Source organism: Kitasatospora sp. UYEF31, assembly GCF_057291755.1.
This window is the reverse complement of the sequence record NZ_JBXAWK010000052.1, coordinates 1-45,764: the sequence shown is the minus strand read 5'-3', so window position 1 is coordinate 45,764 and position 45,764 is coordinate 1. Positions and strand designations below refer to the sequence as shown.

Below are 45,764 nucleotides of genomic sequence, written 5' to 3'. Positions count from 1 at the left end.
CCACCCGCGGCTCCAGTCGCTGTCTCACCCGCAGTTTCCGGAGCTCTACCACCCGCGGCTCCAGTCGCTGTCTCACCCGCAGTTTCCGGAGCTCTACCACCCGCGGCTCCAGTCGCTGTCTCACCCGCAGTTTCCGGAGCTCTCTCACCAGCCAGCTTCCCGCGCGCTTTCAGCGGCGGCGCTGGAGCCTGCGGTTCGTCCGTCCGTTCCAGCACGCCCGGTGCCAGTGCCTCCGGTCCTCCACCGGCCGGTCGGCCTGCCAGGCCACGACGTGCGGCACCCCGGGTGCGATCTCGTGGTCGCATCCGGGGCACCGGTAGGTCTTGGTCGCCGCGACTCCGCTGACCGGCCGCACCAGCCAGTCGCCGTCGGGACCCGACTGGCGGTCCTCCAGGCCGAAGTAGCCCGAGGACTCGGGGCGCTCGGGTCGGCGGAAGGTGTTGTTACGGCGCGGCATGGCTCAAGCCTACGCCCCGCCTACGCCGCGTCGATCATGTACAAAAGTCCCATTCCCGAGCTCCGGAGCGGCATTTTGTACATGATCGACGCAGCGGATCACCTCTGCTGGTGGTCCCGGAAGCCGCGCCCGGTCTTGCGGCCCAGGTAGCCCGCCGTCACCAGGTGTTCAAGCAGCGGCGCGGGTGCCCAGCCCGGCTCGCGGAACTCCGCGAACAGCACCTTCTCGATCGCCAGCGACACGTCGAGCCCGACCACGTCGAGCAGGTCGAACGGGCCCATCGGGTAGCCCGCGCCGAGCTTGATCGCGTTGTCGATGTCGTCCGTCGTGGCGTAGTTGGCCTGGAGCATCTTGACCGCGTCGTTGAGGTACGGGAACAGCAGCGCGTTGACGATGAACCCGGCGCGGTCGCCGCAGTCCACCGCGTGTTTGCGGACCTTGCGGCAGACCTCGTGGATGGTCGCCACCACGTCGTCCTCGGTCGCGACGGTCCGCACCACCTCGACCAGCTTCATCACCGGCGCCGGGTTGAAGAAGTGCATGCCGACCACATCACCGGGGCGTGCGGTCGCGACCGCGCACTCGATGACCGGCAGCGACGAAGTGGTGGTCGCCAGGATCGCGCCCGGCTTGCAGATCTCGTCGAAGTTCTCGAACAGGGCCCGCTTGACCGACAGTTCCTCGACCACGGCCTCCAGGACCAGGTCGGCGTCGCGCAGATCGTCGAGCCGTACGGTGCCGGTGACCCGGCCCAGGGCCGCGTCTCGGTCGGCTTCGACGAGCCGGCCGCGCTGGATCTGTTTGTCGAAGGACCGCGTGAGGGCCTTCCGTACGGCATTGACCTTTTCTTCGCTCCTGGCCACGTAGACGACGTCGTAGCCGGCCTTCGCGAAGACCTCGACGATGCCGGTCGCCATCGTGCCGGTGCCGACCACGCCCACCTTGTGCACGGTGCGCGGGGTTCCGGCGGCCTGCGCGGCGGTGCCGGGCTCGGCCACGACGACCGGCGAGCCGGCCTCCTCATAGCGGTAGAAGCCGCGGCCCGACTTGCGGCCCAGGAGACCGGCGGCGCGCAACTGCTTGAGGATCGGCGCGGGGGCGTGCAGCCGGTCGCGGGACTGGCGGTACATCGATTCGAGGATCTCGTACGCCGTGTCGATGCCGACCAGGTCGAGGACGGCCAGCGGGCCCATCGGCAGACCGCAGCCGAAGCGCATGGCCGCGTCGATGTCTTCCCGGGTGGCGTACTTCTCCTCCAGCATGGAGGCGGCGTGGTTGAGGTAGGCGAACAGCAGGCCGTTGGCGATGAACCCGGCCCGGTCACCGGCCACGACCGGGGTCTTGCCCAGTCGCTCGGCGAGTGCCACCACATCGTCCAGGACGCCGGGCTCGGTGACGACCGTACGGATGACCTCGACCAGTTTCATCACCGGCGCGGGGTTGAAGAAGTGCAGGCCCACCACGCGGGCCGAGCGGCCGGTGGCGACGGAGAGCTCGGTGACCGACAGGGAGGACGTGTTGGTGGCGAAGATGACCTCGGGGCCGCACAGTTTGTCCAGCTGGGCGAGCAGGTCACGCTTGGCGTCGAGCTGCTCCGGGATGGCCTCGATGACCAGGTGCGCATTCGACACGGCGGCGAGGTCCGTGCCGTAGGTGACCTTGGCGAGGAGTGCGGTGCGCTCGTCCCCGGTGAGTTTGCCGCCCTTGACGGCGCGGGCGGTCGAGTGCTCGATGCGGTCCTTGGCGGAGGTGAGGGCCTCCGCGCAGACGTCGACACCGACCACGTCGACTCCGGCGCGGGCGAGGACCTCGACGATTCCGGCACCCATGGTGCCGAGACCGATGACGCCGACTGTGGAGATGTCCATAGGTTCTGCTCCTTTGAGGGGTTTCCCATGGCGTCCCGGCACCGGACTGCGCAGATCTGAGAGGGGGTGCCTCCCAGCCCCTTGAGCCGGTATGAGGGTTCGGATACACCTGGGTTACCGGGAAGTAGCATTGTGGTGTCCGCGAGTATTGCAGCAACCCCAAGCCACGGACAGACCTCTCAGACGTGCCGTTTACCGCTTTTAGGCAGTTATCCCGGTAGTCGGGTACGTAACGTCCGCCACAACACGCGGCGAATCCGGGCATTTCCGGCACAAATGAGAGGCGACCTTGATGCAGCTGGGGATCTTCCTGCTGGCGGCCCGGTTCGAGGGCATGGACCACGGCACAGTCCTGAACGCTGCCATGGACGCGGGTCTGGCCGCGGAGGAAGCCGGGTTCGACGAAGCATGGATCGCCGAACATCATTTCGTGCCGTACGGGTTGTGCCCGTCTGCGGTCACGTTCGCCGCCATGCTACTGGGGCGTACGAAGCGACTCCAGGTGGGGACCGCGATCAGCGTGCTGCCCACCTCGCACCCCGTCTCACTCGGCGAACAAGCCTGCCTGCTCGATCAACTGACGGAGGGTCGGTTCACCCTCGGCGTCGGACGCGGCGGGCCCTGGGTGGATCTCGAAGTCTTCGGTACGGGGCTGGAAGCGTACGAAGAGGGCTTCCCCGAGGCCCTGGACACCCTGATGCGCTGGCTGACCCGGCACCGGGTGGCCGCCCAGGGGCCGCGCTACACCTTCCGGGAGGTCCCCGTGACGCCCCGGCCCTACAGCTACCCGCACCCGCCGGCGATCGTGGCCTGCACGTCCGACGCCACTGCGGCGCTGGCCGCCAGGCACGGGCTGCCGATGCTGCTCGGCATGCACGCCGACGACGACGAGAAGGCCGCGATGGTCAGGTCGTACGAGGCCGCCGCCCGCGCCTGCGGCCGGAACCCCGCGGGTGTCCCGCACGCCGCCGCGGCGGTCGCCCAGGTCGCCGACAGCCGGGAGGAGGCCATCGCCGTGCTCCGCGCGGCGATGCCCTACTGGCTCCAGGCCGGCCTGGCGGCGCACCAGACGGTGGACGACCGACCGCGGCCGATGCGCGACGCTGTCGCGTACACCGAACTGCTGTGCCGACTGCACCCGGTGGGGTCACCGGCCGAGTGCGTCGACAAGATCCAGGAGACAGCGGAGCGTACGGGGATCAAGCGGTTCCTGTTCTTCACCGAGGGAAGTGGGAACCGGGAAGTGACGCTGGAGAATATCGCCCGTCTGGGCAAAGAGGTGGTGCCGCAACTGCGGTGACCGCCGGTTTTCGACCAGCGGACTCACCAACACTCGGCCATCGCGGGCCACGAACAGATCAGAATTCGGCGCAGTGGGAGCGCAGCACCGACGCGAGGAAGGAACGCAGAGATGCCCGAGAACAGCACACCGGAGATCGAGCGCATCAACAAGGTCGTCGAATTCCTCGCACAGTCCGGTGAGTTCACCGGCGTCACGTTCGAGACAAGCCATTTCCAGGTTCGCGTGATGACGACCAGTGCCGACCCGATGCACGCGCGCACCGTCCGGTACGTATCCGACAGCCTCAGGGAGTCGGCAGACACCCGCGGGCTCGATGTGCTCGAAGGCGTCGGGTTCCTGACGGCTGCCGGGACGCTGCGCCAGCCCGACCTCTACGTCATCGACACGGACAAGGAAGACGGTTTCAAGAACGGTCACGTGCGTTCCCTCGTCGGCTTGTCCTCCTTGTCCTCGACGTGACATCGGGCAACCGCAGCAACGACTACGACAAGGTCGCGGACTACGCCGCGTCCGGCGTTCCCGTCTATGTGATCGTCGACCGCGAGAGCAATGAAGTGGTCGTCTACTCAAGCCCCGATAAAGGTCGGTACGACGAGCCGGCCCAGGTGCCGACCGGCAGACCGGTGTGGGTGCCGAAGCCGATCGGCGTGCGCATGGCCACGGAGCCGCTGAAGCGCTACCTGTAGTGCCGGCGGCATGAGCCTGGCTGCGCATGGGGATTCTGCGGTTCTGCGGCTGTTACTCAGCAGATCCCCCGCAGAACTCCCATGACCGACACGCGACGGGCAAGCGGTCAAGGCCAGTACGGCCGCAGCACATCGAACAGGTTCGGCAACCCCCACCGATACCGCTGGTCGTCGACGCGGTGCCAGTAGTCCATCGCCGGTTCCTGGTACAGCTGGAACGCCTTCGCCGGAGTGGCGTTGGAGCCCGACGCGGCCAGCACCCCGTTGGCGGCTTTGCGGCCGGCCTCGTTCGCGCCCTCCATCGTCGCCAGGTTGATGCTCGCCCGGACGTAGTCTGCGGCGAGGAACAGGTTCGGGATCTTCGTGACCGCCTCGGGGCGGTTCTCCCACGAGCCGATGGTGTTCACCAGGAGCGGCTCCTCGTTGGCCACCGACGGCGTCGCGTGACCGGTGATCGCCGGGTCCAGGAACCAGGAGTGGATCTTCGAGTCGGGCACGATCGTCGCGCCGTCGTCGAGGTTCGCCCGTACCTGTGCGAGGACTTCGTGCACGATCTGCTGTGGCGTGCACTTCTTCGCGGGCAGGCCGTACACGATCCCCGGGGTGTCCCAGTCGGACAGATCCAGCGACAGGACGTCCTGCACGCTGCCGTCCCCGTACGTCTGCGCGAAGCCGCCGTTGCGCCAGAACTGCGCCTGGCTGATCGACGTGACCGCCCACGGCGAGTCCAGGTACGCGACGTGCCCGCGGGTGACCGGGGTGGGCTGTTTCAGGTAGAACATCAGCCCGTTCATCCAGTCGGTCTGGAGGTTCCGGAAACGGCCGAGCGCCGGGTCTGCCGCGATGAGCGCGGGCGACATCAGCGGTACGGCCTTCTCGACAGGGACGGCGAGCACGTAGTGGTCCGCGGCGATCGTCCCCGACGCGCCGTTCGGGTCGGTGACCCGCGCCCCAGTGATCCGGCCGCCCGCGTAGTCGAGGCCGGTGACCGTCCAGCCGACGTTGAACTGCACGCCCAGGGAAGAGAGATAGGCGTACCAAGGGTCGATCCACGCCTCGTTCGTCGGCCCGGCGAGCACCCGGTCCGGGGCGCCGTCGGAGCCGCGGCCGAGCATCGTCCACAGGAAGATCTCAACCATCATCGTGATCGTCCGGGTGCTGGCGATGTCCTCCTTCGCCGCCACGAGCGTCGAGGTGAACGACTTCACGAGGATGTTCCGGTACGCCGCGGACATCTTGTCCATCTGGAGGTAGTCGGCGTACGACATGTGCTCCCACTGGCCGTTGCGCCGCAGGTCACCGCTGGTGAAGAAGACGACCATCTTCTCCGCCCAGAAGATGATCTCGCGCAGCGGCACCTGGCCCGCCACGCTCGCCATCGTCGTGAGCGCGTCCCGGATCGCCTCAGGGGTGATGTTGTCGAGGCCGTGCGGCAGCGTCATCTTCATATCCGTACGGCCCGCCTGCGCGAAGATCGCGTCGGGCGCGCTCACCAGGTTGTCGTGGACGCCGTTCGCGTTCCCCGCGAAGGGGATGCGCCGCATCGTGTCGGGGACGTTCAGGTAGAAGCCGGGGAAGAACCGGAACCCGTGCTCGCCGGGGAGGTCACGCCGGCCGCCGGTGCCGGTCCCCGAGACGGGGATGCTGCGGGCCTTGCCGCCGAGCGCCTTGCGCTCGTAAACCGTTACTTGGTAGCCGCGTTCGGCGAGTTCATGGGCGGTGGACAGACCACCCATCCCACCGCCGAGGACCGCTACCCGGCGGCCGTTGCCGCCGGCCGTCAGCAGGGCCGGGGTTCCCGCGTGTGCGGTTCCCAGGCCGAGCGGGCCGCCGGTGAAGGACAGCCCGGCCGCGGCGGTCGCGGCGGCGGCACCGGCGACGAAGCTGCGGCGGGACGGCGAAGGTCTGTTGTCAGCTGTGCTCTCAGTGCCGTGCTCGTGCGGGGTGTGCAAGGACACGGTGCCTCCCACTGTGATCCCCGGGGCTGCGTCGGCAACGGCTGACGCCGCGGGCCCCCGGGCCGGATGGACGGGCCGGACGGAGCGTTCGAGACAGGGCGTTCGAGACAGAGCGTTCGAGACAGAGCGTTCGAGACAGAGCGTTCGAGACAGAGCGTTCGAGACAGAGCGATCGAAACGGCGTGATCGAAACGGCGCGTTCGAGAAGCGCGCGGGAGCCGACTATCCCGGCTGCCCCGTACGGATACAAGAGACGCGGAAATGTTTCATTGCCTCACCTGAAACCTCGGCGGAAACCTTGTCCGGGGCTCGTTCGCGGGGTTAACGTCGGCCCATCGCATCGGCCTGACAGCCTGTCACTTCACCGCGCCCGCGCGCCCCTGGGCCCGGGGCCGCCTCCGGGTGGGAACAGCAGCACGTCTCGTAGCGCCACCCGCCACTGCCCGGGAGGACCCTCCGTGACCACCGAACGGCCGTTGGTCGAAGATCCCTGTGTCGAGACGGTCGACGCCGTCGTCGTGGGTGCCCGGTGCGCGGGGTCCGCCGCCGCGATAGCCCTGGCGAAGGCGGGACGGCGGGTGATCGCCGTGGACTCAGCGCGGTTCCCGTCCACCACCGTCTCCACGCACCTGCTGTTCGCCGGCGGGGTCGCCGAACTCAGCCGCCTGGGCGCCCTGGAGCGGGTCGAGGCGCTGAACCCACCGCATCATGTGGACGCCTACATCGAAGTCCCCGGCGGCGCGGCGCGGGGCACCTACTCCCCTGTCGACGGCATCTCCTACGGGATGTGCGTACGCCGTGCGGGACTTGACCTCGCGCTCGTCGAAACGGCCCGGGACGCCGGCGCGGACGTCCGCGAAGGCACCAAGGTCACCTCTCTCATCGAGAGGGGCGGCCGGGTCGCCGGCGTGCGGGTCGAAGACCGGAAGAGCGGCCCGTACGAGATTCACGCACCGCTTGTCATCGGTGCGGACGGCCGCCGCTCCCTGGTGGCGAAACTGGTGGGCAGTCAGGAGCCGCACACCTACAACGCGAACCAGCGGGCCTGCTACTACGCCTACTACGACGATCCGCGTTCGGAATGGCGCGGCACGGCGGCGATGTGGCTGGCCGGTGCGGAGCTCGGCACCGCGTTCCCCACTGACGGCGGCCTGGTGCTCGTTCTCCTGATGCCCGACAAGGACCGCGCGGACTCCTTCAGGCTGGACCTCGAAGGCGAGTACGACCGCACGATCGCTTTGCTTCCCGGCCTCGCGCAGCGGCTCGACGGCTGCACCCGGTCCACGAAGATCGTGCAGTCGGTGGAGCAGCCCTCGTACTTCCGCGCGTCCGCCGGACCCGGCTGGGCGCTGGCCGGGGACGCGGGGCACTTCAAGGACCCGGTCACCGCGCAGGGCATCCGGGACGCGCTGCGCTTCGGCCGGCTGCTCGGCGAAGCCGCCGCGCCGGTGCTCGACAGTCCGGCCAGGCTGGACGCCGCACTGAAGGCGTGGGAGCACCGGCGCGAGTCGGAGTGCCTGGAGACCTACCACTGGACGAACCGCATGGCCCGCGCGGAGACCGTGTCGCCCGTCATCGTGGAGATGCTCCGGCAGATGGCGCTGGAACCGTACGGATCACGCCGTCTGCTCGACATCTATTCGCGGGTCAACAAGCCCCGCGCGCTCATGGCCCCCGGCTTCGCCGGGAAGGTCGCCGTACGGGCGCTGCTCCGGCAGCCGGACAAGCGCGCCGTGGTGCGCGGCCTCATGGACGAGACCCGGGTGGCCGTGGCGACCCGGCTCGACGTCCTGCGCCACGCCCGTCACTGAGGGGGACGCACAAATGATCGTCATCATCGGAGCGGGGTTCGCCGGGCTGTGCATGGCGATCCGACTCAAGCAGTCCGGCGTCGACGACTTCGTGGTCCTGGAGAAGGCCGGGGACCTGGGCGGGGTGTGGCGGGACAACACCTATCCGGGGGCGGGTTGTGACGTGCCGTCATACCTCTACTCCTATTCCTTCGCGCAGCGCGGCGACTGGTCGCGCACCTTCCCGCGGCGCGGTGAGATACACGACTATCTGCGCCAGTGCGCCGACCGGTTCGGCGTGACGCCGCACCTGCGGTTCAACACCGAAGTGACCAAGGCCGCTTACGGGGACGGAAGTTGGCAGGTGACGACGGCCGGTCGGACCTATGCGGCCCGCGCGGTGGTTTCGGGTGTCGGACAGCTGAACCGTCCGCGTTTCCCGGACGTGCCGGGACAGGCCGAATTCGCCGGGACTTCCTTCCACTCCGCGCGCTGGCCGCACGATCACGACCTGTCCGGCCGTACGGTCGCCGTCATCGGAACCGGACCCTCCGCGGTGCAGTTCATTCCGGAGATCGCCCCGCGCGTCAAGAAGCTTTACGTCTTCCAGCGCTCCGCGAACTGGGTGGTCCCCAAGCCGGACAAGCCGTACAGCGCCCTGTCCCGGAAGCTGTCGTCGACGCTTCCGCCGATCCGGATCTCCCGGCGGCTCAAATCCTGGGGACTGACCGGCGAAGTGCTGCTCTACGGCGCGCTGCGGGGCAGTGCGGTGGGCAAGCTCGTGGAGAGTAAGTCCCGCAACCACCTGACCAACCAGATCAAGGATCTGGAACTGCGGGGGAAGCTCACGCCCGACTTCCCGATCGGCTGCAAGCGGATCCTGATCTCCGACGACTTCTATCCGGCGCTGGCCCGCTCCAATGTCGAACTCGTCACGTCAGGGGTGGAGCGGATCACGCCGGACGGCATCCGTACTGCCGACGGTTCTTCCCATCAGGTCGACACACTCATCTACGGAACCGGCTTCCTGGCAACGGAGTTCCTCCGGCCGATGGACATCCGGGGCCGGGACGGCGTGGCGCTGCACGATGTGTGGAAGGACGGCGCGGCGGCCTACCTCGGCATCTCGGTGCCGGAGTTCCCTGGCCTGTTCCTGCTGTACGGCCCCGGCACTAACCTGGGCCACAACTCGGTCATCTACATGATCGAGCACCAGGTGGAGTACATCCTGCGGCAGCTCGCCCAGGACGCGCCGCACGAGCCGTCGCAGGACGAATTCGAGGTGTACCAGCGCGAGTTGGAGTCATCGCTGCACGGCACGGCGCTGGAGGCGGACTGCACCAGCTGGTACAAGAACGCCGACGGCAAGGTGACGACGAACTGGCCGAAGCGGACGTTCTCCTACCGCAGGGCGCTGCGGAAGGCGTGAGGGGGATTCCGGGAATCCCCCTCACGCCACAACTGTCGTCAGGCCGGTGCGCTCACCGGAAAACCGAGGTCGACAGCCGCTTTGCCCAACTCCGCGTCGTAGGTGACGAACTCGGTGCGTTCGGGGCGGAACGGCTCAGCGCTGGACAGGTGGATCGCGTCCAGGGAACCGAGCTTCGGCGTGCGGTAGGACATCGCCCTGGCGATGACGGTGCTGGTGACATCCACCAGGTAGACGCCCTTGACGGCCTGTCCTGAGTAGTACGGCACGAGCCGGTGGTCGACACCGGCCCGCAGCAGGGTCCGGGTGATCGCCAGCGGGACCAGTTCACTGGTGATCAGTTCAGTCGCGTCGGGGAGCGCCAGGCGCGCAGTGCTGCGGTCCCGACCTCCGGCTTGATGAATTTGAGCAGGGCGCGGGCGTCCAGATAGATCAACGATTCCGCTCCTTGTCCCGGTCGGCGATGAGAAGGTCGGCCAGGCTCGGAACATCCGGTGCCAGTTCGAGGATGAGATCCGGCATCCCCGGCGATCCGCTGGGTTTTCTAGCGCTGCCGCCGGACCCCCCATTGGACATCTGCGGACAGTCGGCTTACGTTCGATAGCAACAAGATGACGTTCTGCGGCCAAATCGTCAGAACGTCTACGCACTGGCCGGGCTGCGCGATCCGGCCTTAACGTACGGAGATCCCCATGGCGAAGATCCTTTTTGTAGTGACCGGCACCGACTTCTGGACGCTGGCCGACGGGACCCGGCACCCCACCGGCTTCTGGGCCGAAGAGTTCGTGGCCCCGTACGAGGCGTTCACGAAGGCGGGCCACGAGATCGTGGTCGCCACGCCGGGCGGCGTTGTGCCCACCGTTGACCAGGGCAGCCTGGCGCCCGAGGTCAACGGCGGCCAGGACGGCGCCGACAAGGTCGCGAAGGCGCTGGCCGGCATCACCGAGCTCCAGCGTCCGCTGAAGCTGACGCAGGTGGACCTGGCCGACTACGCAGCCGTCTTCTACCCCGGCGGCCACGGGCCGATGGAAGACCTGGCCGTCAACGCCGACTCCGGCAGGCTGCTGACCGACGCGCTGGCGTCGGGCAAGCCGCTCGGCGTGGTCTGTCACGCCCCGGCCGCCCTGCTGGCCGCGGAGAACGCCGACGGCACCTCACCGTTCGCCGGCTACCGGCTGACCGGCTTCACCAACGTCGAGGAGACCCAGGCGGGCTTCGCGGACAAGGCGAAGTGGCTGCTCCAGGACCGCCTTGTGGAGATCGGCGTCGACTTCCAGGAGGGCGAGCCGTGGGCCCCGAAGGTCGTCGTCGACCGCAACCTCATCACCGGCCAGAACCCGGCCTCCTCCGCCCCGCTCGCCGCCGAGATGGTCAGGGTGCTGGGCTGACGATGGCTACCGACCGGCTCACCGAGGTGCTCGACGCGACGTACGAGTGTCTGACCAAGTACGGCGTACGGCGCACCACGATGGACGACATCGCCTCGACGATGGGCGTTTCCCGGTCCGCGGTCTACCTGTACGTGCGCAACAAGGACGACGCCCTGCGCAAACTCGCCGAACGCCTGCACACGCAGGCGCTCGTGCGGGCCCGACAGGCCGCGTCCGCCGACGCGCCCTACGCTGAGCGCATCCAGGGCATCCTCCAGGCCAAGCTCGACCTGGTGCTCGCGCTGCACGGGGACTCGCCGCACACCGCCGAGCTCCTCGACGAGAAGGCCCGGCTGTTCGGCGACATCTGCCATGCGTTCGTCGGTGACCTGCGCGGTCTGCTGACCGAAGCGTTCACCGGCGCGTTCGCTGAAGCGGGCGGCACGACGGGCCACTCAACGGGCGGCACGGCGGCCGTCGCAGCCGCCAACGCCGCCGACATCTGCATCGCGCTGGTCATCGGCCTTGAGTCGGTGCCGGACGGCAAGCGGCTGCTGCGCCCCGCGACCGATGCCCTGTTGACGGGGCTGCCCGGCACCCCCGCCGACAACCACTGACCTCCCCCACTCCCTCCCCTCTGCACCCAGGAGCTTCGCCATGTCTGTTTCCAGCCGTGAATGGCATCTCGCCGCCCGCCCGGTAGGTGAGCCCAAGCCCTCGGACTTCACCCTCGTCGAGACGCCCCTCCCCGAGCCCGGTCCGGGACAGATCCTCGTACGGAACGACTGGCTGTCCGTCGACCCCTATATGCGCGGTCGGATGAACGAGGGCAAGTCGTACCTCCCGCAGTTCGAGATCGGCGAGGCGATGAACGGCGGTGCCGTCGGCACCGTCATCGCCTCGCAGGCCGAAAACGTGCCCGTCGGGGCGACCGTCGCGCACTTCCTCGGCTGGCGTGACCACGCCGTCCTCGACGCCGCCGCCGTGCGGGTTGTCGACACCGACCTCGCCCCGGCGCAGGCCTACCTCGGCGTGCTCGGCACCACCGGCCTCACCGCCTACGCGGGGCTGACTGAAATCGCCCCGGTCAAGAAGGGCGACGTCGTCTTCGTCTCCGGCGCGGCCGGTGCGGTCGGCTCGGTCGCCGGACAGATCGCCAAGCGCCTGGGTGCCTCGAAGGTCATCGGCTCGGCCGGCGGCCCGGAGAAGGTCCGGCGCGCGGTCGCGGACTTCGGCTACGACACCGCGATCGACTACCGGGAGGGCGATCTGCCCGGTCAGCTCGCCGCGGCCGCGCCCGAAGGCATCGACGTCTACTTCGACAACGTCGGCGGCGAACACCTCCAGGCCGCGATCAGCCTGCTGAACGTCCACGGCCGGGTCGCCCTGTGCGGTGCGATCTCGCAGTACAACGCCACCACGCCGCCGGTCAGCCCGAACAACCTCGCGCTCGCCATCGGCAAGCGCCTCACCCTGCGCGGCATGCTCGTGGGCGACCACCAGCACCTCGCCGCCGAGTTCGTCCCGCAGGCCGCGGGCTGGCTCAGGGACGGTTCGCTGCGCACCGACGAGACCGTCACCGACGGAATCGAAAACACCGCCGAGGCGTTCATCGCCATGATGCGCGGCGCGAACACCGGCAAGATGCTCGTGCGCCTGCCGCAGGCCTGACACTCCTTCAGCTGACCCGGCATCAGCGGACAGTCCGGTCCCGAAGCTGCCCGCCCTCCACACCACCCGGTAAGGAACGCCCCCGTGCAGAACATCACCCTGAACAACGGCGTCAGCATGCCCCAGCTGGGCTTCGGCGTCTGGCAGGTCGAGGACGACCAGGCGTACGACGCCGTCACCACGGCTCTCGACGCCGGCTACCGCAGCATCGACACGGCGCGTATCTACGGCAACGAGGCCGGTGTCGGCCGTGCGGTCCACGACTCGGGCCTGGCCCGCGAGGACGTCTTCCTCACCACCAAGCTGTGGAACGACAACCACGGCTACGACGCAGCCCTCAAGGCCTTCGACGCGAGCCTGCAGCGCCTGGACACCGACTACGTGGACCTCTACCTGATCCACTGGCCGGTCCCGGAGCAGAACCTGTACGTCGAGTCGTACAAGGCGCTGGAGCAGATCTACGCCGACGGCCGCGCCAAGGCGATCGGCGTCTCCAACTTCACGGCCGAGGCGCTGGACCGGCTGCTCGCGGAGACGGGCATCGTCCCGGTCCTCAACCAGATCGAGCTGCACCCGTACCTCGCGCAGTCCGAACTGCGCGCGCTGGGCGCCCGGCACGGCATCGCCACCGAGGCCTGGAGCCCGCTCGGCCAGGGCAAGGACCTGCTCGGCGAGTCGGCGATCGTCAAGATCGCCGGCAAGCACGGCAAGTCCCCGGCCCAGGTCGTCCTGCGCTGGCACCTCCAGACCGGGAACATCGTGATACCCAAGTCCGTGACGCCGTCGCGGATCGCGGAGAACATCGACGTCTTCGACTTCGCCCTGGACACCGACGACATCCGGGACATCGACGCCCTCGACCGGGACGGCCGGATCGGTCCTGACCCGGCCACGATGAACTTCCTCGGCTGAGCCTGGGTTTCCAGAACGGCACACCCCGCGCCCGCCGGTCCACGGCGGGCGCGGGGTGCGTTGGGACCCCAGAACCGGAACCGGGTCAGTCGAGATCGTCTGGCAGGACCCGGAAACGCGCGTGCGCGGTCAGGGGACGGAGCGTGCGGAAGTCGCGGCGGTCCAGAGTGAGGACAGCGTCGGTCTCGTACTCAGCGGCCAGGGCGACGTTGACGGCATCGACCAGATCGAGGTTGAGAGTGGCGTAGCGGGCACGGACTTCCACGGCGGTACGCAGGATGGCGGGGGTGGTGTCGGCGACGACCAAGCGCAGGGCTTCGAGCCGGTCGGCCATGTCGCGAATCGCGGCGTCGGCGATACGGCGGTTCCCCCGGATGGTGAGCACCTGGTGGAGTTCAGTGAGGGCCAGTGGGGTGACGATGGTCAGGGCGGCCTGACTGAGGGCCTCGTGGGTCCGCTTGTGTTCCGGAGCGGCGCGGTTGAGGGCAGTGATGAGGCCGGAGGTGTCGGCGATGATGATCACGCGGTGTCGGTCTCGGGGTCGAACTCGGTGGGGCCGACGGTGCCGGACAAGACAGCGGCGTTGATCTCCTCTCGGGTGACCGGTTCGGGGCCGAGATCGAAGGTCTCAGTGAAGAAGGGTTCGTCCCAGACACGGTTACGCAAAGCTGCGAGATGGATGCCCTGGCGGATGATCTCAGCCTCGCTAATGCCCTTGCGGGCGGCGGCCTCCTTGATGATGGCCATATCGTCGGGGTCGGCGTAGACGTTGGTGCGCACCATATTCTTCGACATGTACCAAAACTAGCACATGTACCAAACTTGAACACGTATTCGATAGAGGGTCGGAGTGTCCGGGTGCGCACCCGCCCGCAGGCTCCGACGCCGACTCATACACAGCCTTCGACGAAGGATGCGCCGGCCCGGCCTCCGAGGATCTCCGTGCGCCCGGCCGGCCGGCCGCCGCGGCCCCAACTCCGGACAAGCTCAGTGGCGCCGCCCGAACCTCAGCTGCACATACCTGTCCAGCGCCTGCATCGTCTTCGCCGTGCGCTCGAAGGTCGTCGGCTCCATCGGCGTGCTGAAGCGTTTGCGCGTCACCGCCTGGGTGCGGCTGAACTCCCGCAGTCCGTCCGCCCCGTGCATCCGGCCGAAGCCGGATTCGCCGCTGCCGCCGAACGGCAGGCCCGGGATTCCAGCGAAGGCGATGACCGCGTTGACCGAGACCATCCCGGCGCGCAGCTTCCGGGCGATCTCGACGCCCTGCCGTCCGCCGCGGGTGAACACCGCGGCGCCGAGCCCGTAGGCCGAGTTGTTGGCCAGGCGTACGGCCTGCTCGACGTCACTGACCGACCGCACCGCGATGACCGGGCCGAAGGTCTCCTCGCACACCGCGGCACTGTCGTCCGGCGCGTCGACCAGGACCACCGGCTCGATGTACCGCTCGCCGACCGACTCCGGGCCGCCGACATATGCGGTGGCGCCCTTGGCGACCGCGTCATCGATGTGCCGCCGTACGACGTCGATCTGCGCGGGCATGGTCATCGGTCCATACGACTCACCCGGCACCAACTTCGCGATACCCGACCGCAGTTCCTCCAGGAACTCGTGCTTGAGCTCCTCGACCACATAGACCCGCTCGATGCCCACGCACGTCTGCCCGGCGTTGGACAGCGCGCCCCACAGGGCGCCCTGCGCCGCGGCCTTCACGTCCGCGTCCTCGGCGACGATCAGCGCGTCCTTGCCGCCGCACTCCATGAGGACCGGCGTCAGGTTCTCCGCGCACGCGGCCATGACCTTGCGTCCGGTGCGCGCCGAACCGGTGAACGCCAGTTTGTCGACGCCCGCCGTGCACAGGGCGCTGCCCGTACGGCCGTCCCCCGTGATGACCTCGAAAACGCCTGACATGGCGTCAGGATTGGCCCGCTGGAAGCTCTCCGCCAGCCAGCGGCCAACACCCGGGGTGAACTCGGAGGGCTTGAACAACACGGCGTTCCCGGCCGCCAGCGCGTACGCGATCGACCCCATCGGGGTGAACACCGGGTAGTTCCACGGGCCGATGACTCCGACGACGCCGTACGGCCGGTATTCGAGACTGGCCGCCTGGTTGACCATCGCCAGGCCGCTGGGCACCCGGCGGCGCTTGAGGATCTTCTCCGCGTGCCCGGCCGCCCACGCGATGTGCTCAAGCCCCAGCAGGACTTCGAGGAACGCGTCGTCGCGCGGCTTGCCGTTCTCCTCGTGCACGAGGTCGCAGAGTTCGTTCCGCTCCCGGGCGACGAGTCCGGCCCAGGCGCCCAGCCTGCGTTTCCTTTCCCCGTACGGAAGACCCGCCCACCAGGCGCCGCCGATGCGCGCCCGGAAGACCGCGTCCCGCACCTGGGATTCGTCCTGCACCGGGTAGCGGCCGATCTCCTCGCCGGTGGCGGGGTTGTACGAAGCGAACGTCTCGCGGCTGTCCACCGTGGTCACTCTGCCTCCTCCTGTCGGCGGGCCTGGTCGCGGAGTTCGTTCTTGCGGATCTTCCCGGCCGCCGTCATCGGCAGCCCCGCCGCGAACTCGAAACTCCGCGGGCACTTGTAACCCGCGATCAACTCCTTGCAGTGGGTACGCAGTTCCGCGCCCGTTACGGCGCTACCCGCTTTCAGCACGACTACCGCGTGAACCCGTTCGCCCCACTGAACGTCAGGAAGGCCGACAACCGCGCACACCGCCACCATCGGATGGGAGTTCAGCGCGTTCTCCACCTCCGCCGAATACACGTTCTCCGCGCCGGTCACGATCATGTCCTTGAGCCGGTCGACCACCGTCAGATAGCCGTCGTCGTCCATGAACCCGAGGTCGCCGGTGTGCATCCAGCCGTTGCGTAGCGCCTGCGCGGTCTCCTCGGGCTTGTTCCAGTAGCCGAGCATGACGTGGTCGCCACGCGAGACGATCTCCCCCACGGTGCCGCGCGGGACTTCGGCGTCGGCCGGGTCGACCACCTTCACCTCAGCATGGATACACGGCAGTCCGGCCGAGCGCAGCTTCTTCGCGTCTCCCGTGCGGTGGTCCTTGTCGAGCAGTACGGTGACGACCGGCGAGAGCTCGGTCTGACCGTAGGCCTGGACCAACGAGGCTCCGGGCAACGCTTCGAGGGTCCGGTCGAGCAGGGTCCCGGTGATCGGTGACGCCCCGTAGGTCACCATCCGCAGGCTCGTCAGGTCGTAGGACGCGAAGTCCGGGTGGTCCAGCACCATCTGAAGCATCGTCGGCACTATGAACACCTCGGTGACCCGGTGTTCCTGGACCGCGTGGAGCGTGGCCTTCGGGTCGAAGAACGGCAGCATCACCTGGGTGGTGCCGAGCAGACCGGCCATCAGCGAGATGCCGACACCCGCGATGTGGAAGAGCGGGGCCACGTGCAGCGCCCGCGCGTCGTCGCCCGCCCGGAGCGCCGCCGTGTCCATTAACCCGCCGTAACAGGACATGAGCAGATTGGTGTGCGACAGCATCACGCCTTTGGGGAACCCGGTGGTGCCGCCCGTGTAGAAGATTCCGGCGAGGTCCGATCCCGTACGGAAGGCGTCTTCGGCGGGTTCGGCGGATGCCGTGAGTTCCCCGTACGAAATCATTCCTTCAGGTGTCGGACCCGCCCCCAGGTGCACGATCTGCTTGAGGACCCCGCATTTTTCCCGCAACAGCGGGACGGCCGGCAGGAACGTGTCGTCGACCAGGAGGACCGAAGTCCCGGAATCCTCAAGGGAGTAGGCCATCTCGGCCGGACTCCAGCGGATGTTCACCGGGTTGAGCACACCGCCGGCCCAGACGATGCCGCTCAGGCACTCCAGGTAGCGGGTGGAGTTCAGCGCCAGGATGCCGACCCGGTCGCCGTCGGCCACGCCGAGCGACTTCAGCGCCCCGGCGCAACGCGCGACGCGGTCGTGCAGTTCGCCGAAACTGACCGACGTCCCGCCTTCGACGACCGCGGTGCGGTCCGGGCGCTGCCTGGCCCAGCGGTGCAGTGCGTGCGCAATCCCCATCGGACTCCGTCCAGGTGTGGCCGGGTGCGACGGAGTGCCACCCGGCGTTCTGAAGTGGTGCCTCACTACACGTGCGGATGCTTCGCGGGGCCCCACTCTGCTTCCCCTGGACGGATTCCGGAAGGGCTTTGAGATACAAAAAAGCCCCGGATGTACCGGGGCCTCTTTGTCTTCGCCGGACCGGTCAGCAGTCGCGCAGCAGCGGCGACTGGTTGAGCAGCTGACCGCGGAGCGACGTGAACTTCGTGTAGCGGTCAGTGCCTTCCGCGTCCGGCGGGAACGCCGCGAGGCGGTGGCAGTTCTGGAAGGCCAGCTTCACATCGAAGTGGCGCTCCAGGGAGCCGCGGATCGAGTCGGACGCCAGAGCGCGGAGCAACTGCCCACGCGCCTGCTCGTCCGGCGGAGGAACTTGGTTGTCGGCGAACTCGCCGCCTTCCACCTGGAGCCGGGTCGCCAGTTCGGAGACCATTTCCCAGGCGTACGGGAGTGAGGTGCGCACGCAGTCGACGAACTCCTTCTCGTCGACCTCACCCTGCTCCGCCTGCGCCAACAACCGCGGGGATACATCGAGCGACATTACGGCTCCTTCCACCGGTCCGCCGGAGCGGACTCGGGGTGCCTTGGGGTGCCTTGGGTCGGATCGTGCAGGTCGCGCCGTACCTGGAGGATTCCGGACAGGCCGGAGTTCCGGGGCCGCGCCACTCACGGTAAGTCATCGGCTACGTAATGTTCCAGGGCCGATTCAGGCCAGCGTTGATCGTCAGCCACCGCGGTTCGGCGGGTCCGGGACGAACCCGGCACCTCCTCCCCGGTGGGCACGGAGTGCATCGGGCCGAGTTGCCAGCGGGTGGACTCGCTTATGCCGATGTCCTCTTCGATGAGGGGGTGCCAGCGGGGCGTTCCGGAGACCATGAGGGGACCCTTCGCCGAACGCCGACTATCCGACGGGCACTTGGGGCTGGGGCAAGGGCGGAAGGCTGCACTTGGCGCGGACCCGGGCGGCGTTGACCATGTCGACGAGGAGGTTCGCGAGGTCGTGGCGGAAGGCAGCGGGGCGGGGTAGGGGATTCCCTGTCCCAGGTTCGACGTAGTCGATATCGATCATCGTCAATCCCTCTGCTGCCCCTGGCCAGCACGCCGGTACCAGGACTCGTGCGCGGGATTCAGAAACAAATCCGGTCAGGCTATTCCCCAGCGGAATCGCGCCCGACCCTTCTCTTTTTAGCATATCAATATCGTCACGATAGTCGTGCGCATAGTAATCGAGCTTCGGCGTATCGCTATGCTTTCGATTAAGTCTGATTCCACATTCACCACGATTCGAATCGATCCGCCAAGCCCTGTACTCGGCCACAGGAAGCACTCCCTTGTAAGATTCGACAGGAACCAGACCCCAGCACGCCGATTCTGGAATGATGAACCTATTCGAACCTTCCTCGGAAAAGCGATTCCAAGCGAACCACCCCGAGGAAGCAATTACCAGCAAGACAAGAATCAACAATGCAGTCTTCGATATTCTGTTCATTTGACTCATCTCTCGCCGAGCCCATCCTGCCGGAACATGGCGCCACCAGAATTAAATTGCGAATCCACTAGCCCGGACAACTCAGCCCCTCGAAGAGGGGAATCCCGAGAATCACTCCAGGCCCCCACGATATCTTGAACGAACTTACGGCTATTGCCATGCTGGGCCGAAATATCAGCGGCAGCGGCGGCTGCATTATCGGATTTGAAATGATCCACAAACAGGTCGATATCCTTCTGGATTCCATAGTCCATTGTTCCACCGACCCACGGAACTGAACCGGTGATCGCACTGGAGACCGTCCGCAGGATCTCCTCACGAGATCCATTTTCCTTGTTCACGGCGTCATCCGCAGACTGCTGGTCGTCCTTGATATCGTACGTGATTGCAGAATCAAGGATGCCGAAAACCTCGGATGAATACCCAATGTGAGTCTGCGCGCTAATCTGACTACCCCCACGAGAATTAATGACATCAAGACCAACAATCAGATATCCTGCCTCCGCCTCGGAAATTCTTCCGATACTCCCTGGTGTGTCAACGATCCCACCGATGGCTCTCAGCAATTCATTTCGATTGATGACGGCGAGCGGATCACCTTGACCACGCGGGAGCAATTGATCTTCAGAATTGCCCGGATATGTCAGACTGTTGTGCACGGACTGAATGTTATCAGCCAACGCCCGCGACAGTCCGTTGTGCAGTTCCGGCGCAACTGCCGGGGGATGAGGCTTACCCAAGATTTCCACCATCTGCTTCAGCACGCCATTCGTCTCCGGAGAGTGATGCCCTGTCGTCGCCATCCCGACTGCATCACCTGTCGCAGAAAGAGCCGAACTCCAAGGACCACCACTCGGCCCAGTCGCATCAGGCATCTGAGTCCGGTCCTGGAGTAGATACTTGAGGTAATCATTCCCCATCCCAGCCGGATGTCCGTTGACCGCCGGCTGGAAGAACTCAATTGCAGCCTGCGGATTGTTCGACAGGGCGGTCATCAGACCGGTAATTGGATCGCGCCCCGAGCCAGGGACACCAGTGAAATTTAGGGGATCTTTCAGTGCTTGATCACCAGCAGCGTACGGTGCCGCCCCAACCAGGCCGGTGTAAAACTGCGATGGATCATTCGCCCAAATCCGAATCCCGCCAGCCTTCTTGTCGAAGTCCAGCAGATCCGCCCCCGTCTGCTTGAGGAACTCCTTGTCATATTTCCCGTTCATCAGGAGCACGCCGATTTCCTGATACCCGTACACCCCGCCCGGTGTCTTTTCCCGTCCGGTCTCCTTCATGCGGGCCATCCAACCCGGGTCGCGGGCCAGCATCGGGCTGGCGTTGGCCAAGGTGATCCCCAGCAGTTTCTGCACTTCGCCGATCTTCTTCGAGTCAAGACCACCCCCGAAGGTGGCCGTCTGCATCGACGGCGCTCGCGTCTGAAGGATCTGCATCGAAGCGACCAGCCCCTCAGGCCCCAGCTGAGTCATCACCCTGTTCGCGAAGTAGGGGTTGTCACTGTTCTGGTTCATCAGGTCGACCAGCCGCTGCAATTCCGGCCCCTTGAGGTCACCGGCCCGGGCCAGCAGCGTCACGGCCTCCACCGCCTCAGCGTTCGGATCCGCCGTCGGGTTGGCGTTGAACTCCGTGAGGTCACCGCCCTCCGCCCTGCGGAGGGTGTCGGCCGCGAACCCGTCCACATCATTGGCAACCTCGAGCGCTGCCGCGATCCGGTTCGCGATGTCCTCAGCGATCCCGTGCTTTTCCTGCTCGTACTTCGCGGCGGCGTCCGGTGGTGCCCCCGGGGCGTTGAGTTTCTCCATCGGCGGCCAGTGCACAGAGCCGTTCGATGTCACCGTCATCTGCTTGGCACGCGCCTCCTCCAGGAGATCCACCAGCACCCGCTGCACCCGCCGGAAGGACTCCGTCGCGTCCCGCAGCGCGCGGGCGACGGCCCCGGCCTCCACTCGACCTCGGTAGCCGGCGGGCTGGCGTACTGCGGCAACACTCCCCGGACGACCTCCGGAGGCGGCGGTGGCGGCTTGGGTTTCCCGCTCGCCAACGTCGTCAGCCCGTCCCACTTCCCTGCGTCCGCTGCCCCCGCTGACATGTGCCCCCGCTTTTCGCCTCGGACTGATTTTGATCATGCTTGTGCACAAAGTCAGCGCTCTTTGGCTTTCTACTGCCTTCCCCAGCAGCAACATACAGTGATCACACACCGCCTTAACAGTGATCGCATGTCGCCTTCCCGGCGACGGCTCATCGGTTCGTTCCGGTGTGGGCTAGCCTCGTGCACTATGCGCCTCGTCATCGCCCGTTGCTCTGTGGACTACGCAGGCCGGCTCTCCGCCCATCTCCCGTCCGCCCCCCGCCTGATCCTGGTCAAGGCCGACGGTTCCATCTCCATCCACGCGGACGACCGGGCGTACAAGCCGCTGAACTGGATGACCCCGCCGTGCACCCTCAAGGAAGACGGGGACACGTGGACGGTCGTCAACAAGGCCGGCGAGAAGCTGATCATCACGCTCGAAGAGGTCACGCACGACTCCTCGCATGAGCTGGGCATCGACCCTGGCCTCGTCAAGGACGGCGTGGAAGCGCACCTGCAGGAACTGCTCGCCGACCGCATGGAGGTGCTCGGCGCGGGCTGGACCCTCGTGCGCCGGGAGTTCCCCACGGCGATCGGCCCGGTGGACATCCTCTGCCGCGACGCCGACGGGACGACCGTGGCCGTGGAGATCAAGCGGCGCGGTGAGATCGACGGTGTGGAACAGCTGTCCCGCTACCTGGAGTTGCTGAACCGCGACCCGCTGCTCGCGCCGGTCAAGGGTGTCTTCGCCGCGCAGGAGATCAAGCCGCAGGCGAAGGTGCTGGCCAACGACCGCGGGATCAGCTGTGTGCTCCTCGACTACAACGGGCTGCGCGGGATCGACGATGAGAAGCTGAAACTCTTCTGAGGAAGCCGAAGATCCCCGTGTATTTCACAGGTCGAAAACGACCTGTGAAATACACGGGGATCTTGCGTTCACGGGGTCGCTGAAGCCGGCGTGCTGCTGCTCGGCTCGCTGACGGGCGGCTCGCTGACGGGCGGCTCGCTGACGGGCGGCGGGCTGGAAGTGGCCGTCGCCGTGCTGGTCGCCCCGCCGGTGCCCGGGCTCCCGCCGACCGGTCCCGTGCCCCCGGGAGCGGTCTCGGTCCTGGTGGCCCTCACCCCACCGGTCCGGGACTCCTCCGTCGTCGCGGACAGCGGTTTTGTCGACCCGTGGCTTGACGCGGAGCTGGTGGCCCCGGGCGTCGTGCCCTTGCGCGAAGCCCCGGGCCTGGCCTCCCCGGTTGTGGCGGGCGCCCCGATGTTCCCCGGGACCCCCACCTCGCCCGCTGTCGCCCGGCCGCCGACCGGCGCGACCTGCCCGCTCCCGACGCCGGCCGGCCGGGGATCGCCCTCCGGCTGCCCGGCACCGCTGCCCATGCCGACCACTGCGGCCAGGGTGAGCGCCAGCACCGCCCCGGCACCCGCGGTGATCAGACTCCGGTGGCCGCCGAACGCCCGGCGGGCCGGCCGGCCGACTGCGGCCGCCCGCTCGCCGCCGGCCAGCGCGAGGAGCCGTCGGCTCGCGGCCAGACCGCGTTTGTCGGCGGTCGAATCACGCAGGCGTACGGCGGCTGTCGCCTCATCGCGCGCGCGCGACTGGTCGTCCGAGCACAGCGCGTACGCCGCGAGTTCGTGGTGGAACCAGGCTTCCTCCTCGACCGCGCCCGCCGTGTGCGCGGCGGCCAGGCCGGTGCGCAGGGCTTCCTCCCAGGCCTCCCAGCGCAGCCCGGCGGCGAAGGCCGGGGCTGCGGTGCGGGCGAGCACCCGGACGGATGATCCCTTGCCCAGGCGTTCGACCGCGCGCAGGCACGCGAGCACGGTGTCCGCCTCGCGGGCCACTTCGGCCGGGGACACCGAGGGGTGCGACACCCACCACGTGAAGTGCTGGACGGCTGCGACGGTCCATGAGGCCGAGCCGCGCACGGTCGGGACGACCGCCTCGGCCACGCCTCCGGCCAGCCGGTAGCGGCCGTGTCCGTGCACGACCAGGCCCGCCGCGACAAGTTCGCGCGCTGCGGCGTCGGCGTCGTCGGCGCCGGTGAGCGCGGGCAGGTGGACGGGCTCAGGGATCTCGCCGTCGAGCGCCGACGCGAGGCGCAGCACCTGTGAGGCGGGCCGGGAGAGCAGCGGGACGAGGCGCGGGACGAAGGTCTCGGGTTCACCGGGTGACGGCAGTTCGGTCAGCCGGTCCGGGTGGTTGCGGGCGAAGTCCCCGGCGGGCTCCCGGAACTGGTCGGTGCCGAAGAGCCGGTTGTAGATCTCCGGGTCGGGCGCGCGGCGGGACAGCAGCGCGCCGGCCTGGACGAACCGGCCGGGGTTGCCGAGGGTCTCGAACCACAGTGCGGCGGCCCAGGCCAGTTCTTCGTCGTCGAGGGTGCGTCCGGCGGCGGACTCCAGGAGGGTGAGTGCCTCGTCCTGGGGCAGGCCGCCCAGGGTGTGTTCGTACCAGCCCGACTCCTGGCGCAGTCCGGGTTCGCCGCCGGTCGGGACGCTCGCGATGAGGAACGCGCACTCGGGTGCGAGGCTGAGGAGTTCCGCCAGCCGGACGGGGCTCAGCGCGAGGTCGTCGATGACGACCAACGCGGCCACGGAGTGCAGGAGTCCGGCGAGGGCCGTCCGGGAAGGGCGGTGCACGGGGCCGTCGAAGCAGCCTTCGTACAGCTGCTGGAGCAGGTCGTCCAGGCCGCGTCGGTGGCCGTCGAGGACGATGACACCGTCGGGCGCCCCGGCGGGGTCGGCGGCCGCGAGGTGGCGCAGGAGTGTGCTGCGGCCGATGCCCGCGGGTCCGGCGATCCGGATGGACGCTCCACGTGCCAGGAGCGCGGAGAGCGCGGCGGTCTCACCGTCGCGGCCCAGGAGTGCGGGACCCGGCGGCGCGGGCCTGCCGGGGATGCGCTGGCCCACCGCTCGCTGCCCCGCCCCGCGCGGCTCGGGGCGGGGACGGGCGAGCACGGGTAGCGGGACGACCTCGCTGCCGTCGGCGCCGCCGACGGTGAGAAGGAAGTCGCCGGCGGGGATCTGGGTGGCGGAGAGCTGTGTGGCGGGCAGCAGCGGAGCGGGTCCTGTCCCGTAGTCAGAGCTGTGCGGAGGCACGTCTTCCGGTCCCGGTCTGCGCGGACTGGCGTTCATGGTTCTCCCCCGTGTTCCCGTGTTGTGCGCGGGACCTGTCACGGCAGTGAAGACCACTGCGGGTGACCGCCCGGCGGATCAGTCTGCCCAGATGTGATCGTTTCTGATATGCCGTACGGCACTTCGTGACGTGATCGACATCGCGCTCTGTAGGTGACGAGCTGGTCACCACCGGGCAAGTCTGGCACCGACCAGACCGTGCGGTACGCGACCAGGCCCCCTTTCGCGGTTTCTCCACACCTTCGATACCCGGAAGTTCGAGACGCAGTACGCGGATACGACCGGATCATGGCCGGATCATGGCCGGAACTCAAACAGGCCTGGTTGATTTTCAGCACACCTGGGCGTTTGTTGACGGAACCTCAAAGATCTTTTCAAAAACGGCGGCCGGAGCGTCCCGGGTGAGTCCTACGGTGCTCGAGGTACGCCCGTGCAGGGCGTGTCGCAGGGAGAAACGTCCCATCCCGTACGCGAACTCCTGGGGGAGAGCCGCCCATGTCCCGAACCGCGTCATCCCGTAAGAGAACAAAACATCCCGTGGGACCGGTGGGCCGCCTGCGGCTGCCCGTCGTGCTGGTCGCGCTGCTCACGCTCTGCGCCACGCTGCTCGGGGCTTCACCGGCGGCCAACGCCGAGGACCCCACGCTGTCCCGGCCGCCGGGGCCGGAGATCTTCACGGGTCAGAACGGTCAGAACGGTCAGAACGGCCAGAACAGCCAGAACAGCCAGAACAGTCAGAACGACCAGAACAGCCGGAACGGCCAGGGCGCGAAGAGCACCGCGGCGTCCGCCGTACCGGCCCGTTTCCGGGATGATCCGGTGCTCACCGGGCTCACCCAGCCCACCGACGTCGCCTTCGCCAAGGACGGCCGGGTGTTCGTCGCGGAGAAGTCCGGCGTCGTCAAGGTCTTCACGTCGATCACGGACACCACACCGACGGTCTTCGCCGACCTGCGGGCAAATGTGCACAACTACTGGGACCGCGGCCTGCTCGGCCTGACTCTGGCCCCGAACTTCCCGACGGACCCTTCGGTGTACGTGCTGTACGCGTACGACGCCCCGCCGGGGAAGACCGCGCCCTACTGGGGCAACGCGACCAGTCTCGAAGACGACTGTCCGAGCCCGCCGGGCGCCCAGCAGTTCGGCTGTGTGGTCACCGGGCGGCTGTCCAAGCTGACGGCCACCGGGAACACCGCCGGACCCGAGCAGGTGCTCGTCCAGGGCTGGTGCCAGCAGTTCCCGTCGCACTCCACCGGGTCGCTGGCGTTCGGCAAGGACGGCTACCTTTACGCCTCTGCCGGGGACGGCGCGAGCTTCGACTTCGCCGACTACGGACAGACCGGCGGCAGCGGGCCGATCCCGGGCAAGGACCCGATCCCCGCGAACCCCTGCGGTGACGCACCGTCAGCAGTCGGGACGCCGTTGACCGCGCCGACCGCCGAAGGCGGGGCGCTGCGCGCCCAGGACTACCGGACGACCGGCGACCCGCAGGCCCTCAACGGCTCGGTGATCAGGATCGACCCGCAGACCGGCGCGGGCGCCCCGGGCAACCCCCTGGCGTCCAGCCCGGACGCGAACGCGCGCCGCCTGGTGGCGGCCGGGATGCGCAACCCGTTCCGGATCGGCGTGCACCCGGACACCGGGGACGTCTGGGCCGGTGACGTGGGCTGGGGCACCTGGGAGGAGATAGACCGCATCCAGGTGTCCGGCGCGGTGGGCAACTTCGGCTGGCCCTGTTATGAGGGGGCCGGGCGGCAGTCCGGGTACGAGTCGATCGGGCTCAACCTGTGCTCCAGCCTGTACAACCAGGGCGCGGGCGCGGTGAAGGCCCCCTTCTACGCCTACGACCACGGCACGGCCGTGGTCCCGAACGACGGCTGCCCGACCGGGAACGGTTCCGCGATCTCCGGCACCGCGTTCGCGACCGCCGCGAACTACCCGGCGGAGTACCGCAACGCGATGTTCTTCGCCGACCACTCACGCCGCTGCATCTGGACGATCGGCGCGGGCGCGGACGGCCAGCCGGACGCGTCGAAGCGAAAGGTGTTCGCCACCCAGGTGAACCCGGTGCAGGTGGTCGCCGGACCGTCCGGTGAGATCTTCTACGTCGGATTCGAGGACGGGGCGGTCCACCGGATCAGCTACAGCGGCCAGCAGCCGATCGGAAAGATCACCACCGACCGGACCACCGGGACGGTGCCGCTGACGGTCGCCTTCAACGGCTCGGGTTCGAGCGACCCTGACGGCGAAGTCCTCACCTATGCCTGGGACTTCGACGGTAACGGCACAACGGACTCGACCCTCGTGAACGCTTCCTTCACGTACACGACCCCCGGTTCCTATCAGGCGAAACTTCGGGTCACCGACCCCGTGGGGCTCTTCGACGAGAAGACCGTCACCATCACCGCGGGCAACGCCCCGCCGGTGCCGGTGATCGACAGTCCGGCCGGGACGCTGACGTGGAAGGTCGGCGACGTCATCCCGTACAGCGGCCACGCCACCGACCCGCAGGACGGCAACCTGCCCGCGTCGAAGCTGAGTTGGAAGGTCGTGATGCACCACTGCACAACGGTCACGGACTGCCACGAACACCAGATCACCGGCCAGGACGGAACGGCTAGCGGCAGCTTCACGGCGGTCGACCACGAATACCCGTCATGGCTGGAGCTGCGGTTGACCGCGACGGACTCGGGGGGCCTGAGCGCGTCGACGAGTGTACGGCTGGACCCGAAGACTGCGGCCATCACCCTGGCGAGCAGTCCGACGGGCCTCAATCTCGGGTTCTTCCAGTCGAAGCTGCCAACTCCCTTCAGTCGCACGGTCATCGTCGGCGGCACCTCGTCGGTCGCCGCACCTTCACCGCAGACGCTGAACGGGAAGACGTACGAGTTCGCCTCCTGGTCGGACGGCGGTGCCGCGGCGCACAACATCACCAACCCGGCTGCGGCGGCGACGCTGACCGCGACGTACCGCGAGGTCACCGTTCCTCCGGTGGCCGGCCTGGTGGCTGCCTACGGCTTCAACGCGGGCAGCGGCACCACTGTCGGCGACTCCTCGGGAAGCGGTAACGGCGGCACCGCCACGGGGGCCGTGTGGACCGCCGGGCACAGCGGCAACGCCCTTTCCTTCAACGGTACTTCGTCGATGGTTACGGTCGCGGACAGCAACTCCCTCGACCTGAACTCCGGGATGACGCTGGAAGCCTGGGTCAAGCCGACGACGGCGGGAACCACGTGGCGCAGCGTGCTGCTGAAGGAGCGGGACAACGGACTGTCGTACGGCCTGTACTCCTCGGGCGACGACGGACCGGCCGGCTACGCGCGGATCGGTTCCCAGGACCAGAGCGCGGGTTCGCCGAACGCCCTCCCCGCGAACACCTGGACGCATCTCGCCATCACCTATGACGGCGCGGTCATGCGGTTCTACGTGAACGGCGTCCAGGTGGGCAGCCGCAACCAGACCGGTGCGATCGTGACCGGTACGGGGGCGCTGCGGATCGGCGGGAACTCCGTGTGGGGCGAGTACTTCGCCGGGACGGTCGACGATGTCCGGGTCTACAACAAGGCTCTGACGGCAGGTGAGGTCACGGTGGACATGAACACAGCCGTGAACTGAAAAGACAGCGGGCCGGGCACGGGGTCTCCCCGGGCCCGGCCCGCCGCCGGCCAGGACGGAGTTCAGACCCCGACGGGCACGTCCAGGCCGTTCGCTTCGCGGATGACCTCGACGATGCGGCCCATGATGCCGGTGATGCCGAAGTCCTTCGGGGTGAAGACGGCCGCCACGCCCTGGGCCTTCAGTGCCGCGGCGTCGGCCAGCGGGATGATCCCGCCGACGATGACCGGCACGTCGTCGATCCCGGCCTCGCGCATCAGCTTCAGCACGTCGGGGATCAGTTCGAGGTGCGATCCGGACAGGATCGACAGGCCCACGCAGTGGACGTCCTCCTCGACGGCTGCCGCGACGATCTGAGCCGGTGTCAGCCGGATGCCCTGGTAGACGACTTCGAAGCCGACGTCGCGGGCCCGTACGGCGATCTGCTCCGCGCCGTTCGAGTGGCCGTCGAGGCCGGGCTTGCCGACGAGGAGTCGCAGTCGCCCGCCCAGTTCCTCACCGGTGCGCCGGACCGCCGCGCGGACGGTCGTGATCTCCTCGCCGCCGCCGTCGGCCATACCGACCACGCCGGAGACGCCCGTCGGCGCGCGGTACTCGCCGAACTCGTCGCGCAGTGCCTGCGACCACTCGCCGGTGGTGACCCCGGCGCGCACGCACTCCAGAGTGGCGGGCATGAGGTTCACCTGCTCAGTGTTCTTCCAGGCGCGGGCATCCTCCCGCAGCTTGTCCATCGCCCGCCGCACCATGGCGTCGTCACGCTGCGCGCGCCAGTCCCGTACGGCTTCGACTGCCGCTTTCTCGCCGGCCGGGTCGATCGTCTGGATGGCCGCGTCCAGGTCGGCGGTCAGCGGGTTGACCTCGGTGGTCTCGAACTTGTTGACGCCGACGACGACTTCGCTGCCGCCTTCGATGCGCGCGCGGCGACCGGCGTGCGAACCGACGAGTTGCGACTTCATGTAGCCGGACTCGATCGCGGCGACCGCGCCGCCCATGTCCTGGACCCGCTGGATCTCGTCCTTGGCCCCGGCGATGAGGTCGGCGACCTTGGCCGCGATCACGTGCGAACCGTCGAAGATGTCCTCGTACTCCAGGAGGTCCGACTCGTACGCCAGGACCTGCTGGATACGCAGCGACCACTGCTGGTCCCACGGGCGCGGCAGGCCCAGCGCTTCGTTCCAGGCCGGGAGCTGTACGGCCCGCGCGCGGGCGTCCTTCGAGAGTGTCACCGCGAGCATTTCCAGCACGATGCGCTGGACGTTGTTCTCCGGCTGAGCCTCCGTCAGGCCGAGCGAGTTGACCTGCACGCCGTAGCGGAACCGGCGCTGCTTGGCGTCGGTGATGCCGTAGCGCTCAGCGGTGATCTCGTCCCACAGCTGGACGAACGCCCGCATCTTGCACATCTCTTCGACGAACCGCACACCGGCGTTGACGAAGAAGGAGATGCGCTGGACCACTTCGCCCATGCGCTCCTGCGGGACCTGGCCCGAGTCGCGGACCGCGTCGAGGACGGCGATCGCCGTGCACATCGCGTACGCGATCTCCTGCACGGGTGTGGCCCCGGCCTCCTGCAGGTGGTAGCTGCAGATGTTGATCGGGTTCCACTTGGGGATGTTCGTGACCGTGTACGCGATGCTGTCGGTGATGAGCTTCAGCGAAGGACCCGGCGGGAACACGTAGGTGCCGCGGGAGAGGTATTCCTTGATGATGTCGTTCTGTGTGGTGCCGGCCAGTTTGGTGATGTCGGCACCCTGCTCCTCGGCGGCGACCTGGTAAAGCGCCAGCATCCACAGCGCCGGGGCGTTGATCGTCATCGAGGTGTTCATCGAGTCCAGCGGGATGCCGTCGAACAGTTGCCGCATGTCGCCGATGTGGCTGACCGGTACGCCGACCTTGCCGACCTCGCCGCGGGCGAGTTCGTGGTCCGGGTCGTAGCCGGTCTGGGTGGGCAGGTCGAACGCGACCGACAGGCCGGTCTGGCCCTTGGCGAGGTTACGGCGGTACAGCGCGTTGGACTCCTTCGCCGAGGAGTGCCCGGCATAGGTGCGCATGACCCAGGGGCGGTCCCGCTTCACCGCCGGACTGTCATCGGCGGGTTGCTGCGCGGGCTGAGCTGAGGGATTCTGGCTCGCCACTGTCGGACCTCCACTAGAAGTTCCGGGCCCTGAGACGGTACGCGCTGCCGGCCGTGAGGGTCGGCCCCGACGATCTGGATCACCCGGGGCCCGGTCCGGCGCACGCCGCATGCACGGCCCTACCTGCCCGGAGTCTACTGAGGGGTAACCGGTAACGGGAGGGTGGTCCTTGACACATCCCGCGCTGCCGTTGTTACACGATGGCACTGGCCTCGACAGCGAGGATGCGGTGCAGTCTGGTGATCATCAGGGCCCGGTGCACCTGCGGGGTGACCCCGCGCAGGACCAGGCGGCGCTCCCGGCGGCCCGCCCTGCGGTGCAGCCGGACGATCAGGCCCAGCCCGGTGGCGTCGACACTGCCGACCTTGGACAGGTCAAGGACCATGTCCCCGTCGCCGCGGTCCACCGCGGCGTCCGCCCGTGTCCGGACATCAGCGGCCGTACGGACGTCCAGTACGCCTTCGAAGTGAAGCTCACGCTGGTCTCCCCAGACGTGCATCCAACCCTCCCCGGTCCTCCCCAAGTCTCACCTGCCACTGTGCTCACGGCTCTCGGCCGTCATCAGCACAACAGCGACACTGCCCATACGTTCGGATTTATCTCACCGGTTCACCCGAACTGATGAAGGAAATGTGGGAGTTGCAGGAATCCGATGCGGTAAAGGAGGGAATTCCGGAGACGCCGAAGGGCCGGTCCGTACGGACCGGCCCTTCGAGGGATTCAGCGGGTCCTGCCCGCTGGTGCTTACTTTTCGTATGTGTAAAAACCCTTACCGGACTTCCGGCCGAGGTCTCCGGCGGTGACCATACGGTTGAGGAGCTCCGGCGGTGCGAACTTCTCGTCCTTCGTCTCCTCGTAGATGTTCGAGGCGGCGTTGCGCATGATGTCCACGCCCGTGAGGTCGATTGTGGTCAGCGGGCCCATCGCGTGGCCGAAGCCCAGCTTGCAGGCGATGTCGATGTCCTCGGCCGTGGCGACACCGGACTCGAACAGCTTGACCGCTTCGACGGACAGCGCGGCGATCAGCCGGGTGGTGACGAACCCGGCCACGTCGCGGTTGACCACGATGCAGGTCTTGCCGACCGCCTCGGCCACCTCACGGGCGACCGCGAGGGTCGCGTCCGTGGTCTTGAAGCCGCGGACCAGCTCGCACAGCTGCATGAGCGGCACCGGCGAGAAGAAGTGCATGCCCACGACGGATTCCGGACGCGAGGTCACCGCGGCGATCTGGGTGATCGGGATCGCCGAGGTGTTGGAGGCGAGCACCGCGCCCGGCTTGCAGACACGGTCGAGCTCGCGGAAGACCTCGGCCTTGACCTCGAACTTCTCGAAGACTGCTTCGATGACGAGGTCGGCGTCGGCGACGTCGGCCAGTTCGGTGGTCGTCGTCAGCCGGGTGAGCGCCGCGTCGGCGTCGGCCTGCGAAAGCTTGCCCTTCGAGACGAACTTCGCGTACGAGGCCTTGATGCCGTCCAGGCCCCGGGCCAACGCGGCGTCGGTGACGTCCCGCAGGACGACCTCGTAGCCCGCCTGTGCGGCAACCTGCGCGATGCCCGCACCCATCAGACCAGCGCCGATGACAGCGATCTTCTTGCTCACAGCTCGTACCTCTTTCCGGGATGCCCTGATGCAGGCAGCTTCTCAGAAGCGCGGCCCGGCCTCGCGTCCGGGCGGAGCTTTCAGCAGCAGAGTCAGAAGCCGAGCCCGGCCTCGGGGTCGGGCTCGCGCACGATAGTCGCGCCCAGCGCGGTCAGCTGCTCGACCCAGCCCGCGTAACCACGGTCGATGTGGTGCACACCGCTGACCGTCGTATCACCGTCGGCCACCAATCCGGCCAGGACCAGCGCCGCGCCGGCCCGGATGTCGGCGGTCAGGACGGGGGCCCCGGACAGCTGGTCCACCCCCCGGACGATCGCGTGGTGCCCGTCGGTCCGGATGGACGCACCGAGTCGCAGGAGTTCCTGGAGGAACACAAAACGTGCCTCGAACAGGTTTTCGGTGATCATCGCCGAGCCGTCGGCGACGGTGTTCATCGCGGCGAAGAACGGCTGCATGTCGGTCGCGAAGCCGGGGTACGGCAGCGTGACCACGTCCACGGCGGTGGGTCTGCGGTCCATCCGCACCCGGAACCCGTCCGGCACGATGTCGACTGTCGCGCCGGCCACCGTCAACTTGTCGAGCGCGATCTCCAGGTGCTCCGGGCGGGAGTTCAGGACGGTCACGTCGCCCCTGGTCATCGCCGCGCCGACGGCAAAGGTCGCGGCCACGATCCGGTCGGGGACGGTCGTGTGCCGTACGGGATACAGCTTGTCGACGCCCTCGATGGTGATCGTCGACGACCCGGCGCCGTCGATCTTCGCGCCCATCTCCTGGAGCATCTCGCAGATGTCGACGATCTCCGGCTCACGGGCCGCGTTGTCGATCATGGTGACGCCATCCGCGAGGACCGCCGCCATCAGGATGTTCTCGGTCGCGCCGACGCTCGGGAAGTCGAGCCACACGTTCGTGCCGCGCAGCCCCTTGGGGGCCTTGGCGATCAGGAAACCGTGCTCGTTCTCGACGGTGGCACCCAGCTTCACCAGGCCGTCGATGTGCATGTCCAGGCCGCGGGAGCCGATCGCGTCACCGCCCGGGTACGCGACATGCACCTCACCGCAGCGGGCCAGCAGCGGCCCGAGCACGCAGATCGACGCGCGCATGCGGCGCACGAGGTCGTAGTCAGCCTCGAATCCCGGCTCCGCCGGTACGTCGATGGTGAGCGTGCGCGACACCTCGCCCGTGCTCTCGACCGTGCAGCCGAGCCGCCGGAGCAGCTCGCTCATGATCTCCACGTCGAGGATGCCCGGCACCTCCTCCAGCACCGTCGTGCCCTCGGCGAGAAGAGCCGCCGCCATGAGCTTGAGGGCGCTGTTCTTCGCGCCCGTGATTCGTACTTCGCCGGCGAGCCGCGCTCCGCCTGTCACCCGGAACCTGTCCATCCGGACATCGTATTGCCCCAAACCCCCTGGTCACGACGAGCCGGGGTGCCGCACGCTAACCTCACGCCCATGGTCAACCTCACGCGTATCTACACCCGTACCGGCGATGACGGCACCACCCGTCTGGGCGACATGTCCAAGACAACGAAAACCGACCCCCGGCTGTCGGCCTACGCCGACGTCGACGAGGCCAACTCGGTCATCGGCCTGGCCCTGGCGATGGGCGCCCTGGAGGAGGACGTGGTCACACTGCTGACCCGCATCCAGAACGACCTGTTCGACGTCGGCGCGGACCTGTGCACGCCGGTCGTGGAGAACCCGGAGTACCCCCCGTTGCGGGTCGAACAGCAGTACATCGACGCGCTCGAAGCAGCGTGCGACAAGTACAACGAGGAACTGCCGAAGCTGAAGAGCTTCATCCTGAACGGCGGCACTCCCGGCGCCGCCTACCTGCACCAGGCCCGTACGGTCTGCCGCCGCGCGGAGCGCACCACGTGGGCTGCCCTTGAGGTGCACGGCGAGACGATGAACGTCCTGACGGCGAAGTACCTCAACCGCCTGTCGGACCTGCTGTTCATCCTGGCCCGCTACGCCAACCGTGTCACGGGCGACCCGCTATGGGTGCCGGGCGCCAACCGTTAGCAGTATCCCAACAACAGCAACAGCAACAGCAACAGCAACAGCGACAGCGACTGAGCGAAGCGAAGGAGCGCGTCCGGAGGACGCAGCTTTTCCGGGCGACGCACGGGCGCCGAGTGGCTCCGGAGCGAAGCGACGGAGGGGGCACCTCCCGGACGGAGTCTGGGGGAACGAGGAAAACGCCCGTGCCTGGAGCCCGGCGTAAACTCAAGCTACGTTGACGCGTTGGCCGGGGGGCGCGGCCTCAAGCCAGGCCAGGAACCCGGTCAGCGCGTCGTCGCTCATCGCAAGTTCGATGTCCGCGCCGTTGTGGCGGGCCTCCAGGACCACGGACCCGGCGAGCAGCGCCAGTTCCTCCTGGCCCACGGGCAGTCGTTTGCCGACCACCTCGATGTCGTGGCGCTCCATGACGCGGCGGGGTCGCGGCGAGTAGCTGAAGACGCGGAACCATTCGATCTGGTCGCCGCTGTAGCGGCCGATCCCGAAGACCCAGCCTTTGCCGTGGTCCACGGGGACCACCGGCCCGGAGCCCTCAGCGGACTCGGTGCCGGGCGCTTCGTCCCCGGCCGACTGCGGGGCGTCGAGGGACGGGCGGCCGTCCGTGTGCACGCGCAGCGAGCAGTCGAACGTGCCGCCGGGGCGCTGGACCAGATGCCGGCGCAGCGCGAACGCCGCCACCCCCAACGCAGCCAGGACCACAACACCGACGATGGACAGCACGATTGCGAGGATCATCCTGATCGACCTCCTCGCTCCCGCTGAACGCGCTTACGGTGCCGTGGCCCTGCTGGGGGTACTGCTGGTGTTGCCTGTTACTGCTTGTACTGCTTGAAGACCGGGTGGTCTCAGTGGTCGGTTCCGACGCCGGCGGCCCGCAGGCGGGTCTCCGCACGGCGCTCAGCCGAGGCGTCCTGGGCCGAACCCGCCGTCTCCTTGGCGCGCTGGGCGCGGTCGACGTCGATCTCGTCGGCCAGCTCGGCGATCTCCGCCAGGATGGAAAGGTTGTTGTCGGCGTACGAGACGAAACCGCCGTGCACGGCCGCGACGACAGTGCCGCCGTCAGCCTGACGGATGGTCACCGGACCCGACTCGAGGACACCGAGGATCGGCTGGTGTCCTGCCTGGACTCCGATGTCGCCGTCGGTCGTACGGGCGATGACGATGGTGGCCTCGCCGGACCACACCTTGCGGTCGGCCGCGACCAGCTCGACATGCAGCTCAGCCAAGGTGGCTCCTCAAGTCGTACCCGCGAGACAGCACGCGGGTGAGGTCAGGATAACGGTCGCCGGGACCCCGGAACCAACCGGCTCAGCCGATCGGACCCCCGGCGGGGTGGGCTGCCCTTCCGTACGGGAGGACAACCCGGTCAGCGCTGAGGGGCGGGCGGTGAGACCGGCCGCCCCTCAGTGCCTACTTCTACAGCGATGGTCGCGTAGCGGACCGGAGCGCAGCCGAAGGCTGCGGCCGTTCCGGCGGCGCGCTGAGGCGGCGACGTTACGTGAGCGAAGCGAACGTAACGTCGCCCTCAGTGCTTGGAGCCGGTATCAGCAGGTCACTTCTTGTTGAGCTCGAAGATGGCCTTTTCAAGGTCGTCCAGGCCACCGAGCATGAAGAACGCCTGCTCGGGTGCGTGGTCGTACTTGCCGTCAGCGATCGCGTTGAACGCCTCGATGGTCTCCGACAGCGGAACGTCGGAACCGTCGAGACCCGTGAACTGCTTCGCCACGTGGGTGTTCTGCGACAGGAACCGCTGGATACGCCGCGCACGGTGGACGGTGAGCTTGTCCTCTTCGGAAAGCTCGTCCATACCGAGGATCGCGATGATGTCCTGGAGGTCCTTGTACTTCTGCAGGATGTTCTTGACCCGCATGGCGGTGTCGTAGTGCTCCTGGCCCACGTACCGCGGGTCGAGGATGCGGGACGTCGAGTCCAGCGGGTCCACGGCCGGGTAGATGCCGAGCTCCGAGATCGGACGCGAGAGCACCGTGGTGGCGTCGAGGTGCGCGAACGTCGTGGCCGGAGCCGGGTCGGTCAGGTCGTCCGCGGGGACGTAGATCGCCTGCATCGAGGTGATCGAGTGACCGCGGGTCGAGGTGATGCGCTCCTGGAGCACACCCATCTCGTCGGCCAGCGTCGGCTGGTAGCCCACCGCGGAGGGCATCCGGCCGAGCAGGGTCGACACCTCGGAACCGGCCTGGGTGAACCGGAAGATGTTGTCGATGAAGAGCAGAACATCCTGCTTCTGCACATCGCGGAAGTACTCCGCCATGGTCAGGGCAGAAAGCGCCACGCGCAGACGGGTGCCCGGGGGCTCGTCCATCTGGCCGAAGACCAGCGCAGTCTGTTCGAAGACGCCGGCCTCCTTCATCTCTTCGATGAGGTCGTTGCCCTCACGGGTGCGCTCGCCGACGCCGGCGAACACCGAGACGCCCTCGTGCAGCTTGGCCACACGGACGATCATCTCCTGGATGAGCACCGTCTTACCGACGCCCGCTCCGCCGAAGAGGCCGATCTTTCCACCCTTGACGTACGGGGTGAGAAGGTCGATGACCTTGATGCCGGTCTCGAACATCTCGGTCTTCGAGTCGAGCTGGTCGAAGGCCGGGGCCTTGCGGTGGATGCCCCAGCGCAGTTCCGGCTTGAAGGTCTCCGGGTCCGCGTTGAGCACCTCACCGAGGGCGTTGAAGACCTTGCCCTTGGTGATGTCGCCGACCGGCACCGTGATCTGCTCGCCGGTGTTGGTGACGACAGCGCCGCGGACGAGGCCGTCGGTCGGCTGCATGGAGATGGCACGGACGAGGCCGTTGCCGAGGTGCTGCTCGACCTCAAGGGTCAGCGTCTTCATCTCGGCCAGCGGCGCGTCGCCGTCGACATCCGCCTGGACGTGCAGCGCGTGGTAGATCCCCGGCATGGCGTCGACGGGGAACTCCACGTCGACGACCGGGCCGATGACCCGCGCGACACGACCGGTCGCCGTGATCGTCGTGTCAGTGGTCGTGGTCATGTGTTAGTCACTCCCCGCGTTCGCATCGGCCATGGCGTTGGCGCCGCCGACGATCTCGCTGATTTCCTGGGTGATCTCCGCCTGACGCGCGTTGTTCGCCAAACGCGTCAACGTACGGATGAGGTCTTCGGCGTTGTCGGTAGCCGACTTCATCGCCCGGCGCCGGGCCGCGTGCTCGGAAGCAGCGGACTGGAGCAGCGCGTTGTAGATGCGGCTCTCGATGTACCGCGGCAGCAGGGCGTCGAGGACGCCCTCCGCCGAAGGCTCGAACTCATAGAGCGGGAAGGTGCCGCCGGGCGGCTCCTCCTCCGTCTCTTCGACGACCAAGGGCAGGATGCGCGAGGCAACCGGCTTCTGGGTCAGCATCGAGACGAACTCGGTGGAGACGATGTGGATCTCGTCCACGCCGCCTTCCTCGGTGGGCGTCACGAACGCGTCGAGCAGTGCGCCCGCCACCTTCTTGGCATCCGCGTACTGCGGATTGTCCGAGAAGCCGTGCCACTGGCCGTCAAGCTCCAGGTTGCGGAACTTGTAGAAGCCGGTGCCCTTGCCGCCGATGACGTAGCGGCGTACTTCCTTGCCCTCGGACCGCAGCAGCTCGCTGAGCTGCTGCGCTTCCTTGATGGCGCTGGAGTTGTACGCCCCCGCGAAGCCGCGGTCGCTGGTGACCAGCAAGACCGCGGCACGCGTGGGCTTGGACACCGCTGTGGTCAGCGGGTGCTTCGCGTTGGAGAAGGTAGCGACCGCCGACACCGCGCGGGTGAGCTCGATCGCGTACGGCTTGGACGCGGCAACGCGCTGCTGCGCCTTGACGATCCGCGACGCCGCGATGAGTTCCTGGGCGCGCGTGATCTTCTTGGTCGCCGACACGGACTTGATCCGCCGTCGGTAGACCCGAAGTTGGGCTGCCATCGGTCAGGACTCTCCGTTCGTCACTTCTTGTCGGCCGGAGGAACGTGCTTCTTGATGGTCTCCTGGCCGGCCGCGTCCTTGGACAGGGCCGAGACGGGAGCATCGTTGACCAGCAGGCTGCCGTCACGCACGGTGAAGGTGTTCTTGAAGGTCTTGATGGCCGCGTCGAGCGCGTCCTTCGTACCGTCGTCCATCTTCTTGCCCGACTCGCGGATGGTCTCCAGCACAGCGGCGTGGCTGCTGCGCAGGAACTCCAGGAGCCCGGTCTCGAAGCGGCGGATGTCCTCCACCGGGACGTCGTCCAGGCGGCCGGTGGTGCCGGCCCAGATGGAGACGACCTGCTCCTCCATCGGGAACGGCGCGTACTGACCCTGCTTGAGCAGCTCGACCATGCGGGCGCCACGCTCGAGCGCGGCCCGCGAGGTCGGGTCCAGGTCGGAACCGAAGGACGCGAACGCCTCCAGCTCGCGGTACTGGGCCAGGCCCAGACGCAGCTGGCCGGCCACGTCCTTCATCGCCTTCGTCTGCGCGGATCCACCGACTCGGGAGACGGAGATACCGACGTTGACAGCGGGGCGGACACCCTGGTTGAAGAGGTCCGACTCGAGGAAGCACTGACCGTCGGTGATCGAGATCACGTTGGTCGGGATGTACGCCGAGACGTCGTTGCCCTTGGTCTCGATGATCGGCAGGCCGGTCATCGAACCCGCGCCCAGCTCGTCCGAGAGCTTCGCGCAACGCTCGAGGAGACGTGAGTGCAAGTAGAAGACGTCTCCGGGGTAGGCCTCGCGCCCCGGCGGACGACGAAGGAGCAGGGACACGGCGCGGTACGCCTCGGCCTGCTTCGTCAGGTCGTCGAACACGATGAGGACGTGCTTGCCCTGGTACATCCAGTGCTGGCCGATGGCCGAACCGGTGTACGGAGCGAGGTACTTGAAGCCGGCCGGGTCCGAAGCGGGGGCGGCGACGATGGTGGTGTACTCCATCGCGCCGGCCTCTTCGAGGGAACGACGGACCGCAGCGATCGTCGAACCCTTCTGACCGATGGCCACGTAGATGCAGCGGACCTGCTTGGTCGGGTCGCCCGACTTCCAGTTGTCCCGCTGGTTGATGATCGTGTCGACGCAGACCGCGGTCTTGCCGGTCTGCCGGTCGCCGATGATCAGCTGACGCTGACCGCGACCGATCGGGGTCATCGAGTCGATGGCCTTGATGCCGGTCTGCATCGGCTCGTGGACCGACTTGCGGTGCATGACGCCGGGAGCCTGAAGCTCCAGCGCGCGCCGGCCCTCGGGGACGATCTCGCCGAGACCGTCGATCGGTGCGCCGAGGGGGTCGACAACGCGGCCGAGGAAGTTGTCGCCGACGGGGGCGGACAGCACCTCGCCGGTACGACGGACCTTCTGGCCCTGTTCGACGCCGGCGAAGTCACCAAGGATGACGACGCCGATCTCGTGGACGTCGAGGTTCTGGGCCAGACCCAGGGTGCCGTCTTCGAACTTCAGCAGCTCGTTGGTCATGACCGAGGGCAGACCCTCGATCTTCGCAATGCCGTCGAAAGCCTGGGTGACAGTACCGACCTCTTCGCGTGAGGCTGCGTCGGGCTTGAAGTCCTCGACGAAGCGCTCAAGGGCGTCCCGGATCTCCTCCGGCCGGATCGTGAGCTCCGCCATCTGGTGTCCCTGCTCTCCTAGGTGGTGGGGAACGGTCCGTTGTCCTCCGGTCAACCCGGCGACGATGTCGTACCGCAGTAATGCAATTTCAAGTATTCGGTCCGGCTGCAGTGCGGGCTTCAGCCCGAGATGCGCCGGCCGGCCTCGTCCAGCTTGGTGGCGGTGCTGCCATCGATGATGTCGTCACCGATCTCCACCCGTACGCCGCCGAGGACCTCGGTGTCGATTTCGACGTTGAGGTGCACGGTGCGCCCGTAGAGCTTGCCCAGCGCCGCCGTGAGGCGGGTGCGCTGCTCTTCGGTGAGCGGCATCGCGACCGTCACCAGGCCGACCATCCGCCGGCGGCGTGCTGCCGCCAGGTTCTGGTACGAGTCCAGCGACGATTCCAGGCTACGGCCGCGCGGGGTGGAGACCACTCGGGTCACCAGCCGCTCGGTGACCGGCTGCACCTTGCCCGCGAGCAGACCCGAGACGAGCTCGGACTTGCGGGTGTCGGTGACCGCCGGGTCGGTCAGCGTGGAGCGCAGCGAGCGCTCCGCGTTGACGATGCGGCCGAAGCGGAACAGCTCGTCCTCGAGATCGTCGAGCTTGCCGTCGCGCTCCGCGATGATCAGCTCGGCGTCCACGGACAGTTCGTCCACGGCGTCGGCCAGGTCACGCGGAACGGACCAGTTCGCCCGGGCCATACCGGCCAGCAGATCGGCGACCGGGCCACCGACCTTGCCCGCGAAGAGCGAGCCCATGAGCTGCGCCTTGGACTCGCCGGTGCGGGCCGAGTCGGTCAGCGTGCGGCGCAGGGCCACGTTGCTGTCCAGGACCTGGGTCACCGAGTAGAGCTCGGCGGCCACCTGGGCCATGTCGGTCGTGGTCGCGGTGGCGAGGGCGTCGAGACGCTCCCTGGCCGCGGCCATCGACTCCCGGCTGGCGCCCAGCATCAGGAAACCTTTGCCGAAGAGCCGGCCTCGGCGTCAGCCTTGGCCTCAAGCTCCTCAAGGAAGCGGTCGACGATGCGGCGCTGGCGCGCCTCGTCCTCAAGGGACTCACCGACGATCCGGCCGGCCAGCTCAGTGGCGAGCTTGCCGAACTCCTGGCGGAGCACGTTGGAGGCCTGCTTGCGGTCGGATTCGATCTGCGCGTGACCTGCCGCGACGATCTCGTCCTTGATCCGCTGGCCTTCTTCGCGCATGTCCGCGATGGCTGCCGCGCCGGACTCCTTGGCCTTCTGGAGTTCAGCGTTCTGCTCGCGGCGTGCGTCGGCGAGCTCGGTGCGGTAGCGCTCGAGCTCTGCCTGGGCCTGGGCCTGTGCCTCTTCGGCACGTACCAGGCCGCCTTCGATGGCGTCCGTGCGATCAGCCAGCGTCTTGGCGATCTTGGGAAGAAGGATCTTCCACATGACCGCGAAGACGATGAGGAACGCCACGCCACCGATGATGATCTCGTCGAGCGGCGGAAGAAGCGGGTTCTGCTTCTCCGTGCTGGCCAAGAAGGAAATCACGGTGCGGGAACCTCCGTCAGGGGGTTAGGCGTCTTGTTGAGGAGACGTCAGAGACCGAAGACGAACGGCATGACGATGCCGATGAGGGCGAGTGCCTCGACCAGCGCGAAGCCGATGAACATGTTGGAGCGGATCATGTTGGCAGCCTCAGGCTGGCGGGCCATGGCCTGCACGCCGTTACCGAAGATGATGCCGACGCCGACGCCCGGGCCGATGGCCGCGAGGCCGTAGCCGATGGAACCGAGGGAGCCGGAGACCTCAGCGAGGGTGTTCATGGGGGGGTTTCCTTTTTTCGAGGCCGGCAGGCATTCCACCGGACGACGGTTTGAGGAGAAGGATGGCTTGGGGTTCTCAGTGCTCTGCTTCGAGTGCACCGGAGATGTAGGAGGCCGTCAGCATCGTGAAGATGTAGGCCTGAAGCGCCTGGATCAGCAGCTCGAACGCCACGAGCGCGACCACTACGACGAACGAGGTCGCCGAGTAGAACATCGCGTCAACCCGGGGTGCCAGGAGGTACCAGGCACCGACCGAGAACGTCACGATCAGCATGTGACCGGCGAACATGTTCGCGAACAGTCGGACGGCCAGGGTGAACGGTCGCACGATGACGCCGGAGAGCAGTTCGATCGGCGCAAGGAGGATGTAGATCGGCCACGGCACGCCGGGCGGGAACATCATGTTCTTGAAGTAGCCGACGAAGCCCTGGTTCTTGATACCCAGGATCAGGTACGTGAGCCAGACCATCAGCACGATCGACACAGGGAAGGCGATCCGTGAGGTCGCCGGGAACTGCGCGAACGGGATGATCGACATCACGTTCATGATCCAGACGAAGAAGAACATCGAGAACAGGAAGGGGACGAACTTGTCGCCCTTCTTGCCGATGGTCTCCCGCGAGATCTGGTCGCGGACGAAGAGGTAGCCGATCTCGCCGAGCGACTGCACCTTGCCGGGCACCAGCTTCGGTTTGGCGAAGGCGCTCCAGAAGAACGTCACCACCAGCGCGACGCAGATGACCGTCAGAAGCATCGGCTTGGTGAAGTCGAAACCGCCGATGCTGAAGATCGGCTTGAAATCGAAGACGTTCAGACCCGGCGCCGGGAAACCACACCCGGAGAACAGGTGGCAATTGCTCTCGCTGGCGAGCACCCCTACGTCAGCACTCACCGCGGACTCCTTCGACGTGAAGCATCTGTTACGTCAACCTCGATGTGTCGGCGTGGCGCAAATCCACGGAGCGGCACTGTTACCTGGTCTGTCTTGGTCGTGCTGGGTGTTCGTGTGGGGCAGTGCCGCACGTTCGGGAGGGTCTGCGAACGTGGTCCGGCACTGGTCACGACGGCATTCTTCCGTAGCGGAGGTAAACCAGCCACATCGACAGAATGACGCCGGTGACGATTCCGATCGGCAGGAAGAGCGCGTCGTACCCGGTCCACCGGTCGATCAGCCAGCCAAGGCCCCCGTAGAAGAACATTCCACCGAGGATGTAGCTCATGATCGACCAGGCACCGTTGGACAGTCCCTGGTTCAGATCCTCAGGGTTTCCCTTGGACCCGCTCACACCGCACCGGACAATAGCAGCAGCGCGGGGTCTGGATCACGCCAGGGTCGGGGACTGTGCAGTGAATTGATCATTGCTTCCCGTCCGGTGATCCGACCTCGTCGGTGGCCGTGCTCCGGGCCGTCTCTTCCGCGGGTTCCACGTAGAGCATCTTCAACTTGAGGAAGGCCCGCACCTGGAAGGTGACCCACACCAACGCGCAAGCCAACACGGTCAGCCCGAAGGCTTTGGTGTTGAAGAGATTGGTGTTCTTGAAGAGGCTCATGAACAACCCGAGCACCAGGATCTTCACCAGATAGGTGGCCAGCGCGACGTTCATGAGCATGTCCGGGTTGGAGCGGGACACCCGGCTCATCACCAGTTGCGATACGGCGAAGAAGCCGATCACCAGGACCGCTGCGGACAGCGCCCCGATGACCCCTTTGCCGCCGGCCAGCACGAAGGACACGATTGCGGCCACGACTCCGACGATTGCCGTCGGGATCGCAGCGTCCTTCAGGACGCGCGCATCGTTCGCCTGCATGTCAGTTCTCCGACATCGGGTTCGTGGACAGGGGTTGACAGGAACGTATGACCTGGCGAAACCAAGCTGGCGCTGTTCAGAGCTCCGTCACCACGCTCAGCGCGTCCCGGAGGTTCTATTCGGCCCATAGCCCTAGTTCGTGAACAGTATCACAAACTATTTGAGCAGAGCTTTACCCATTCGTGTGTACAAGCTCACAGCTATCCGACGGCTCATCTGGCCCCGGACCTGCGGTTCCACCACGCTTTCGACGCCTGTCCCGGCGGTAGCGCGGGGGCACGAACGAATACAGCCATCTGGGCGCATGCGGGCGCAACGGAAGCAGCAGGACCACAAGCCCGAAGGCCATCAGCCCGAGTCCGACGTACACGATCGGCCGGCGGTCGGGGCTGACAGACAACAGCACGGTGAAGCCGGCGATCAGTCCCGACCAGAAGTACATGATCATGACGGCCCGGCTGTGCGAGTGGCCGATCTCCAGGAGCCGGTGGTGCAGGTGCCCCTTGTCCGCGGCGAACGGCGACTGGCCGGCCCAGCCGCGCCGCAGCACCGCGAGGACCAGGTCCATGAACGGCACGATCAACACCGCGAACGGCAGCACCAGCGGAATGTAGACAGGCACCAGCTTGTGGGTGGCGAAGGCCTCGGATCCACCCGACTCGGCGGCGAACACGTCAGGGTCGAGGCGGCCGGTCAGGGTGACGGCGGCGGCGGCCAGCATCAGGCCGATCAGCATCGACCCGGAGTCGCCCATGAAGATCCGCGCCGGGTGCAGGTTGTGCGGCAGGAAGCCCAGGCACATCCCGATCAGCAGGGCGCTGAACAGTGTGGGCGCGGCGGTGCCGTAGATCGTGTAGCCGAACCACAGGCGGTACGAATAGAGGAAGAACGCCCCGGCGGCGATGCACACCATGCCGGCGGCCAGCCCGTCCAGGCCGTCCACGAAGTTGACCGCGTTGATCGTCAGGACGACGACCCCGATGGTGAGCAACGCGCCCTGGGTGGGGGTCAGCGACACGGTGCCGATACCCGGGATCGGCAGGAAGAGGATCACGATCCCCTGCCAGACCATCACTCCGGCGGCCAGCGCCTGGCCGAGCAGTTTGATGATCGCGTCGACGCCCCACTTGTCGTCGATGACGCCGAGCAGGCAGATCAGCGCACAGCCGGACAACAGGGCCTGGACATCAGTGGAGTCATCGAAGACGACGGCCATGCCGGGCAGGTGCCGGGCGATCAGCAGTCCGGCGCACAGTCCGCCGAACATCGCCATACCGCCCAGGCGCGGGGTGGGTTCCTTGTGGACATCGCGGTCGCGGATCTCCGGCATCGCGCCCGCGGCGATCGCGAACCTGCGAACCGCGCCTGTCAGCAGATAGGTGACAGCCGCGGCTACGAACAACGTGAGCAGGTACTCGCGCAAGACTCAAGCCACCGTTCAGGCTCCGACATGGTTTTGGTGCCACCCGCACCTATGAGGACACCTGGACCGGGTGCACAGTTCCAGCGCGCCACGATCGCATAAGCCGGTGTACGTATTCCAGCCGGGCCGCCTGAACTCACACGGATCGCGGATAGGCCGGGCACCTGCCGGTCAGCTCGGCGACCGTGGCGGCGATGCCCGCTGCGGCGTTGCCGTCAGCATCCCGTACGGCCTGGCCGATCAGGCTGGCGATCTCCTTCATGTGCCCCTCGGTCATGCCCTGAGTGGTCACCGCCGGGGTCCCGACCCTGATGCCGGAGGAGATCATCGGCTTGGCCGGGTCGAACGGGATGGCGTTCTTGTTCAGCACGATACCCGCCCGGTCGCAGCGCGCCTCGGCCTCCCGGCCGCTGACCGGGGCGCCCCCTACATCAAGACCACGCAGGTCGAGTAGGGCCAGATGGGTGTCCGTACCGCCGGACACCGCCCGCATGCCCTCGGCCTCCAGTCCCGCGGCGAGCGCCTGCGCGTTGACGATCACCTGGTGCGTGTACGTACGGAACGACGGCTTCGCGGCTTCGCGCAGCGCGACGGCCTTCGCGGCGACCGCGTGCATCAGCGGGCCTCCCTGGCTGAAAGGGAACACCGCCTTGTCGATCCGCCCGGCCAGTTCCTCCCGGCAGAGGATCATGCCGCCGCGCGGGCCGCGCAGGACTTTGTGCGTCGTGCAGGTGACAACGTCCGCGTACGGGACGGGAGACGGGACGGAGCCGCCTGCGACAAGACCGATGAAGTGTGCGGCGTCCACCATCAGGTAGGCGTCGGCCTCATCAGCGATCTGTCGAAAGATAGAGAAGTCGATAAGTCGCGGATAGGCAGTCGCACCGCAAATGATCATTTTCGGCCGGTGTTGCAACGCCAGGTCCCTGACCTGGTCGTAGTCGATGGTCTCGGTGTCCTCGCGGACGCCGTACGCCACCGTGTTGAACCAGCGCCCGGAGAAGTTCACCCTCGACCCGTGAGTGAGGTGACCGCCGTGCGGGAGTGACATCGCCAGGACCGTGTCACCGGGGACGAGCAGAGCCGCGTATACGGCGAGGTTCGCCGAGGCGCCCGCGTGTGGTTGCACATTGGCGTGCCCCGCGCCGAACAGGTCCTTCGCGCGGGTGACGGCCAGCCGCTCGGCCACGTCCACCTGCGCGCAGCCGCCGTAGTAACGGCGCCCCGGATAGCCCTCGGCGTACTTGTTCGACAACGTAGAGCCGAGGACCGCGAGCACCGCGGGTGAGGTGAAGTTCTCGCTGGCGATCAGTTGGAGGGTGCCGCGCTGCCGTTCCAGCTCCCCCGTGACCACGGCGGCGATCTCCGGATCCTCCCGGGCGAGCAGACCGAAGTCGGGACCCCAGAAGGTTTCGGCGGCGGGAATGGAGGTGCCCATGGCACGGCTCCTTAAGAACAGGGAGGCGGACGGCCTCCACTGTAAGGCGATGAGGCGTACGTCATACAAGAGCGCGTGGAGCCCAATCGACGAGCCAAGCCGTACGAGGCGACGGGCGCGAAGCGTCCCGAGCGCGGGCGGAGCCCGCGTCCTGCGGGGGCGACGCGCTGA

41 protein-coding genes are annotated in these 45,764 nt (G+C 67.4%); 12 read left to right on the top strand and 29 right to left on the bottom strand.

All coding sequences use genetic code 11. The features are described from left to right. Positions 1–169: 169 nt before the first annotated feature. Both AC0Z36_RS22840 and AC0Z36_RS22835 read right to left on the bottom strand, forming a co-directional pair. Positions 170–457, bottom strand: a complete 288-nt coding sequence (locus AC0Z36_RS22840; protein ID WP_485464881.1) for an ATP/GTP-binding protein — start codon at positions 455–457, stop codon at positions 170–172. Between the two features lie 98 nt (positions 458–555). Further along, the gene (locus tag AC0Z36_RS22835; RefSeq protein WP_485464880.1) at positions 556–2,325 is read right to left on the bottom strand and encodes a 3-hydroxyacyl-CoA dehydrogenase family protein; all 1,770 of its coding nucleotides are present in this window, start codon (positions 2,323–2,325) and stop codon (positions 556–558) included. Positions 2,326–2,617: 292 nt separating this feature from the next. Between AC0Z36_RS22835 and AC0Z36_RS22830 the strand changes: the two genes are divergently transcribed. The 3 genes from AC0Z36_RS22830 to AC0Z36_RS22820 all read left to right on the top strand — a co-directional run bounded on the left by AC0Z36_RS22830 (position 2,618) and on the right by AC0Z36_RS22820 (position 4,314). Continuing rightward, positions 2,618–3,625 (top strand): LLM class flavin-dependent oxidoreductase, encoded by a 1,008-nt coding sequence (locus AC0Z36_RS22830; protein ID WP_485464879.1) that lies wholly within the window; start codon positions 2,618–2,620, stop codon positions 3,623–3,625. Between the two features lie 111 nt (positions 3,626–3,736). Continuing rightward, positions 3,737–4,087: a hypothetical protein gene (locus AC0Z36_RS22825; RefSeq protein ID WP_485464878.1), complete on the top strand. Its 351-nt coding sequence runs from the start codon at positions 3,737–3,739 to the stop codon at positions 4,085–4,087. Then, a complete protein-coding gene (locus tag AC0Z36_RS22820) occupies positions 4,084–4,314 on the top strand; it encodes a Uma2 family endonuclease (protein WP_485464877.1) in 231 nt (76 codons plus the stop codon). Before AC0Z36_RS22825 ends, AC0Z36_RS22820 begins: the two co-directional genes overlap by 4 nt. Positions 4,315–4,421: 107 nt before the next feature. Here AC0Z36_RS22820 and AC0Z36_RS22815 read toward each other — a convergent pair whose 3' ends face one another. Continuing rightward, complete coding sequence (locus tag AC0Z36_RS22815; RefSeq protein ID WP_485464876.1) at positions 4,422–6,272, bottom strand: hydroxysqualene dehydroxylase; 1,851 nt, start codon at positions 6,270–6,272, stop codon at positions 4,422–4,424. 458 nt (positions 6,273–6,730) lie between these two features. Here AC0Z36_RS22815 and AC0Z36_RS22810 point away from each other — a divergent pair, with 458 nt between their 5' ends. Together AC0Z36_RS22810 and AC0Z36_RS22805 are read left to right on the top strand one after the other, a co-directional pair. Beyond that, entirely contained in the window at positions 6,731–8,083 is a 1,353-nt protein-coding gene (locus AC0Z36_RS22810) for an NAD(P)/FAD-dependent oxidoreductase (protein WP_485464875.1), read from the top strand. Between the two features lie 13 nt (positions 8,084–8,096). Further along, the gene (locus AC0Z36_RS22805) at positions 8,097–9,491 is read left to right on the top strand and encodes a flavin-containing monooxygenase (protein WP_485464874.1); all 1,395 of its coding nucleotides are present in this window, start codon (positions 8,097–8,099) and stop codon (positions 9,489–9,491) included. Positions 9,492–9,529: 38 nt separating this feature from the next. On the opposite strand, the gene AC0Z36_RS22800 is transcribed toward AC0Z36_RS22805, so the two are convergent. Beyond that, positions 9,530–9,760, bottom strand: a complete 231-nt coding sequence (locus AC0Z36_RS22800) for a PIN domain-containing protein (RefSeq protein WP_485464873.1) — start codon at positions 9,758–9,760, stop codon at positions 9,530–9,532. Between the two features lie 423 nt (positions 9,761–10,183). Here AC0Z36_RS22800 and AC0Z36_RS22795 point away from each other — a divergent pair, with 423 nt between their 5' ends. The 4 genes from AC0Z36_RS22795 (at position 10,184) to AC0Z36_RS22780 (ending at position 13,444) form a co-directional block, all read left to right on the top strand. Beyond that, on the top strand, positions 10,184–10,879 hold the full coding sequence (locus AC0Z36_RS22795) for a type 1 glutamine amidotransferase domain-containing protein (protein ID WP_485464872.1): 696 nt from the start codon (positions 10,184–10,186) through the stop codon (positions 10,877–10,879). Positions 10,880–10,881: 2 nt separating this feature from the next. Continuing rightward, positions 10,882–11,478 carry a TetR/AcrR family transcriptional regulator gene (locus tag AC0Z36_RS22790; RefSeq protein WP_485464871.1) on the top strand — a complete coding sequence of 199 codons (597 nt, stop codon included), beginning with the start codon at positions 10,882–10,884 and terminating at the stop codon, positions 11,476–11,478. A gap of 40 nt (positions 11,479–11,518) precedes the next feature. Continuing rightward, complete coding sequence (locus tag AC0Z36_RS22785) at positions 11,519–12,532, top strand: NADP-dependent oxidoreductase (protein ID WP_485464870.1); 1,014 nt, start codon at positions 11,519–11,521, stop codon at positions 12,530–12,532. A 117-nt stretch (positions 12,533–12,649) separates the two neighbouring features. Next, entirely contained in the window at positions 12,650–13,444 is a 795-nt protein-coding gene (locus tag AC0Z36_RS22780) for an aldo/keto reductase (protein ID WP_485464884.1), read from the top strand. 85 nt (positions 13,445–13,529) lie between these two features. Here AC0Z36_RS22780 and AC0Z36_RS22775 read toward each other — a convergent pair whose 3' ends face one another. The 7 genes from AC0Z36_RS22775 to AC0Z36_RS22745 all read right to left on the bottom strand — a co-directional run bounded on the left by AC0Z36_RS22775 (position 13,530) and on the right by AC0Z36_RS22745 (position 20,946). After that, positions 13,530–13,967, bottom strand: a complete 438-nt coding sequence (locus AC0Z36_RS22775) for a PIN domain-containing protein (protein ID WP_485464869.1) — start codon at positions 13,965–13,967, stop codon at positions 13,530–13,532. Next, positions 13,964–14,239: a ribbon-helix-helix domain-containing protein gene (locus AC0Z36_RS22770; RefSeq protein WP_485464868.1), complete on the bottom strand. Its 276-nt coding sequence runs from the start codon at positions 14,237–14,239 to the stop codon at positions 13,964–13,966. Before AC0Z36_RS22770 ends, AC0Z36_RS22775 begins: the two co-directional genes overlap by 4 nt. Before the next feature lie 192 nt (positions 14,240–14,431). Next, positions 14,432–15,916 (bottom strand): aldehyde dehydrogenase family protein, encoded by a 1,485-nt coding sequence (locus AC0Z36_RS22765; protein ID WP_485464867.1) that lies wholly within the window; start codon positions 15,914–15,916, stop codon positions 14,432–14,434. After that, the gene (locus AC0Z36_RS22760; RefSeq protein WP_485464866.1) at positions 15,913–17,466 is read right to left on the bottom strand and encodes an acyl-CoA synthetase; all 1,554 of its coding nucleotides are present in this window, start codon (positions 17,464–17,466) and stop codon (positions 15,913–15,915) included. The genes AC0Z36_RS22765 and AC0Z36_RS22760 overlap by 4 nt, the downstream gene beginning before the upstream one ends. Positions 17,467–17,650: 184 nt before the next feature. After that, positions 17,651–18,043 carry an SCO5389 family protein gene (locus AC0Z36_RS22755; protein ID WP_485464865.1) on the bottom strand — a complete coding sequence of 131 codons (393 nt, stop codon included), beginning with the start codon at positions 18,041–18,043 and terminating at the stop codon, positions 17,651–17,653. Between the two features lie 360 nt (positions 18,044–18,403). Then, positions 18,404–18,991 (bottom strand): hypothetical protein, encoded by a 588-nt coding sequence (locus AC0Z36_RS22750; RefSeq protein ID WP_485464864.1) that lies wholly within the window; start codon positions 18,989–18,991, stop codon positions 18,404–18,406. A gap of 5 nt (positions 18,992–18,996) precedes the next feature. Beyond that, on the bottom strand, positions 18,997–20,946 hold the full coding sequence (locus tag AC0Z36_RS22745) for a hypothetical protein (RefSeq protein WP_485464863.1): 1,950 nt from the start codon (positions 20,944–20,946) through the stop codon (positions 18,997–18,999). A 330-nt stretch (positions 20,947–21,276) separates the two neighbouring features. Between AC0Z36_RS22745 and nucS the strand changes: the two genes are divergently transcribed. After that, positions 21,277–21,936, top strand: coding sequence for an endonuclease NucS (gene nucS / locus AC0Z36_RS22740; protein WP_485464862.1), 660 nt, complete (start codon positions 21,277–21,279; stop codon positions 21,934–21,936). A gap of 68 nt (positions 21,937–22,004) precedes the next feature. On the opposite strand, the gene AC0Z36_RS22735 is transcribed toward nucS, so the two are convergent. After that, complete coding sequence (locus tag AC0Z36_RS22735) at positions 22,005–24,200, bottom strand: hypothetical protein (RefSeq protein WP_485464861.1); 2,196 nt, start codon at positions 24,198–24,200, stop codon at positions 22,005–22,007. A gap of 537 nt (positions 24,201–24,737) precedes the next feature. On the opposite strand from AC0Z36_RS22735, the gene AC0Z36_RS22730 reads away from it, so the two are divergent. Next, entirely contained in the window at positions 24,738–27,815 is a 3,078-nt protein-coding gene (locus tag AC0Z36_RS22730) for a LamG-like jellyroll fold domain-containing protein (RefSeq protein ID WP_485464860.1), read from the top strand. 62 nt (positions 27,816–27,877) lie between these two features. Here AC0Z36_RS22730 and AC0Z36_RS22725 read toward each other — a convergent pair whose 3' ends face one another. From AC0Z36_RS22725 to murA, 4 genes are all read right to left on the bottom strand, one after another. Further along, positions 27,878–29,863: a protein meaA gene (locus tag AC0Z36_RS22725; RefSeq protein WP_485464883.1), complete on the bottom strand. Its 1,986-nt coding sequence runs from the start codon at positions 29,861–29,863 to the stop codon at positions 27,878–27,880. Between the two features lie 277 nt (positions 29,864–30,140). Beyond that, a complete protein-coding gene (locus AC0Z36_RS22720; RefSeq protein ID WP_485464859.1) occupies positions 30,141–30,446 on the bottom strand; it encodes an STAS domain-containing protein in 306 nt (101 codons plus the stop codon). A 245-nt stretch (positions 30,447–30,691) separates the two neighbouring features. Then, positions 30,692–31,546, bottom strand: a complete 855-nt coding sequence (locus tag AC0Z36_RS22715) for a 3-hydroxyacyl-CoA dehydrogenase family protein (RefSeq protein ID WP_485464858.1) — start codon at positions 31,544–31,546, stop codon at positions 30,692–30,694. Between the two features lie 92 nt (positions 31,547–31,638). After that, positions 31,639–32,925 (bottom strand): UDP-N-acetylglucosamine 1-carboxyvinyltransferase, encoded by a 1,287-nt coding sequence (gene murA, locus AC0Z36_RS22710; protein ID WP_485464857.1) that lies wholly within the window; start codon positions 32,923–32,925, stop codon positions 31,639–31,641. Between the two features lie 69 nt (positions 32,926–32,994). On the opposite strand from murA, the gene AC0Z36_RS22705 reads away from it, so the two are divergent. Beyond that, entirely contained in the window at positions 32,995–33,567 is a 573-nt protein-coding gene (locus AC0Z36_RS22705) for a cob(I)yrinic acid a,c-diamide adenosyltransferase (protein ID WP_485464856.1), read from the top strand. A 204-nt stretch (positions 33,568–33,771) separates the two neighbouring features. Here AC0Z36_RS22705 and AC0Z36_RS22700 read toward each other — a convergent pair whose 3' ends face one another. The 13 genes from AC0Z36_RS22700 to AC0Z36_RS22640 all read right to left on the bottom strand — a co-directional run bounded on the left by AC0Z36_RS22700 (position 33,772) and on the right by AC0Z36_RS22640 (position 45,593). Further along, positions 33,772–34,299, bottom strand: a complete 528-nt coding sequence (locus tag AC0Z36_RS22700; protein ID WP_485464855.1) for a DUF2550 domain-containing protein — start codon at positions 34,297–34,299, stop codon at positions 33,772–33,774. A 110-nt stretch (positions 34,300–34,409) separates the two neighbouring features. Next, on the bottom strand, positions 34,410–34,790 hold the full coding sequence (locus AC0Z36_RS22695) for a F0F1 ATP synthase subunit epsilon (RefSeq protein WP_485464854.1): 381 nt from the start codon (positions 34,788–34,790) through the stop codon (positions 34,410–34,412). A 326-nt stretch (positions 34,791–35,116) separates the two neighbouring features. Next, positions 35,117–36,568, bottom strand: coding sequence for a F0F1 ATP synthase subunit beta (gene atpD / locus AC0Z36_RS22690; RefSeq protein WP_485464853.1), 1,452 nt, complete (start codon positions 36,566–36,568; stop codon positions 35,117–35,119). 3 nt (positions 36,569–36,571) lie between these two features. Continuing rightward, positions 36,572–37,480: a F0F1 ATP synthase subunit gamma gene (locus tag AC0Z36_RS22685; protein ID WP_485464852.1), complete on the bottom strand. Its 909-nt coding sequence runs from the start codon at positions 37,478–37,480 to the stop codon at positions 36,572–36,574. Between the two features lie 20 nt (positions 37,481–37,500). Continuing rightward, positions 37,501–39,153, bottom strand: coding sequence for a F0F1 ATP synthase subunit alpha (gene atpA, locus AC0Z36_RS22680; RefSeq protein WP_485464851.1), 1,653 nt, complete (start codon positions 39,151–39,153; stop codon positions 37,501–37,503). Positions 39,154–39,272: 119 nt separating this feature from the next. After that, entirely contained in the window at positions 39,273–40,088 is an 816-nt protein-coding gene (locus AC0Z36_RS22675; protein ID WP_485464850.1) for a F0F1 ATP synthase subunit delta, read from the bottom strand. Beyond that, positions 40,088–40,645 carry a F0F1 ATP synthase subunit B gene (locus AC0Z36_RS22670; RefSeq protein WP_485464882.1) on the bottom strand — a complete coding sequence of 186 codons (558 nt, stop codon included), beginning with the start codon at positions 40,643–40,645 and terminating at the stop codon, positions 40,088–40,090. Before AC0Z36_RS22670 ends, AC0Z36_RS22675 begins: the two co-directional genes overlap by 1 nt. 50 nt (positions 40,646–40,695) lie before the next feature. After that, complete coding sequence (gene atpE / locus AC0Z36_RS22665) at positions 40,696–40,923, bottom strand: ATP synthase F0 subunit C (RefSeq protein WP_485464849.1); 228 nt, start codon at positions 40,921–40,923, stop codon at positions 40,696–40,698. 76 nt (positions 40,924–40,999) lie between these two features. After that, a complete protein-coding gene (gene atpB, locus AC0Z36_RS22660) occupies positions 41,000–41,815 on the bottom strand; it encodes a F0F1 ATP synthase subunit A (RefSeq protein WP_485464848.1) in 816 nt (271 codons plus the stop codon). Positions 41,816–41,981: 166 nt separating this feature from the next. Next, positions 41,982–42,209 carry an AtpZ/AtpI family protein gene (locus AC0Z36_RS22655; RefSeq protein WP_485464847.1) on the bottom strand — a complete coding sequence of 76 codons (228 nt, stop codon included), beginning with the start codon at positions 42,207–42,209 and terminating at the stop codon, positions 41,982–41,984. 70 nt (positions 42,210–42,279) lie between these two features. Beyond that, entirely contained in the window at positions 42,280–42,732 is a 453-nt protein-coding gene (locus AC0Z36_RS22650; protein ID WP_485464846.1) for a Cg1360 family ATP-synthase-associated protein, read from the bottom strand. A gap of 172 nt (positions 42,733–42,904) precedes the next feature. Continuing rightward, positions 42,905–44,155: an MraY family glycosyltransferase gene (locus tag AC0Z36_RS22645; RefSeq protein ID WP_485464845.1), complete on the bottom strand. Its 1,251-nt coding sequence runs from the start codon at positions 44,153–44,155 to the stop codon at positions 42,905–42,907. A 136-nt stretch (positions 44,156–44,291) separates the two neighbouring features. Then, the gene (locus tag AC0Z36_RS22640) at positions 44,292–45,593 is read right to left on the bottom strand and encodes a serine hydroxymethyltransferase (RefSeq protein WP_485464844.1); all 1,302 of its coding nucleotides are present in this window, start codon (positions 45,591–45,593) and stop codon (positions 44,292–44,294) included. Positions 45,594–45,764: the final 171 nt, after the last annotated feature.

What these genes read in the sequence shown, in the direction of transcription:
- AC0Z36_RS22840 (WP_485464881.1), bottom strand. Translation starts at nt 457, where the DNA reads ATGCCGCGCCGTAACAACACCTTCCGCCGACCCGAGCGCCCCGAGTCC.
- AC0Z36_RS22835 (WP_485464880.1), bottom strand. Translation starts at nt 2,325, where the DNA reads ATGGACATCTCCACAGTCGGCGTCATCGGTCTCGGCACCATGGGTGCC.
- AC0Z36_RS22830 (WP_485464879.1), top strand. Translation starts at nt 2,618, where the DNA reads ATGCAGCTGGGGATCTTCCTGCTGGCGGCCCGGTTCGAGGGCATGGAC.
- AC0Z36_RS22825 (WP_485464878.1), top strand. Translation starts at nt 3,737, where the DNA reads ATGCCCGAGAACAGCACACCGGAGATCGAGCGCATCAACAAGGTCGTC.
- AC0Z36_RS22805 (WP_485464874.1), top strand. Translation starts at nt 8,097, where the DNA reads ATGATCGTCATCATCGGAGCGGGGTTCGCCGGGCTGTGCATGGCGATC.
- AC0Z36_RS22795 (WP_485464872.1), top strand. Translation starts at nt 10,184, where the DNA reads ATGGCGAAGATCCTTTTTGTAGTGACCGGCACCGACTTCTGGACGCTG.
- AC0Z36_RS22790 (WP_485464871.1), top strand. Translation starts at nt 10,882, where the DNA reads ATGGCTACCGACCGGCTCACCGAGGTGCTCGACGCGACGTACGAGTGT.
- AC0Z36_RS22785 (WP_485464870.1), top strand. Translation starts at nt 11,519, where the DNA reads ATGTCTGTTTCCAGCCGTGAATGGCATCTCGCCGCCCGCCCGGTAGGT.
- AC0Z36_RS22780 (WP_485464884.1), top strand. Translation starts at nt 12,650, where the DNA reads ATGCCCCAGCTGGGCTTCGGCGTCTGGCAGGTCGAGGACGACCAGGCG.
- AC0Z36_RS22770 (WP_485464868.1), bottom strand. Translation starts at nt 14,239, where the DNA reads ATGTCGAAGAATATGGTGCGCACCAACGTCTACGCCGACCCCGACGAT.
- AC0Z36_RS22760 (WP_485464866.1), bottom strand. Translation starts at nt 17,466, where the DNA reads ATGGGGATTGCGCACGCACTGCACCGCTGGGCCAGGCAGCGCCCGGAC.
- AC0Z36_RS22755 (WP_485464865.1), bottom strand. Translation starts at nt 18,043, where the DNA reads ATGTCGCTCGATGTATCCCCGCGGTTGTTGGCGCAGGCGGAGCAGGGT.
- AC0Z36_RS22750 (WP_485464864.1), bottom strand. Translation starts at nt 18,991, where the DNA reads ATGAACAGAATATCGAAGACTGCATTGTTGATTCTTGTCTTGCTGGTA.
- nucS (WP_485464862.1), top strand. Translation starts at nt 21,277, where the DNA reads ATGCGCCTCGTCATCGCCCGTTGCTCTGTGGACTACGCAGGCCGGCTC.
- AC0Z36_RS22735 (WP_485464861.1), bottom strand. Translation starts at nt 24,200, where the DNA reads ATGAACGCCAGTCCGCGCAGACCGGGACCGGAAGACGTGCCTCCGCAC.
- AC0Z36_RS22725 (WP_485464883.1), bottom strand. Translation starts at nt 29,863, where the DNA reads ATGCGCACCTATGCCGGGCACTCCTCGGCGAAGGAGTCCAACGCGCTG.
- AC0Z36_RS22720 (WP_485464859.1), bottom strand. Translation starts at nt 30,446, where the DNA reads ATGCACGTCTGGGGAGACCAGCGTGAGCTTCACTTCGAAGGCGTACTG.
- murA (WP_485464857.1), bottom strand. Translation starts at nt 32,925, where the DNA reads ATGGACAGGTTCCGGGTGACAGGCGGAGCGCGGCTCGCCGGCGAAGTA.
- AC0Z36_RS22705 (WP_485464856.1), top strand. Translation starts at nt 32,995, where the DNA reads ATGGTCAACCTCACGCGTATCTACACCCGTACCGGCGATGACGGCACC.
- AC0Z36_RS22700 (WP_485464855.1), bottom strand. Translation starts at nt 34,299, where the DNA reads ATGATCCTCGCAATCGTGCTGTCCATCGTCGGTGTTGTGGTCCTGGCT.
- atpD (WP_485464853.1), bottom strand. Translation starts at nt 36,568, where the DNA reads ATGACCACGACCACTGACACGACGATCACGGCGACCGGTCGTGTCGCG.
- AC0Z36_RS22685 (WP_485464852.1), bottom strand. Translation starts at nt 37,480, where the DNA reads ATGGCAGCCCAACTTCGGGTCTACCGACGGCGGATCAAGTCCGTGTCG.
- atpA (WP_485464851.1), bottom strand. Translation starts at nt 39,153, where the DNA reads ATGGCGGAGCTCACGATCCGGCCGGAGGAGATCCGGGACGCCCTTGAG.
- AC0Z36_RS22675 (WP_485464850.1), bottom strand. Translation starts at nt 40,088, where the DNA reads ATGCTGGGCGCCAGCCGGGAGTCGATGGCCGCGGCCAGGGAGCGTCTC.
- atpE (WP_485464849.1), bottom strand. Translation starts at nt 40,923, where the DNA reads ATGAACACCCTCGCTGAGGTCTCCGGCTCCCTCGGTTCCATCGGCTAC.
- AC0Z36_RS22650 (WP_485464846.1), bottom strand. Translation starts at nt 42,732, where the DNA reads ATGCAGGCGAACGATGCGCGCGTCCTGAAGGACGCTGCGATCCCGACG.
- AC0Z36_RS22640 (WP_485464844.1), bottom strand. Translation starts at nt 45,593, where the DNA reads ATGGGCACCTCCATTCCCGCCGCCGAAACCTTCTGGGGTCCCGACTTC.